47 protein-coding genes and 1 pseudogene (1 of these 48 cut by a window edge) are annotated in these 54,669 nt (G+C 64.1%); 33 read left to right on the forward strand and 15 right to left on the reverse strand.

The features are described from left to right. The 5 genes from ACLFKU_RS02370 to ACLFKU_RS02390 form a co-directional block, all read left to right on the forward strand. On the forward strand, window positions 1-718 hold the 3' portion of the coding sequence (locus ACLFKU_RS02370; protein ID WP_368586918.1) for a diguanylate cyclase. It extends 314 nt beyond the left edge of the window; the window shows 718 of its 1,032 coding nt (coding positions 315-1,032); its start codon lies beyond the left edge, outside the window; the stop codon is at window positions 716-718. A gap of 134 nt (window positions 719-852) precedes the next feature. Continuing rightward, the gene (locus ACLFKU_RS02375) at window positions 853-2,394 is read left to right on the forward strand and encodes a transglycosylase SLT domain-containing protein (RefSeq protein WP_410848034.1); all 1,542 of its coding nucleotides are present in this window, start codon (window positions 853-855) and stop codon (window positions 2,392-2,394) included. A gap of 104 nt (window positions 2,395-2,498) precedes the next feature. Continuing rightward, the gene (locus tag ACLFKU_RS02380) at window positions 2,499-2,993 is read left to right on the forward strand and encodes a RidA family protein (RefSeq protein ID WP_368586920.1); all 495 of its coding nucleotides are present in this window, start codon (window positions 2,499-2,501) and stop codon (window positions 2,991-2,993) included. 37 nt (window positions 2,994-3,030) lie between these two features. Continuing rightward, window positions 3,031-4,854: an FAD-dependent oxidoreductase gene (locus ACLFKU_RS02385; RefSeq protein WP_410848035.1), complete on the forward strand. Its 1,824-nt coding sequence runs from the start codon at window positions 3,031-3,033 to the stop codon at window positions 4,852-4,854. A gap of 270 nt (window positions 4,855-5,124) precedes the next feature. Further along, the gene (locus ACLFKU_RS02390; RefSeq protein WP_410848076.1) at window positions 5,125-7,185 is read left to right on the forward strand and encodes a D-(-)-3-hydroxybutyrate oligomer hydrolase; all 2,061 of its coding nucleotides are present in this window, start codon (window positions 5,125-5,127) and stop codon (window positions 7,183-7,185) included. A 78-nt stretch (window positions 7,186-7,263) separates the two neighbouring features. Here the strand turns inward: ACLFKU_RS02390 and gcvA are convergent, their stop codons facing one another. Continuing rightward, on the reverse strand, window positions 7,264-8,154 hold the full coding sequence (gene gcvA, locus ACLFKU_RS02395) for a transcriptional regulator GcvA (protein ID WP_368586922.1): 891 nt from the start codon (window positions 8,152-8,154) through the stop codon (window positions 7,264-7,266). A 121-nt stretch (window positions 8,155-8,275) separates the two neighbouring features. Here gcvA and ACLFKU_RS02400 point away from each other — a divergent pair, with 121 nt between their 5' ends. Together ACLFKU_RS02400 and ACLFKU_RS02405 are read left to right on the forward strand one after the other, a co-directional pair. Continuing rightward, the gene (locus ACLFKU_RS02400) at window positions 8,276-9,118 is read left to right on the forward strand and encodes an EamA family transporter (protein WP_410848036.1); all 843 of its coding nucleotides are present in this window, start codon (window positions 8,276-8,278) and stop codon (window positions 9,116-9,118) included. A 144-nt stretch (window positions 9,119-9,262) separates the two neighbouring features. After that, window positions 9,263-9,541: a hypothetical protein gene (locus ACLFKU_RS02405; RefSeq protein ID WP_368586924.1), complete on the forward strand. Its 279-nt coding sequence runs from the start codon at window positions 9,263-9,265 to the stop codon at window positions 9,539-9,541. A 7-nt stretch (window positions 9,542-9,548) separates the two neighbouring features. Here ACLFKU_RS02405 and ACLFKU_RS02410 read toward each other — a convergent pair whose 3' ends face one another. The 5 genes from ACLFKU_RS02410 to ACLFKU_RS02430 all read right to left on the reverse strand — a co-directional run bounded on the left by ACLFKU_RS02410 (window position 9,549) and on the right by ACLFKU_RS02430 (window position 17,386). Continuing rightward, window positions 9,549-12,428, reverse strand: coding sequence for an Hsp70 family protein (locus tag ACLFKU_RS02410; RefSeq protein ID WP_410848037.1), 2,880 nt, complete (start codon window positions 12,426-12,428; stop codon window positions 9,549-9,551). Beyond that, window positions 12,425-14,284 (reverse strand): Hsp70 family protein, encoded by a 1,860-nt coding sequence (locus tag ACLFKU_RS02415; protein WP_368586926.1) that lies wholly within the window; start codon window positions 14,282-14,284, stop codon window positions 12,425-12,427. Before ACLFKU_RS02415 ends, ACLFKU_RS02410 begins: the two co-directional genes overlap by 4 nt. Continuing rightward, window positions 14,281-14,880: a DUF2760 domain-containing protein gene (locus ACLFKU_RS02420; protein WP_410848038.1), complete on the reverse strand. Its 600-nt coding sequence runs from the start codon at window positions 14,878-14,880 to the stop codon at window positions 14,281-14,283. Before ACLFKU_RS02420 ends, ACLFKU_RS02415 begins: the two co-directional genes overlap by 4 nt. Window positions 14,881-15,318: 438 nt before the next feature. After that, window positions 15,319-15,966 carry a hypothetical protein gene (locus ACLFKU_RS02425; RefSeq protein ID WP_410848039.1) on the reverse strand — a complete coding sequence of 216 codons (648 nt, stop codon included), beginning with the start codon at window positions 15,964-15,966 and terminating at the stop codon, window positions 15,319-15,321. 175 nt (window positions 15,967-16,141) lie between these two features. After that, window positions 16,142-17,386 (reverse strand): tyrosine-type recombinase/integrase, encoded by a 1,245-nt coding sequence (locus tag ACLFKU_RS02430; protein ID WP_368586929.1) that lies wholly within the window; start codon window positions 17,384-17,386, stop codon window positions 16,142-16,144. A gap of 557 nt (window positions 17,387-17,943) precedes the next feature. On the opposite strand from ACLFKU_RS02430, the gene katG reads away from it, so the two are divergent. Then, window positions 17,944-20,202, forward strand: coding sequence for a catalase/peroxidase HPI (gene katG, locus ACLFKU_RS02435; protein WP_410848040.1), 2,259 nt, complete (start codon window positions 17,944-17,946; stop codon window positions 20,200-20,202). Window positions 20,203-20,334: 132 nt separating this feature from the next. Here katG and ACLFKU_RS02440 read toward each other — a convergent pair whose 3' ends face one another. Beyond that, window positions 20,335-21,351 (reverse strand): alcohol dehydrogenase, encoded by a 1,017-nt coding sequence (locus tag ACLFKU_RS02440; protein ID WP_368586931.1) that lies wholly within the window; start codon window positions 21,349-21,351, stop codon window positions 20,335-20,337. A gap of 260 nt (window positions 21,352-21,611) precedes the next feature. Here ACLFKU_RS02440 and ACLFKU_RS02445 point away from each other — a divergent pair, with 260 nt between their 5' ends. The 8 genes from ACLFKU_RS02445 (at window position 21,612) to ACLFKU_RS02480 (ending at window position 29,335) form a co-directional block, all read left to right on the forward strand. Then, window positions 21,612-22,487 carry a helix-turn-helix domain-containing protein gene (locus ACLFKU_RS02445; protein ID WP_410848041.1) on the forward strand — a complete coding sequence of 292 codons (876 nt, stop codon included), beginning with the start codon at window positions 21,612-21,614 and terminating at the stop codon, window positions 22,485-22,487. Window positions 22,488-22,689: 202 nt separating this feature from the next. Then, window positions 22,690-23,961 (forward strand): MFS transporter, encoded by a 1,272-nt coding sequence (locus tag ACLFKU_RS02450; RefSeq protein ID WP_410848077.1) that lies wholly within the window; start codon window positions 22,690-22,692, stop codon window positions 23,959-23,961. A 204-nt stretch (window positions 23,962-24,165) separates the two neighbouring features. Then, window positions 24,166-25,206 (forward strand): zinc-dependent alcohol dehydrogenase family protein, encoded by a 1,041-nt coding sequence (locus ACLFKU_RS02455; RefSeq protein WP_410848042.1) that lies wholly within the window; start codon window positions 24,166-24,168, stop codon window positions 25,204-25,206. Between the two features lie 149 nt (window positions 25,207-25,355). Then, window positions 25,356-26,597: a chromate efflux transporter gene (chrA, locus tag ACLFKU_RS02460; protein WP_410848043.1), complete on the forward strand. Its 1,242-nt coding sequence runs from the start codon at window positions 25,356-25,358 to the stop codon at window positions 26,595-26,597. A 157-nt stretch (window positions 26,598-26,754) separates the two neighbouring features. Further along, window positions 26,755-27,609 (forward strand): potassium channel family protein, encoded by an 855-nt coding sequence (locus ACLFKU_RS02465; RefSeq protein WP_410848044.1) that lies wholly within the window; start codon window positions 26,755-26,757, stop codon window positions 27,607-27,609. Between the two features lie 140 nt (window positions 27,610-27,749). After that, on the forward strand, window positions 27,750-28,025 hold the full coding sequence (locus ACLFKU_RS02470) for a DUF1488 domain-containing protein (RefSeq protein ID WP_410848045.1): 276 nt from the start codon (window positions 27,750-27,752) through the stop codon (window positions 28,023-28,025). 132 nt (window positions 28,026-28,157) lie between these two features. Then, window positions 28,158-28,592: an Hsp20/alpha crystallin family protein gene (locus ACLFKU_RS02475; protein ID WP_368586938.1), complete on the forward strand. Its 435-nt coding sequence runs from the start codon at window positions 28,158-28,160 to the stop codon at window positions 28,590-28,592. A gap of 50 nt (window positions 28,593-28,642) precedes the next feature. Beyond that, entirely contained in the window at window positions 28,643-29,335 is a 693-nt protein-coding gene (locus tag ACLFKU_RS02480; RefSeq protein ID WP_368586939.1) for a BON domain-containing protein, read from the forward strand. A gap of 51 nt (window positions 29,336-29,386) precedes the next feature. On the opposite strand, the gene ACLFKU_RS02485 is transcribed toward ACLFKU_RS02480, so the two are convergent. After that, entirely contained in the window at window positions 29,387-30,751 is a 1,365-nt protein-coding gene (locus ACLFKU_RS02485) for an MBL fold metallo-hydrolase RNA specificity domain-containing protein (RefSeq protein WP_410848046.1), read from the reverse strand. Window positions 30,752-30,978: 227 nt separating this feature from the next. Between ACLFKU_RS02485 and ACLFKU_RS02490 the strand changes: the two genes are divergently transcribed. The 5 genes from ACLFKU_RS02490 (at window position 30,979) to ACLFKU_RS02510 (ending at window position 35,582) form a co-directional block, all read left to right on the forward strand. Continuing rightward, a complete protein-coding gene (locus ACLFKU_RS02490) occupies window positions 30,979-31,911 on the forward strand; it encodes a LysR family transcriptional regulator (RefSeq protein ID WP_410848047.1) in 933 nt (310 codons plus the stop codon). Between the two features lie 120 nt (window positions 31,912-32,031). Beyond that, window positions 32,032-33,240 carry a YbfB/YjiJ family MFS transporter gene (locus ACLFKU_RS02495; protein WP_410848048.1) on the forward strand — a complete coding sequence of 403 codons (1,209 nt, stop codon included), beginning with the start codon at window positions 32,032-32,034 and terminating at the stop codon, window positions 33,238-33,240. After that, the gene (locus tag ACLFKU_RS02500; RefSeq protein WP_410848049.1) at window positions 33,237-33,416 is read left to right on the forward strand and encodes a hypothetical protein; all 180 of its coding nucleotides are present in this window, start codon (window positions 33,237-33,239) and stop codon (window positions 33,414-33,416) included. The genes ACLFKU_RS02495 and ACLFKU_RS02500 overlap by 4 nt, the downstream gene beginning before the upstream one ends. 31 nt (window positions 33,417-33,447) lie before the next feature. Beyond that, window positions 33,448-34,548, forward strand: coding sequence for an NAD(P)H-dependent flavin oxidoreductase (locus tag ACLFKU_RS02505; protein ID WP_410848050.1), 1,101 nt, complete (start codon window positions 33,448-33,450; stop codon window positions 34,546-34,548). Window positions 34,549-34,628: 80 nt separating this feature from the next. Further along, complete coding sequence (locus tag ACLFKU_RS02510; RefSeq protein ID WP_410848051.1) at window positions 34,629-35,582, forward strand: LysR substrate-binding domain-containing protein; 954 nt, start codon at window positions 34,629-34,631, stop codon at window positions 35,580-35,582. Between the two features lie 33 nt (window positions 35,583-35,615). Here ACLFKU_RS02510 and ACLFKU_RS02515 read toward each other — a convergent pair. Both ACLFKU_RS02515 and ACLFKU_RS02520 read right to left on the reverse strand, forming a co-directional pair. Continuing rightward, a pseudogene (locus tag ACLFKU_RS02515) lies at window positions 35,616-35,738 on the reverse strand (SDR family oxidoreductase); the annotation flags it as partial. 63 nt (window positions 35,739-35,801) lie between these two features. Beyond that, complete coding sequence (locus ACLFKU_RS02520; protein ID WP_410848052.1) at window positions 35,802-36,224, reverse strand: VOC family protein; 423 nt, start codon at window positions 36,222-36,224, stop codon at window positions 35,802-35,804. Between the two features lie 194 nt (window positions 36,225-36,418). On the opposite strand from ACLFKU_RS02520, the gene ACLFKU_RS02525 reads away from it, so the two are divergent. The 6 genes from ACLFKU_RS02525 to ACLFKU_RS02550 all read left to right on the forward strand — a co-directional run bounded on the left by ACLFKU_RS02525 (window position 36,419) and on the right by ACLFKU_RS02550 (window position 42,085). Continuing rightward, a complete protein-coding gene (locus ACLFKU_RS02525) occupies window positions 36,419-36,574 on the forward strand; it encodes a hypothetical protein (RefSeq protein WP_410848053.1) in 156 nt (51 codons plus the stop codon). Between the two features lie 117 nt (window positions 36,575-36,691). Continuing rightward, entirely contained in the window at window positions 36,692-38,254 is a 1,563-nt protein-coding gene (locus tag ACLFKU_RS02530) for a DHA2 family efflux MFS transporter permease subunit (protein WP_410848054.1), read from the forward strand. 106 nt (window positions 38,255-38,360) lie between these two features. Continuing rightward, window positions 38,361-38,798, forward strand: a complete 438-nt coding sequence (locus ACLFKU_RS02535; RefSeq protein ID WP_176369334.1) for a MarR family winged helix-turn-helix transcriptional regulator — start codon at window positions 38,361-38,363, stop codon at window positions 38,796-38,798. 56 nt (window positions 38,799-38,854) lie between these two features. Further along, on the forward strand, window positions 38,855-40,375 hold the full coding sequence (locus tag ACLFKU_RS02540; protein ID WP_410848055.1) for an efflux transporter outer membrane subunit: 1,521 nt from the start codon (window positions 38,855-38,857) through the stop codon (window positions 40,373-40,375). 34 nt (window positions 40,376-40,409) lie between these two features. Beyond that, window positions 40,410-41,708, forward strand: a complete 1,299-nt coding sequence (locus ACLFKU_RS02545) for an HlyD family efflux transporter periplasmic adaptor subunit (protein ID WP_410848056.1) — start codon at window positions 40,410-40,412, stop codon at window positions 41,706-41,708. A gap of 188 nt (window positions 41,709-41,896) precedes the next feature. Then, the gene (locus tag ACLFKU_RS02550; RefSeq protein WP_368586951.1) at window positions 41,897-42,085 is read left to right on the forward strand and encodes a copper chaperone; all 189 of its coding nucleotides are present in this window, start codon (window positions 41,897-41,899) and stop codon (window positions 42,083-42,085) included. A gap of 64 nt (window positions 42,086-42,149) precedes the next feature. Here ACLFKU_RS02550 and ACLFKU_RS02555 read toward each other — a convergent pair whose 3' ends face one another. From ACLFKU_RS02555 to ACLFKU_RS02565, 3 genes are all read right to left on the reverse strand, one after another. Further along, entirely contained in the window at window positions 42,150-42,614 is a 465-nt protein-coding gene (locus ACLFKU_RS02555; RefSeq protein ID WP_410848057.1) for a RidA family protein, read from the reverse strand. 47 nt (window positions 42,615-42,661) lie between these two features. Further along, a complete protein-coding gene (locus tag ACLFKU_RS02560) occupies window positions 42,662-43,369 on the reverse strand; it encodes an SDR family NAD(P)-dependent oxidoreductase (RefSeq protein ID WP_410848058.1) in 708 nt (235 codons plus the stop codon). 153 nt (window positions 43,370-43,522) lie between these two features. Then, a complete protein-coding gene (locus ACLFKU_RS02565) occupies window positions 43,523-44,209 on the reverse strand; it encodes an NnrU family protein (protein ID WP_410848059.1) in 687 nt (228 codons plus the stop codon). Window positions 44,210-44,722: 513 nt separating this feature from the next. Between ACLFKU_RS02565 and ACLFKU_RS02570 the strand changes: the two genes are divergently transcribed. From ACLFKU_RS02570 to ACLFKU_RS02595, 6 genes are all read left to right on the forward strand, one after another. Continuing rightward, window positions 44,723-45,415, forward strand: a complete 693-nt coding sequence (locus ACLFKU_RS02570; protein WP_410848060.1) for a response regulator — start codon at window positions 44,723-44,725, stop codon at window positions 45,413-45,415. A 736-nt stretch (window positions 45,416-46,151) separates the two neighbouring features. Then, window positions 46,152-46,826 carry a response regulator gene (locus ACLFKU_RS02575; RefSeq protein WP_410848078.1) on the forward strand — a complete coding sequence of 225 codons (675 nt, stop codon included), beginning with the start codon at window positions 46,152-46,154 and terminating at the stop codon, window positions 46,824-46,826. A gap of 264 nt (window positions 46,827-47,090) precedes the next feature. Then, complete coding sequence (locus ACLFKU_RS02580) at window positions 47,091-48,116, forward strand: hypothetical protein (RefSeq protein WP_410848061.1); 1,026 nt, start codon at window positions 47,091-47,093, stop codon at window positions 48,114-48,116. Window positions 48,117-48,118: 2 nt separating this feature from the next. Beyond that, entirely contained in the window at window positions 48,119-49,288 is a 1,170-nt protein-coding gene (locus tag ACLFKU_RS02585) for a hypothetical protein (protein WP_410848062.1), read from the forward strand. A 2-nt stretch (window positions 49,289-49,290) separates the two neighbouring features. Beyond that, a complete protein-coding gene (locus tag ACLFKU_RS02590; RefSeq protein ID WP_410848063.1) occupies window positions 49,291-50,271 on the forward strand; it encodes an ATP-binding protein in 981 nt (326 codons plus the stop codon). Between the two features lie 69 nt (window positions 50,272-50,340). After that, window positions 50,341-51,663, forward strand: a complete 1,323-nt coding sequence (locus tag ACLFKU_RS02595) for a hypothetical protein (protein ID WP_410848064.1) — start codon at window positions 50,341-50,343, stop codon at window positions 51,661-51,663. 380 nt (window positions 51,664-52,043) lie between these two features. Here the strand turns inward: ACLFKU_RS02595 and ACLFKU_RS02600 are convergent, their stop codons facing one another. Both ACLFKU_RS02600 and ACLFKU_RS02605 read right to left on the reverse strand, forming a co-directional pair. Further along, a complete protein-coding gene (locus tag ACLFKU_RS02600) occupies window positions 52,044-53,519 on the reverse strand; it encodes a tyrosine-type recombinase/integrase (RefSeq protein WP_410848065.1) in 1,476 nt (491 codons plus the stop codon). Beyond that, window positions 53,516-54,669: DNA-binding protein (locus tag ACLFKU_RS02605; RefSeq protein WP_410848066.1), on the reverse strand; the 1,154-nt coding region annotated here is incomplete at its 5' end. The genes ACLFKU_RS02600 and ACLFKU_RS02605, both read right to left, overlap by 4 nt.

Consider the following 54,669-nt stretch of genomic DNA (forward strand, 5'->3'; position numbering starts at 1 on the left):
TGCGCACAACGACAGCCGCTTTGGCGAATGCATGCTGGTCAAGCGTCATCCGTTCGTGCGCTTTTACGCAGCGATCGCGCTACGCGCGCCGAACGGCGAGATCGTCGGCGCGCTGTGCGCGATGGACCCGGCACCGGGCCAGCTCGATGCGGGCCAGCGCGGCGTGTTCCACCACCTGCGCGCGATGATCGAAAACGATCTGAAAATGCGCACAGCCACCGCGATCGATCCGCTCACGCAGTTGTACAACCGGCGCTTTCTGCTCGAAACCATCGCGCGACGCTGGAAGGAGGCGCGCGACGGCGACGTGATGGGCTCGGTGGTCGTCGACGTCGACTGGTTCAAGCAGTACAACGACACCTACGGCCATCAGGCCGGCGATCATTGTCTGCGGCTGGTCGCCTCGGTGATGCAGGCCGCCGCCGACAGCGAGCAGTTCGTGGTCGGGCGCATGGGCGGCGAGGAGTTCGGACTGCTGGTGCTCGAAGCGCAGAGCTCGAAGCTCGAAGACACGCTCGAAACGCTGCGCCAGGGCGTGGCGGATCTCGCGATCGAACATCGCGCGTCGCCGCTCGGGGTGGTGACGGTCAGCATTGGCGCGTCGCTTACGCGCATCAGCGAGCTGTCGCGGCCCGCGCACCGGGACGGTTTCGCGAGCGCGGACCGGGCGTTGTATCGCTCGAAGCATAATGGGCGAAATCGTGTGACGATGGCGTAGCTCTATCTTCAGTCGTGGCGGCGGCACGGCTTATAGGACCAACGTCCCATTTCCAACCGTTGCCATCGTGGCAATATCGAAGCGCGTAGTGAACGTCGACGCAGTCGCCGGGTGCGGCAGCAGGGCTTTTTACGATGCGCATCATTCAAACGTTGCTGTTCATCGCGGCGTTCTGCTCAGGCATGACCGTCGGCGCTGCGACGTGCGTCGCCGCCCAAACTGCAGCCGCGCAGCCGGCCGCCTCGTCGGCCGTTCCCGTTCTGGCAGCCCCGGTTGCCCCGGCCTCGACTCCCGCCGCGCGTCGTATCGATCTCGGCAATCAACCGTTCACCGGCGATTTCGACGCCATGCTCGACCGGCGTCTGATCCGCGTACTGGTTCCCTACAGTCGAACGCTCTATGTGAATGAGCAAGGCCACGAGCGTGGGCTGACCGCCGGCCTGATGCGGGACTTCGAGCGTTATCTGAACAGGAAGTACCAGGCGACGCTCGGCAAACGTCCACTCACGCTGGTGATCATTCCGACGACGCGTGACCAGTTGCTCCCAGGGCTGATAGCGGGCCGGGGCGACATCGCCGCAGGCAATCTGACGGTCACGGAGGCCCGCCTGAAGCAGGTCGACTTCGTGTCGCCGCGTGACCGGACAGCAGTACGCGAAGTGGTCGTGACCGGGCCGAAGTCGCCAGCCCTCGCGAAGCTCGACGACCTGAGCGGCAAGACGGTCCACGTGCGACCGAGCAGCAGCTATTACGAGAGCCTGAACGCGTTGAACGCACGGTTCGCCAGGGAACGCAAAGCCCCCGTGAAGCTCGTACCGCTGCCCGACGCGCTCGAAGACGAGGACGCGATGGAGATGCTCAATGCCGGGCTGGTCCAGATCCTCGTCGTGGACGACTGGAAGGCGAAGGTATGGGCGCCGATACTGCCGGGAATCGTCGTGCACAACGACATGGCGGTGCGCGACGCAGGCTACATCGGCTGGGCGGTCCGCTTCAAAAGCCCCAAACTGCAGGACGCGATCAACGACTTCTACCTGAATTACGTGAAAAAGCAGAGTGTCGCGGAAGTCCGTCTGCAGCAGGAAATGAAGCGCATCAAGCAGATCTCCAACAATACGGAGTCAGCGGAGCTGAAGCGATTCAAACAGACGGTTGGCCTCTTCGAAAAATACGGCGCGCAATACGGCTTCGATCCGCTCTTGCTTGCGGCTCAGGGCTATCAGGAATCGCAGTTGAACCAGAGTGCGCGCAGTCACGTGGGAGCCATCGGCATCATGCAGCTGATGCCAGCCACGGGGAAGGAACTTGCGGTTGGCGACATCAGGGTGGCGGAGTCCAACGTCCATGCGGGAGCAAAATATCTCGACGTGCTGATGGCCCGTTACTTTCCCGATGCCCACTTCTCGGAAAGAGACCGCTCGCTGTTCGCATTCGCGAGCTACAACGCAGGACCCGCAAACATCGCCAAAATGCGCAAGGAGGCGGCGGCGCGCGGTCTCGATCCGAACAAGTGGTTCAACAATGTCGAAATCGTGGTCGCCGAGAAAATCGGCATCGAGCCCACCACGTACGTGCGCAATGTCTTCAAATATTACGTTGCGTACCGGCTCGTCCGGGAGGCCGAGGCGGCACGTGCTCGCGCTATCGGGCAGATGCGCAAGCAGGGCGGAACGTAAGGGAAGTACTCGTCTGAAAGCGCTGTCACCGCAGCGACGCTGCTGCGTGATCATCGAGGCGCGCGCCCGAATAAGGCCGTTGGGCATTCACGCGGAGTCTGAACATGTCGACCATTGAAGATCGCTTGCACGCGCTTGGCTACGTCCTACCGGAGCCATTGCAGCTTCCTCCGGGATTGGCGCTTCCTTTTCCATGGGTGCGGGTAGTCGGCAACAGGGCTTGCATCTCGGGCCATGGACCGACCAACGCGGACGGCTCGCTGGCCGAGCCACTTGGCAAGGTGGGTAGTCAGGTCTCGCAGGAGCAAGCGTTCGTGGCGGCTCGCCTCAGCGCGCTCGCTATTCTTGGCAGCCTGAAGCGCGAGCTCGGAAGTCTGGAGCGCATCGCGTGTTGGACGCGAGTGTTCGGGATGGTCAATTCGGCACCCGGGTTCAACCGGCAGCCTGCCGTGATCAACGGCTTCTCGGAACTGATACTGGCTGTCTTTGGCGAGGAGCGCGGCGCTCACGCTCGCAGCGCGGTGGGGATGGCCGAGCTTCCCTTCAACATTCCCGTGGAGATCGAGGGTGAAATCGAACTGCTTCCACGAGACGCCTGAGCGCTTGCATCGAGCGAGGCGGTGAAGGAGCGCCACGGTGAAGCGGCGTGATCTGATCCGGTGGCTTGCGGCTGTCCCGCTGTTTCCCTCTGTCTGGCCGTTGCTTCGGCTCGATGCCGCTCACGCCGCGCAGAACCCGCGACGCGTACGTCCGGGTGAACCGGGATGGCCCACGCCTTCGGACTGGGCGCGACTGAAACAGCAGGTGGATGGCTACCTGATCCGACCGGAGTCACCACTCGAGCCCTGTCGTGAATCGCCCGACAACGCCGAGTGCCTTGCGCTCTTCCGTGAACTCAAGAATCCGTACTTCATCGGCGACAGTCCCGTCTTGACGCAGACCTGCGAGTGGGTTGGCGCGTGGAAAGCCGAACCGAGTGCCTACGTCGTCGCGGCGACAAAGGTCGAACATGTGGCGGCGGCCGTCAACTTCGCGCGTGAACGCAAGCTTCGCGTCGTTGTGCGCGGCGCAGGACATTCCTATCTTGGCACTTCGAACGCACCGGATTCCTTGATGATATGGACACGCGCGATGAACGAGATCAGGAATCACGATGCTTTCGTTCCGAGCGGTTGTGACGGGATCATTCCACCCGGACCCGCGGTAAGCGTCGGGGCAGGGGCGATCTGGATGCATACCTACGAAGCCGTTACCGGCGGTGTGGGTCGATATGTACAGGGCGGCGGTTGTGGAACAGTCGGCGTCGCAGGACTGATTCAAGGCGGAGGTTTTGGAACGCACTCCAAACAATTCGGCATTGCATCGTCTTCACTGCTCGAAGCGGAGGTCGTCACTGCGGACGGTGTGGTCAGGGTCGTCAACGCGCGAAGAGAACCGGATCTTTTTTGGGCCTTGAAAGGCGGGGGCGGCGGCACCTTCGGCGTGGTCAGCCGTTTGACGTTGCGCACGCACGAACTGCCGGAGGTGTTCGGCCTCGTATCGTGCGCAGTCGTGGCCCGCTCCGATATCGCGTACCAACGCTTGCTAGGCCGGTTCGTCGCGCTTTACGCCGATCGCCTATGCAATCGCCACTGGGGTGAACTCGTCACGCTGCTGCCGGGCAAGCGCCTGCGCATCGCCATGAGCTTTCAGGGACTCGGCAAAGAAGAGGTCGCCGCGCTGTGGCAGCCGTTCTGGGACTGGATTGCATTGCAGGACGACCTGACCATGACGGCGGCGCCATCGATCGTCGCCGGTCCGGGGAGGATACGCTGGGACGGCAAGGCGCTCGCGCGGTACGTGCCCGGCCTGGTCCGCTTCGATGACCGGCCCGGCGCGCCAGACGCCAATTTCTTCTGGACCCAGAATCTCGCCGAGGCCGGTCATGTGATCCACGGCTTCGACTCGCTGTGGTTGCCCGCCGCAATGCTGACGCGCGAGCGCCAACCCGAACTCGTCGATGCGCTGATGGGCGCTACGCGCTATTGGCCTGTCGAACTTCATTTTCAGAAAGGGCTCGCCGGCGCGCCTGCCGACGTGATTGCCGCCGGCCTGCAAACGCCCGTCAATCCAGTCGTGGCGGAATCGTTCGCCTTGGCCATCCTCGCGAGCGAGGGGCCACCGGCATTCGACGGACTGACCGGTCACGAGCCCGACGTTGCGAAGGCACAGCGAGATACGAAGCTGATCGCTCTGGCCATCGACGAACTCAGGAAGCTTGCACCTGCAGACGGCGCATATGTCGCTGAGAGCAGCTATTTTCAGCAAAACTGGCAAGCCGCGTATTGGGGGGCCAACTATGCGCGTCTGCTTTCGATCAAGAAACGTTACGATCCGCACGGAGTTTTCTTCGTTCGTCACGGTGTGGGCTCCGAAGACTGGAGCGACGACGGGTTCACCCGCATGGCCGATTCCGACTAGCCGGCCGGCTGTTTCGCGCGAATCCTGATGCTCGTTATGTGTCGGTAGGAGCGTGTATTGACTCCGGCGAAAGCTCAATGCACGCTAGCGATGCATCGGCATCCGAAGCATCTCTTTCTAGCGAACCTGATGAAGCGGGGTCGGTAATAAGTTCGGTGCCGTTGCCAATACAACGTCGTATAAATGACGGAGACAGAAAAGATGACAACACCGAAAAAGATCCCGGCGGCCATGCACAACACTTGGAGGCTCACTACCGCGGCGACCCTGATGGCCTCCGCGATCGTACTGGCCGGCTGCGGCAGCAGCAACGACGACGGGCTGCAACCACCGCCGCCGAGCAACGTTCTGCCAGGCTTCATCAAAAGCGCGGTAACGACGAAATCTTATGACGGCAACAGCGACGATCTGCTGACCGCGGGCCTCGGCAAGACCGGCCTCGCGTCGGCGAGCGCGCCGGCCATCGCGAATGCCGCACAACCTACGGCCGCCGAATTGCGGCGTCTCGCGATCTGGTCGAACTACCGGGCGCTCGTCGACATGACGGCGAACGGCGGCTATGGACGCTTCTGGGGTCCCAACGTCGACCTGAACGGCAACGACACGCTGGGCGAAGGCAAGATCGCGGGCAAGGAATACCTCGCCTATGCCGATGACGGCAGCGGTGCGCAGAACGTGAGCCTGCTCGTGCAGATTCCCACCAGCTTCAATCCGGACCAGCCGTGCATCGTCACCGCGACGTCGTCCGGTTCGCGCGGCGTGTACGGCGCGATTTCGGCGGCCGGCGAGTGGGGCTTGAAGCGCGGCTGCGCCGTGGCCTACACCGACAAGGGCAGCGGCAACGGCGCGCATGAACTGTCGACGAATCGCGTGACGCTGATCGACGGCACGTTGCAGGATGCGAGCTCAGCGGGCAAGGCGAGCCTCTTCACCGCGAAATTCGGCGGCACCACGCTGGCAACGTTCAACGGGCAGTTCCCGAACCGCTATGCGTTCAAGCATGCGCACTCGCAACAGAACCCTGAGCAGGACTGGGGCAAGAACACGTTGCAGGCGATCCAGTTCGCATATTGGGCGCTCAACGATTCGTTCGGCGCGTTGAATGGCACGACGCGCACGGTGCGCTATGCGAGCGGCAGCATCACGACGATCGCCGCGTCGGTCAGCAACGGCGGCGGCGCGTCGCTCGCGGCAGCCGAGCAGGACACGTCGGGGCTGATCACGGCAGTGGTCGTCGGCGAGCCGCAGATCAACATGCGGCTTACGCCGCAGGTGTCGGTCGCGCAGGGCGGCGTGCCGGTCGGCGCGTTCGGCGAACCGCTCGCCGATTACATGACGCTCGCGAACCTGCTGCAGCCGTGCGCCGCGCTCGCGCCGGCCGCGGCCGGCGCGCCGTATCTGACCGCGCTGCCGACCGCAACCACTACCGCGCTGCGCACCGCGCGTTGCGCGTCGCTCGCGGCAGCTGGCGTGATCGCGGGAGCGGATACGGTGACGCAGGCCACCAATGCGCTCGCGCTGCTGCATCAGCACGGCTATCAGACCGACTCGGACCTGCTGCAAGCGCCGATGTGGGACTCGCAGGCAGTGCCGGCCGTCGCGGTGACCTATGTGAATGCGTATGGCCGCGCCAGTGTGTCCGACAACCTGTGCGGCTTCAGCTTCGGCACCACCAGCCCGACGGGCGCAGCCGGCGTGACGCCAGCGGTCTCGCCGATGCTGACGGTGTTCGGCAACGGCAATGGCGTGCCGCCGACCAACGGCATCAACCTCGTCTACAACGCGGGCACCTCGGGCGCGGCCGATCATCGGCTTGCGACCGCCAATGCGAGCTACGCGGGTGCCGCATGCCTGCGCGCGCGGTGGATCGATGGTTTCCTGAATGCCAGCGTCGATGCGATCCGCGTGAATGCGAACCTGCATGGCAAGCCGACCATCATCGTGCAAGGACGCGCGGATGCGCTGGTGCCGATCAACCATGCGTCGCGGCCGTATCTGGGCTTGAACCAGGTGGCCGAGGGCGGCGCGAGCAAGCTGGCGCTTTACGAAGTCACGAACGGTCAGCACTTTGACGCGTTCCTCGGCGTCGCCGGTTTCGACACGCGTTTCGTGCCGTTGCACTACTACAATCTTCAGGCGCTCAACCTGATGTGGGCTCATCTGAAGAGCGGCACGCCGCTGCCGCCGTCGCAGGTGATTCACACGATACCGCGCGGCGGTACGCCGGGAGCCGCACCGGCGCTGACCACGGCCAACCTGCCGGCGATCGCGGCGAGCCCGGGCGCCAATGCGATTTCGGCAACGAACGGTGCGGTGAACGTGCCGGATTGAGCGGCGCGTGCTGAAGCAATGCGTGCACACAGGCGAGCGCCTGTGTGCGCGTTGCCGTGAGACGACCTGCGTCTACGCTCAAGAACTCATCCCCTCGCGCTCGAGCCACGAACGGAACTGCACGACCAGTTCATCGCCAGATTTCTCATCCGCAATGTAAGTGCAGTAGCTGCGCGACCGCAGACGCGGACCGTCGAACGGTGCGACGAGCCGGCCAGCGGCGAGATCGTCGGAGACCAGCGCGGTCGGTCCCATCGCGACGCCGATGCCGTCGATGGCGGCCTGCAAGGTCAGATAGAAGTGATCGAAGGTCAACGTGGCGGCCGGCCTCAGCGCGGCAAGCTGCGTGCTCGCCAGCCAGTCGGGCCAAAGCCGCGGAAGACTCGACGTGTGCAGCAACGTGTGTTGCCGCAAGTCGCCCGGAGATCGAAGCGGCACTCGCTGCAACAGCGCCGGACTGCAGACTGGCAGCCTCTCCTCCGACAGGAATGGCCGCATCGAATAGCCGTAGAACGTATCCGGGCCGCCCCGGATGACGATGTCGTAACTCTCTTTCAGACTCTCCAGCGGTCCGTTCGACGTTTCCACCTTCACCTCCACGTCGGGATGCCCGGCGCGGAATGTCGCCAGTCTCGGCACCAGCCAGCGCAACGTGAATGTGGCGGGCGCGTTGACGGACAGCGTCCGCGACAGCGTTTCGGGCACACCGTATCGCGCGGTTGCCTGCGACAGCTGTTCGAACAGCGGGCCGATTTCCTCCAGATAGGCTTTCGCTGCCGCCGTCAGCGTCACCCGCCGATGATGCCGTTTGAACAACGAGGCGCCGAGCCATTCCTCGAGCAGACGCACCTGCTGGCTCACCGCGCCGTGAGTCACGTGCAGCTCCGCGGCGGCTTCCTTGAAGCTGCCGAGCCGGCCCGCAGCCTCGAAGGCCCGTAACGCATTGAGCGGAGGCAATACCCGTTTCATTTGCAAGAGTTTTTCTAACGCAGGCGGCCAATTTATCTGGTTTGAGGGGCCACGACAAGAGAGATATCCTTCCTGTTGTACCGCTAATGCCATTCCCGCTCACTCTCGGCCCCAAAACCCCATGCTTAGTTACACCGGTGGCATCGTGCTTTTTGCCGCGATGCTTCACGCGAGCTGGAACGCGATGCTGCACGGCAACCGCGACCGGTTCATGTCCATGACGTGGATGAGCATCGCTATCGCGGCGGTCTCCACGCTCGTCGTGCTGGTCAACCCATTGCCAGCCAGCGCCTGCTGGCCCTACCTCGTCGCATCGGGGCTCGTGCATATCTTCTACAACGTGAGCCTCGTGCGGTCGTATCGACGCAACGACCTGGCGCTCGCGTATCCGATCGCGCGTGGCTCGTCGCCGCTGCTCGTCACGCTCGGCGCTGCGCTGTTCGCGCGTGAAGCGATCGGCCCGTTGCACGCGCTCGGGATCGCGATGATCTCGGGCGGCATCATCGCGATCGCGTTGCAGGGGCGGCACGTGTCGCGCGCGGGTGTGTTGAGCGCGCTGACGACCGGTGCGACGATTGGGCTCTATACCGTGATCGACGGCATCGGCGTCAGAATGTCCGACGGTCAGCCGCTGATCTACACCGCGTGGATGTTCATGTTCTATTGGCTGATGCCGTTGCTGTTCGTCGCAATGCGCGGCCTCGCGCCGCTATGGACACCGGTACGAGCCGAGCCGCTGTCGGTGGGCTCGTCGCTCGTCGGCGGCCTGGTGTCGATTGCGGCGTATGGCATCGTGATCTGGGCGCTGCAGGCGGGCGCGATGGGTGCGGTGTCGGCGTTGCGCGAGACCAGCGTGGTGTTCGCGGTGCTGATCGGGCGGGTGTTTCTTGGAGAAGCGGTCAATGGCGGGCGCTGGCTCGCGTGCCTCGTCGTTGCGGCTGGAGCGGCATGTCTGGGGCTTTGACCGGACAGAGGATGCGGGTCGTTCATCACCGGCACCTGGCTCGATGTGACGGGTGGCAAGTAAGCCATACGCCATTCGTCCGTAAGATTTCCTTAAGCTTCGGCTGATAGATAGCGGGTTCGACAATGGCAGACAAAAATTACGATGCCCCGTGGACCCAGATCCGGCCGACAGGCCGAAAAGAACCGTTACCGCTCGACCTACCTGCTCGAATTGGCGCGCGGCAGCTCGCACATTTCGAGCACGCTGGGCGCCGACAGCCAGCAAGCGGCGATCGCCGAAGTACTGTGCGATTTTGGCCTCAAATACGGCAAGGACGAACTGCCGGTCTTTCGCGCGCTGCTCGCGGAAAGCCTCGAGGATCGTGGCAATCCGGACGCGGCGCGAGCGGTGCTGAGCTTCGCGTCATGCCAAACGCTCTAGCCGCTCTCTAGCCGCCGATCAGCTTCAACCCCACCGGCAGCGATTCGCCGAACACGCGACCTTCGTCGGCGTTATCGAGCGCGACGACTTCGCTGACCATCGTGATCCAGGCGCGCGGCGCGCTCGCCGCTTCGAGGCGTCGCACGACGCTCGCGCGCAATTCGTCGGCCAGGTCGCGCGAGCGATCGCCGGTCATGCGAGCGATCTGCACGGCCGCGAACGCGGCCGGGTCGACCTTCTTCCAGTCGAGCGCGAGGATTGCGTCGAGCCATTGCGCGGCGACGTCGGGCGGCACGACGCTGTGCGCGCTGCCGTAGAACGGCTGGCGCGCGCCGATCCGTCCGACCGCCCACCAGCTTTGATGGTTTTCCGCGGGCTTTTTCAGGCGCGTGAGCACTGCCTCGCCGAGTTCGATCTTGCGTTCTGCCGGAATCCGTTCGAGCGATGCGGACAGGCGCACCATATCGGCAAAGCCGGTCTTCGCGACATCGAACGGCAGCTTGTGGCGCGATTGCGCGGCCTTTTGCAGATAGTCCATCGCGTCGAGCACACGCAGTTGCGCGTCTTCGCCGAGACCGCCGGCCGCGCGGCGCCACAACGTCCACCATTCGGACCACACCTGGCTGTCGGTCACGTATTGAATGCCGTCGTCGAACAGCGTCCACAGTTGCTCGACGCGCCATTCGTCGAGCGGATAGCCGAAGCCGGGCCGCACGCAATAGCCGGCCAGATTCAGCCACAGCCGCTCGTGATCGGCCGAGCGGCGCCGGCGCCGCGCGCGTTCCCACAGCGCGCCGAACAGTTCGCGCAGCAATGCGCTATTCCAGCCATCGCGCGGGCCGAGCAGATGTTCGAGCTGCGCGCGCAGGCGTTTGATTTCCTTCGGGTCGACGTTATGCGCGCGGGCGCCGAAGCAACGATCGATCAGTTCGATCGCGCGATCGAGCGCGGGGTGGCATTGCGGCGCGCCATCGGCGGATAGGTCAACTTGCGCGTCGCCATGGCGCAGCTGGAATTCGAGCAGCCAGCGTTGCGACGGATCGTCCAGCTCGATGCAATGGACGTCGAGCGTGCCGACCTCGGTCAGCGACGTCGCGATGCGCACCGCGGTTTCGCGGGCGCGCTGGCCGTCGCGTGGCTGGACGATCGTCGCGATCGGCGGCAGGCGCACGAAGTCGCCGCCCGCGAGGTCGACCAGCTCGCCAGGCTGATACGCGGTGTCCGCGCTCGACGACACCAGGTGAAAGCGCACCGGATGCCCGAGCCGCAGCGCGAACGTGCGATCCTCGATCAGAATCTCGTGACCTTCCTCGGTGCCGCGCGGCAGCAGACAGATGCCGCGTTGCGCGGGCGCTGCGTCCGGCTCGGTGACGTCTTTGCCGGCAGGCGTTTCGTCGAGCAACAGAAAATAGCTGCGCGGCGAACCGCCGCCGATTTTCGGCGCGAATCCCGCGCGCGCGAGCGTATAGGCGACCGCGCCGCGCGCGACCGCGACGTCGGGGTTGTCGTTGTGCAGCACATGGAGCGGCGCGCCGCGCCAGCCGCCGAGCGTGTCGGCGAGACGTCGCGACAGCGCGTCGGCGCGGAACACGCCGCCGTTGAGCAGCAGCGTGTCGGGAACGGGCAGGGCGGCTGTGCCGGATGCGTCCGGCGCGCCGGAATCCGCGCCCAGGGCCTTGCGCGACTGCGCGGCGAAACGCTCGAGAAAGGCCGCGATATGCCGTGTGACCGCCGCATCGGTCGCGTACGGCAGGCCGAATTCGACGATCGCGCCGCGCGGGCGGCCCGGTCGCTGATCGGCGGCCACGCGCGGAAAGAATCCATCGACGATGATCTGCTCGACCTCGGCGCGCGTGACCTGTGTGGTGCGCGCGCCGCCGATCAGCTTCGAGCCCGCGCCGAGCAACGTGACCGGCGCCGACTCGGGCGCCTGCGCGCCGAGCAACTGCTCCTTCGCGACGCGGCATCGTTCGACCAGCTGCGACAGGCTCGCCGCCGACAGCCGCTGCGGTGGCTGTGCGCTGCCACCGGTACCACCCAACAGCCGCGCCTCGACCAGATGCGCGAGCGCGAGGTCCATGTTGTCGCCGCCGAGCATCAGGTGATTGCCGACACCGACGCGCGTCAGGCGCGGCTCGCCGTCGTCGGTCAGGCCGACTTCGATCAGCGTCAGGTCCGTGGTGCCGCCGCCGACGTCGCAAATCAGCACGAGCCGGGTCTGGGACAACTCATCGGCAAGCGTGTCGCGATGCCGGAACAGCCAGTCGTAAAACGCGGCCTGCGGCTCTTCCAGCAGCCGCAGCGACGGCAGTCCCGCGAGCCGCGCCGCTTCGACGGTCAGCGCACGCGCGCCTTCGTCGAACGATGCGGGCACCGTCAGCACGACGTCCTGCTGTTCGAGCGGCGCCTTCGGAAAGTGCTGGTTCCACGCGGCGCGCACGTGCGCGAGGTAGCTCGCGCTCGCATCGAGCGGGGAGATTTTGCGCACGTCGTCGGGCGCGCCCCACGGCAGGATCGGCGCGACGCGATCGACCGACGCGTGCGACAGCCAGCTTTTCGCGCTCGCGACGAGCCGCCCCGGCACCTGCGCGCCGAGCAGCCGCGCGAGCCGGCCGACCACGGCCGGTTGCCCGGTGTCCTTGCCGTGGTCCGACGCTGCCCGAGCACCGGCGGACCACGGCAACTGCAGATCGGCCGCGCTCAGCTCGCCGTCGGCCGCCTGATAGCGCACCGACGGCAACAGCGGCCGCGCGGCGACCTCGCCGGGGCTCACCAGCTGCTCGATCTCGAACACGCGGATCTGCTGCGATCCGGCTTCCGCGTACGCGAGCACCGTGTTGCTGGTGCCGAGATCGATGCCGACGCTGTACCGCTTCATGTCATTCACGCATTCGGGTTGCCGCGCACGTCGAATTCGACTTTCCAGCGCTCGTCGGAGCCGCGCGGGATCGCCTCGAGTTCGAGCGTGCCCGCTTCGGTCACGCGCGCGTGCAGCTTCACCGGCACGACTTCACCGGCGGTACGGCCGGCCGCCGGCAGCGTCGCCTGGATTTCCTCGAGCTCCTGCAACTCCTCGGGGCTCCAGTATTCGAGCAGCGTGCCGACCTGATCCTGACGACGCACCGACGAGCCGAAGAAGCGGAAATGCACGGGCTCGCCGACGACCAGCCCGAACTCCTGCGCGGGCAGCTCGGCGTCGGTGCCTTCTTCCATGCCGAACGGCGCGACGCACAGCGCCTGCACCGGCGGCTCGAGGCCGGGTACGGCCGGCATCGCCGATTCGATCGCGATGTAGTACGCGCGCGCGGTGCCGCCGCGAATCCGCACACCGCGCCCGCGACGCACGTAGCCGTAGTAAGCCGCGCCACGCGCGACCGCCAGATCGAGGTCAGCGCCTTCGAGCAGACGCGCGCTCGCCGCGCCTTCGGCCGCGAGCCAGCCATTCAGCGTGCTCATGATGCGCTCGACCAGCAGCGTCGACTTGAACACGCCGCCGTTGAACAGCACCGCGGTCGGATGCAGGAAGCTCGCATTCTGCGCGGCCGCGTTCGCTGCGGCTTCACCGAGCCCTTCGAGTTCGGCGAGCGCGCCGACCTGACGGCCGAGAAACGCCGCCAGATGCCGCGTGATGCCCGCGTCCTGCGCATAGGGCAGGCCGAGCTGCGTCAGACCCACCCGCGCGCGGCTCACCGGACGCGCGGCGCTGTCGACCTGCGGGAAGAAGCCATCGAGGATCGTCTGCGTGAGTTCGGCGCGCGTCAGCTCGGTGCGGATCGAGCCGCCGATCAGCTTAGAGCCGCGGCTCGGCACGACGAGCGGCACGGTGTCGGTGGCGGGGTCGCTGAGCAGGGTTTCCTTCGCAGCGCGGCACGCATAGGTCAGCGCGCGCAGCTGCCACGCGTCGGCCTGGGTGCCCTGGGCGGCGAGCTTGCGCGCGACCACGTGCGCAAGTGCGAGGTCCATGTTGTCGCCGCCGAGCAGGATGTGATCGCCGACCGCGACGCGATGCAGTTCGAGATTGCCGTCGCGCTCGATCACCGCGATCAGCGACAGGTCGGTGGTGCCGCCGCCGACGTCGACGACGAGAATGATGTCGCCGACCTTGACCTGCTTGCGCCACTGGCCGCTGCTCTTCTGGATCCAGCTATAGAGCGCGGCCTGGGGCTCTTCGAGCAGCGTCATGCGTTTGAAGCCGGCGGCCTCGGCCGCCTCCGCGGTCAGTTCGCGCGCGGCCGGGTCGAACGACGCGGGGATCGTCACCGTGACGTCCTGCTCGCCGAACGGCGCGTCCGGATGCGCGTGGTCCCATGCTTCGCGCAGGTGCGTCAGATAGCGCACCGAGCTTTCGAGCGGCGACACGCGTGTGACTTCGGGCGGCGCGTCATTCGGCAGAATGCCCGCGCGACGGTCGACGCCCGGATGGCACAGCCAGCTTTTCGCGCTCGACACGAGCCGGATCGGCGTGCCGGCGCCGCGATTGCGCGCGAATTCGCCGACTGCGAATTCGCGCTGGCCGGTCCACGGCAGGTACAGGTCGCCGGAGGCCAGCTCGTCGGGATGCGGCAGGTACAGGAACGACGGCAGCAGCGGCAGGCTGTCGATTGCGCCGGGGCCCGTCAGCTGAGCGATCGACAGCACCTCCTGGGTGGTTTTTTCGCCGTCGCTCGCGTGCGTGTCCACGTAGGACAGCGCGCAGTGCGTGGTGCCGAGGTCGATGCCGATGGAATAGCGTGCGTCGCTCATAGCTCCACCTCCGCCGGTGCGATGACCTTCGCGTTATGGCCGTCCGCGAGCTTCGGCAGACGCACCTCGTCGACGCGCCAGCCGCGATGGCTGATGCTGCCGCTAAACGGCGCGCTGCCGACCACGTTGCCGGTCAGACGCACCGAGCTCGCGTCGAAGCCCGCGGGCAGCGTCACGCGGCTGCCTTCGGCTTCGTCGCGCACCGGGCGGATCGTGAAGTGCTCGCGCAGCGTCGCGCGGCAGCCTTCGTGCACGAGGCGCGCGGCTGCGCCGATGTCGGCGTCGCTATAGGCCTTGATGTCTTCCTCGACGAAATCGATGAAGCGCGCGTCGCGTTGCAGCAGGCCGAGCAGTTGCAGCGCGGCGTCGGGGGTGGCCTCCTTCAGCACCGGCGCGGGTTGCGGCTTCGGTTGCTCGGTGGGGGCGGGTGCCGGGGTTGCCGCGGCGGCGGGGGCGGGCGCTGCGGCCGCGCCGATTTTTTCGCCGTTGCGCAGGCGCAGCACGTCGGCGGCGAACTCGCCATTGCCGAGAATGCGGAAAAACGTGCCCACGGCCAGCGAAATCCGGCCGAGGAAGGATGGGTTCGAATCGCTCATAAAGGCTCCTGATCTGCTCTGTTGAGGACGAGCGGTCCTCGCCGCGCCGCGTGCGCCGGGCAGCGAAGCTGACGGGCCGGGCGGGGCTGTGATGTTGCGGGTCGGCGCGCGGCCGGGGGCGCGAGCCCTGGGCGATGATCATGCAACCGCCGGGCCGCCAGACGGTCCGGGACGCTTCGCGACCGGGCCGGCCGCGCGTGCGGCGCGCGCAAAACCCGTATTTTGCCTTGCGGCGCGCCCGACGCGGGCAAAGCCGGCAATTCTAGCGGGCAATGGGGTGGGAATGGCGGGGAGTTGGGGGGACCGGGCGGTGTGCGGAGGTGCTTTGGGAGCGGCTTTTGGCTTGGCGGGCGCTGACGCGGGGCGGAGGCAGGCCAGCCTGCCGGTCTCTCCCCGCGCAGTGTTGCCGCTTACGCGATCATGCGCATGGCGGCGACGTTACGACTTTCTCGGCTCTTTCGGCACCCGCTTGCCCGATGGTGCCGGCGCGGGCCTGACCGGCCCAGCGACTTTCATGTCGGCTCGGCGCGGCGGTTGGTGCGCGGCCATCGAGCGCGCAGGCCTGACCGGCCCGGCGGTGTGTATGTCGGCGTGTTGCGGCGGTCGGTGCGCGGCTGTTACGTGCGGGGGCCTGACCGGCCCGGGAGCGTGCCTGTGGGCGCGCGGCGGCTGTCCGTGCGCGGCCATCGCCGGCGCGGGACCGGCTGGGCGCACGAGCGGCGCACGCGCGTCACCCGGATACCCCGGCAGATGACCGTCATGGCTCGCCATCACACGACGCAGTTCCTCACGGCGATGGAAAACCTCCGCGCGACGATCGCCATGCGCATAGAACTGGCGCTGCCGGACGCCGTCCCGTCCGGCGACCCATATATACGTATCGCCGCCGACAAATACCACGTCGCGGTCGACCACATTGGCGACGTACACATCGGTGGGCAACGGCTGATACGCAGTCGCGGTCACTTCGGTAGGGCGGTTCGGGGCGCTGACGAGCTGGCCTTGCCCACTGGTCACGCAGCCCGCGAGAAAGCTCGCGCACGCAGCCGACGCCAACAGCGCCTTGGTGATCTTTTTCAACTTCATTCCCCGGTTTGTCTTGTTTAATTGTCGAGCGACGCCCTTTTAACGGCCGGGCATTTTGCATCTTGAGATGCGAATCGCCGATCGGGGAAATTCGTTGGTCATTGCGCAGGCGAGAACCGCGCAGGCGAAAACGCATGCGCCATTGCGCGTGCGCAGCCGGGGTCCCGATCCGCGCTTAATGGCCGTCCGGATTGCCTTCTTCAGACTTCGCGTCGTGCCAGTTCATCCGGTGCCGATTGACGGTCTCGGTATGCCGCGCGTCGTCCTCGGTGTGCAGATAAAGGCTGGTCGTATTCAGCGACACGTGGCCGAGATTGTCGCGGATCGTGCGCAGATCGACGCCGCCGTCCGCCTGATGCGAACCCGCCGTATGCCGCAGCCAGTGCGCCGACGCGCGCTCGAGTTCGTCGGCGCGATCGGCGAATTCGGGACCGCGCGCGCGTAACCACATCGCCGCGCCCGCGAAGATGCCTTTGATCGCGTCGTGAATCGCCGAGCGCGACAGGCAGCGATTGCGACCCTTGAACGGCAGCACGAGCGGGGTTTCCTCGGCGCGGGTCGGCAGCGCGGCGAGGCCATTTCGCGTCCGGTAGCTGCGCAGTTCCTGAACCAGTTCGGCCGACACCGGTACGATCCGCTCCTTGTCGCCCTTGCCGAGCGTTTCGAGCCACCACTGGTCCTGACCGTCGGCGCCGAGCCTTCTGAAAAACTGGCCCATCTGCCCGCCGGCGACCTCCGAAATGCGCATGCCTTGCAGATAGAACAGCGTGGTCAGCCAGCGGCAGCGCGCGTAGTACGCGCGCTGCGCATCGGTATCTTGCGGCAGCTGCTCGACGAACAGCTTCACTTCGTCCCACAGCGACGTCGACAGATAGCGCGTGACGCGCGGCGCCGAGCGCTTCGCGCGCTGTCGCAACAGCGCCATCGGATTGCCGCGCAGATAGCCGGCGTTGACGAGCCACGTGAACATCGCGTTCAGGATGATCAGCGCCTGGCGCTGGCTGGCCGGCGACAGCGGCCCATTGAACGGTCGCCAGCGCGCGTCGCCGCGCGCGTACTTGCCGCCGTTCGCCGACACCCAGCGCGCGGCCGGCTGCGGATCGGCGATGAACGCCTTGAACAGCAGCAGATCCTCGTGCGTGAGCGACGACAGCGGCTTGCCGAGCTGCACGACGGCCCATAGCAGCAGCCGCTCGGCTTCCTTGCGGTAGTTGTCGAAGGTAGTCTTGGTATCGGCGTAATTGGAGAGCCACGCGCGCACGGCGTCGAGGTCGTTGCGCGCCGATAGCTGGGAGTTTTCCGCCGCGCCGCGGTTGGTGCCGTCGCGGCCATCGAGCAGTTCCGGCACGACGAGCGATTCGACGGGCTGGACGGTGGCGAGCTCAGCGTTCGGGGCAGCTTTCGGCACGGCTTTGGACACGGTTCGGGAGACTCCTCGGGCGCACGCCGGTTGGCGTCATTCTGCTCCGCTCAGGCGCTGTCCGAAGCGTTTGCCTGAAAAGAAAACAGCGCCCATCTTGTTGCGGACGAAACGCGAAACCCTATCACACAGTAGGCCGCGCCTGGCGCAAAACAGCGGGGCGCGCTCAAGCTTCGACGCAGCGACGATCGATCGGCATACAGTAATGGAGCGCGCCGCGCGATTGTTGCCCGCTATAGTCGTCATCTATTACCGGCATTGCCGGATTCGAATTCTATTGAAGTTTGCCCTCGCCTATATTCGAATAGGAGTGGCGCGTCGGCCGGAGTCATCCGCGGAGTTATCCGTCAGGGACTCCGGCTGCGTTTCCTTCAACCCTGGATTTCGTGAGTGCACTGCCGAATCGTTCGGCTGACTGTCGGGTTCCTCGATCGTCAAGTTGCCACGGAAGCCTGACAGGATGACAAACGCATAACAAGTACCTTGCATGGGATTGGAGAAAGTGCTTTGCACCGACTCCGATCGACAACGGAGACATCCTCCAAAGGAGAGAACGCATGTCAAACGAAGCAAAGTGCCCGTTCATCCACACCGCCGGCGGCGGGACAACCATTCGAGACTGGTGGCCGAAGCAATTGCGCGTCGACCTGCTGAACCAGCATTCGAACCGCTCCAATCCGCTAGACAAGGACTTCAACTATGCCGAGGCATTCAAGAGCCTCGACTACGACGCGATCAAGAAAGACCTCGCCGCGCTGATGACCGATTCGCAGCCGTGGTGGCCCGCTGACTTTGGCCACTACGGACCGCTGTTTATCCGTATGGCATGGCACAGCGCCGGCACCTACCGCATCGGCGACGGCCGCGGCGGCGCAGGGCGCGGCCAGCAGCGTTTCGCGCCGATCAACAGCTGGCCGGACAACGTGAGCCTCGACAAGGCGCGCCGGCTGCTATGGCCGATCAAGCAGAAATACGGCCAGAAAATTTCGTGGGCCGATCTGCTGATCCTGACCGGCAACGTCGCGCTCGAAACGATGGGTTTCAAGACATTCGGTTTCGGCGGCGGGCGCGAGGACACGTGGGAACCGGATCAGGACGTTTATTGGGGCAATGAAAAGACCTGGCTCGGCGGCGATGTGCGCTATGGCAAGGGCGCGGCCGGCAGGGAAGACGACGAAGGCGTGCTGGTCGCCGACGAAGAACTGCACGGCACCGAAAAGAGCCGCACCGATCCGCCCGGACGCAACCTCGAAAACCCGCTCGGCGCGGTGCAGATGGGCCTGATCTACGTGAACCCGGAAGGCCCGGACGGCAATCCCGATCCGCTCGCGGCGGCGGTCGACATCCGCGAAACGTTCGCCCGCATGGCGATGAACGACGAGGAAACGGTCGCGCTGATCGCCGGTGGCCACACATTCGGCAAGACGCACGGCGCGGGACCCGCCGAGAACGTCGGTCCGGAACCGGAAGGTGCCGGTCTCGAAGAGATGGGGCTCGGCTGGCGCAACAGCTTCGGCACCGGCAAGGGTGGCGACACGATCACGAGCGGTATCGAAGTCACGTGGACCTCGACGCCGACGCAGTGGGGCATGGGCTATTTCCAAAACCTGTTCGGCCACGAATGGGAGCTGACCAAGAGCCCGGCCGGCGCGAATCAGTGGGTTGCGAAGGGCGCAGAGCCCACGATCCCGCACGCGCACGACCCGTCGAAAAAACTGCTGCCGACGATGCTGACGACCGACCTGTCGCTCCGCCTCGACCCGATCTACGAAAAGATCTCGCGGCGCTTCATGGACAACCCGGACGAGTTCGCTGACGCGTTCGCGCGCGCATGGTTCAAGCTCACGCACCGCGACATGGGTCCGCGCGCCCGCTATCTGGGCCCGGAAGTGCCGGCCGAGGAACTGCTGTGGCAGGACCCGATCCCGGCCGTCGATCACCCGCTCGTCGATGACAAGGACGTCGCGGCGCTGAAGCAGAAGATCCTCGCGTCCGGACTATCGGTGTCGCAACTGGTCACGACCGCGTGGGCCTCGGCCTCGACGTTCCGCGGCTCGGACAAGCGGGGCGGCGCCAACGGCGCGCGCATCCGGCTCGCGCCGCAGAAGGACTGGGCAGTCAACCAGCCTGCCGAGCTCGCGAAGGTGCTGAAGGTGCTCGAAGGCATCCAGAGCGAGTTCAACGGTGCGCAGTCCGGCGGCAAGAAGATTTCGCTCGCCGACCTGATCGTGCTGGCGGGGAGTGCCGGCATCGAGCAGGCTGCGAAGAACGCCGGGCAGCAGGTGACGGTGCCGTTCTCGCCGGGTCGCATGGATGCGTCGCAGGATCAGACCGACGTCCAATCGGTCGGCGCGCTCGAGCCGGTCCACGACGGCTTCCGCAACTATCTGGGCGGCAAATTCCCGGTGGAGGCGGAGAAGCTGCTGATCGACAAGGCGCAACTGCTGACGTTGACGGCGCCCGAGATGACGGCGCTGATCGGCGGCCTGCGCGTGCTGAAGGTGGGCGGTGGCAAGGAAGGCGTGCTGACGGACAAACCGGAAACGCTGACCAACGACTTCTTCCGTAACCTGCTCGATATGGGTACGGAATGGACGCCGGTGTCGGAGGCCGCGGAAACGTTCGAAGGCGCCGACGCGAAGACCGGCGAGGTCAAGTGGACGGGTACCCGTGTCGATCTGGTGTTCGGCTCGAACTCGGTGCTGCGCGCCTTGAGCGAGGTCTACGCGAGCGAGGACGGTAAGGAGAAGTTCGTGCGCGACTTCATTGCCGCGTGGGTTAAGGTGATGAATCTGGATCGTTTCGATCTCGCTTGATCCAGCCATTGCGGCGCGTGGTTCATTGCCACGCCGACGCAGTGTTCGAAGGTAGCTTTGAGTAGTCATCGAGCGCGATTGCCGGGATGCCGGCAATCGCGTTTTTTCTTCGTCTGCGTCCCAGGTATCCACTCAGACCATCTTCAACACCACCCTGAAACGCGCGTGACCGCTCAGCATCCGGTCGTAGGCCTGCGCCGCCTCGGCGAGCGGATACTCCTCGATCATCGGCTTGACGCCGGTGAGCGCGCTGAACGCGAGCGTGTCCTGCGAATCGGCCGAGGTGCCGGAGGGCCAGCCTTGCACCGAGTTGCGTCCCATGATGAACTGCACGATCGGTACTTCGATCGGCTCCTCGGAAACGCCGACCATCACGAGCTTGCCGTTCAGGCCGAGACCGCCGAGCGTGGCGGTCATCGCTTTGCCGCTCGTCACCGTGGCGAGGATCAGCTTCGCGCCGCCCAGTGCCTGCAGCTTCTCGGCGACGTTTTCCGTTTTGCTGTCGATGTAGTGATGCGCGCCCAGTTGCTGCGCGAGCGGGGCCTTGTCCTGACCGCGCGCGATCGCCACCGTGCGAAAGCCCATCTTGCGCGCGAACTGCACGCCGAGATGACCGAGACCGCCGATACCGAGAATCGCTACCACGTCGCCGGCGCGCGCGCCGCTATTGCGTATCGCGTTGAAGGTCGTGATGCCCGCGCACAGCAGCGGCGCGGCATCGACATCGGACAGATCGTCGGGAATGCGCGCGAGCGCTTCGACCGGGGCTACCATGTATTCGGCGTAGCCGCCGTCGTAGCTGATGCCGGGGATCAGCGCGAACTTGCACAGCACGAAGTCGCCCCGGCGGCAGTGTTCGCATTTGCCGCAATGGCCGCCGTGCCAGCCGACCCCGACACGCTGCCCGAGCTGCCAGCCCTCGACACCCGCACCGAGCGAATCGATCACGCCCGCGATCTCGTGACCGGGCACGCGCGGATAATTGAGGCCCGGCCACAGCCCGTCCTTGGTCATCACATCGCTATGACAGATGCCGCAAGCCTGAATCCTGATACGCACATGACCGGCGCCCGCCTCGGGCACTTCACGTTCGACCAGTTCGAGCGGGCCGCCGGCCTGCTTTACTTCGACTGCTTTCATCGTGGGCATGATGTTCTTCCTTTCCAGTGGTGAACGGGACAAGAGGGGAACAAACTCAAACATCATAGTCCGCGCCCAGGCGGGTCGCCAGAAAGAAGCCGCCGTCAATTGGCCGATGACGATGACATCCGATGTAATTGGCGCGCCGCGCGGCCGTCACTAGTCTTTCACTACGGCGCGCCGCTCGAACCGCAGTTGGCGGGATTCGCGTGGCACGCGTCCACGCGCTGAAGCAGTTCTTTTCACCCCATTAACAGGAGGGCAATACGATGAACGTCACGAGTCACGATCCGAAAGTGCAGCCGGGCGATCTCGGTAGCCTGTTGCGCTATTGGCGTGACGTGCGCGGCGTGAGTCAGCTCGATCTGTCGCTCGAAGCCGGCTTCTCGCAGCGGCAGATCAGCTTCATCGAAAGCGGGCGCAGCGTGCCGGGCCGCGACACGCTGTTGACCCTTGCGCAAACTCTCGACGTGCCACTGCGCGAACGCAATGCGCTGCTGCTTGCCGCCGGTTACGCACCGGTCTATTCGGAAGCACCGTGGAATGCGCAGGAGATGAACGGCGTGGTTCGCGCGCTAGAACGGGTCGTGCGTCAGCATGAACCGTTTCCGGCGCTCGTGATGGACCGCGACTGGAACGTGCTGATGAGCAACGACGCGGCGCCGCGCTTTTTCGACTGCTTCATCGACATGGCCGCTCGCGAAGGCCCGCGCAACATGCTGCATCTGATCTTCGATCCGCTCGGCATGCGTCCGTTCGTGGCCGATTGGGAGCAGGTCGCGCGAAGCCTGCTGCAACGCGTGTATCGTGAATCGGTGGGTCATGTCGTCGGTACCCACACGAAACGTCTACTCGATAAACTGCTTGCGTATCCCGATGTGCCGCGCGACTGGAAGACGCATCATGGCTCTTCCACGACGCCCGCTACGCTGCCGATGATTCCACTCGGCTTCATCAGCGACGGCGAGGTGCTGCGCTACTTCTCGATGGTCACGACCGTGGGCACACCGCAAAACGTGGCCGCGCAGGAGCTTCGCATCGAATGCATGTTCCCCGCCGACGAGGCCACCGAAGCGCGCCATCAGCAGTTGCTTGCGAAGCATGCGTTGCCGCAACCTCCAATATCGGCAAACCGTGCGCCGTGATATAGCAGTGCCTTCGGTTTTTGCGCGATCATCCGAGCCGGTCAGCTTGAGCAATCCGACGCCACTCACTCTCCATGGACAACGGGCTTCTACTGAGTCCCAGGCACGCTCGATGCTCCGGCGAGATATGCGCTGATCGCCTTGCGCAATGTCCGGACGGACGACTGATCGATGGAAGTCCATCGTTCGCGCCCGCCAAAAACTGGAAGAACACAACACGAAACCGACCACCCCCTTACTGGCAGTCAGCTTCTTCGCGGCCGATGTGCAGGCAGGCGCGGGACCCTTTCTCGGCATCTATCTGCAAGCGCATGGATGGAGCCCCGACATGATCGGCACCGTGCTGACGTTGGGGGCCATCGTCAGCGTGCTCGTGACGGCTCCGGCTGGCGCGCTGGTCGATGCCATTTACCATCGGCGCGCGGTGGTGGTTGCCGCAAGCGCGCTGACGGTCGCCGCCGCGTGCGTGATCTGGCTCTCGCGCGGCTACTGGCCGATCGCGCTCTCGCAGATCGCAACGGCAGTAGCGGGCTCGGTCATGGGCACCGCGCTGATGGGACTGACGCTCGGCATGAGCGGCCGCAGAAACTTCGACCGGCAGTACGGCCGCAACCAGGTGGCGAACCACGCCGGCAACATCGTGGCGGCGGCTTTATCCGGCGCGATCGGCTGGTGGCTCGGCATCGTCTGGGTGTTCGCGCTCGGGGCGGCGTTCGGCATCGCGTGCATTGTCTCCGTGTTGCTGATTCCCGCGCGCGCGGTGCATCGGCACTATGCGCGCGGCCTCGCGCACGAGGACGACAAGGATCGCTCGGAGGTGCGCGCGGACAGCGTACGCGCGCTGATCCGCTGCCGCCCGTTGCTGTTGCTCGCGCTCGCGCTGGCCGCCTTCAGCCTCGGCAATTCCACGCTGCTGCCGCTTTACAGCCTTGCGCAGGCGGCGGCCCACCACAGCGACGCCAGCGCGATCACGGCGGCCAATATCATCATTTCCCAGCTCGTGATGCTGTGCGCCGCTGTCTACGCGAGCCGCGCGATCCGTCGCTGGGGTTTCTGGTGGGTCATCCTCGCGACGCTGGTCACGCTGCCGCTGCGTGGCTTGACCGCGGCGTGGATCACGGCCGAGTGGGGGATCGTGCCGGTGCAGATCTTCGACGGTCTGGGCTCCGGGCTGCAAAGCGTCGCGATACCGGCTCTCGTCGTGCACCTGTTGCATGGCAGCGGGCGGGTGAACCTCGGTCAGGGCGCGGTGAAAAGCGTGGAAGCGGCGGGCGGCTGCCTGAGTCCATTGCTCGGCGGATGGCTCGCCAGCCGCTTCGGTTACCCGACGGCCTTCATTGCGCTCGGTAGTCTCGCGTTCATCTCGCTGGCCGTGTGGATCATCCCAGGCGCGACGATCAGGCGAGCGTGCGATACGCGCCGCGACGAACTCGAAAAAATGGCCGACATCGACGTGTCGGCGTTGTTTTCGTAGCTCGGACGCAGCAGCCCGCAATCAGTCGAACCCCGGGTGCTTGACGCAGATCAAGCCGCCCGCGACGCCGGGGCGCATGATGTAAGCGCGTGACGCATGGCGTACCCGCCGCCGCTAGCCGACGCATGACACGAACCTGGCAGACGGGCGAACACCTTCGCCGCCACGCATCGTGTTTCATTCCGGCCACAGGAGAAGTCCGTCATGAAAGCACTCGTCTATCACGGTCCGGGCAAAAAGTCGCTCGACGAACGGCCGATCCCCGAACTCGCGGCGCCCACCGATGCAATCGTCAAAGTCACCCGCACGACGATCTGCGGCACCGATCTGCACATTCTCAAAGGCGACGTGCCGACCTGCGAGCCGGGCCGCATTCTCGGCCACGAAGGCGTCGGTGTCGTGCATCAGGTCGGCGACGCGGTGAGCGGGCTCGCGGCCGGCGATCACGTGCTTATCTCGTGCATCACCTCATGCGGCCGTTGCGACTACTGCCGGCGCGGCATGTATTCGCATTGCACGACGGGCGGCTGGGTTCTCGGTAACCGGATCGACGGCACGCAGGCCGAATACGTGCGCATTCCGCATGCGCAAAGCAGTTTGTACCGCATTCCGGCCGGCCTCGACGAAGAGGCGCTCGTGATGCTGTCCGACATTCTGCCGACCGGCTTCGAATGCGGCGTGCTCAACGGCAAGGTTCAGCCGGGCTGCACGGTGGCGATCGTCGGCGCCGGGCCGATCGGGCTCGCGGCGTTGTTGACCGCGCAGTTCTACTCGCCGGCGCAGATCATCATGATCGATCCCGATGTCAACCGGCTCGAGGTCGCGCACCGCTTCGGCGCGACCGCTTGCGTCGACAACGCGCATACCGATGCGGTCGCGCAAGTGCTGAAGCTGACCGAATCGGTCGGCGCCGACTGCGTGATCGAAGCGGTCGGCATTCCGCCGACGTTCGAGCTTTGCCAGCAACTGGTCGCGCCGGGCGGAACGATCGCGAACGTCGGCGTGCACGGCGTGAAGTGCGATCTGCATCTGGAACAGCTGTGGGATCGCAACATCGCGATCACGACGCGTCTCGTCGATACCGTCAGTACCCCGATGCTGATGAAGACGGTCAAGGCGGGGCGGATCGATCCGACGCGTCTGATCACGCATCGGTTCAGGCTCGACGATATTCTTGCGGCTTACGACACGTTCTCCAGCGCGTCGAGCACGCGCGCGCTGAAGGTGTTGATCGAAGCGTCGTAGGCGGGGCGCGGCGAGCCGGGGCGATGGTGCGTGGCACGCGTGCGCCGCGCCGCAGACCTCTATACTGTGCGTCGTCAAAACACGAGGCCCTGTCGCCGACCCGAGGTTCCGTCACCTCGCTAAATCGGCATCGCTCGACCCGCCCATCCATGGATACTGATTTGTCGTCGCCGCGCCGCTCGCGGCTCACCCGCGTTATCGAGGTTTTCAGCGCATTTCTGAAGCTCGGGCTGACCAGTTTCGGCGGCCCGATCGCTCATATCGGCTACTTCCGGCGCGAGTTCGTCGAGCGGCGCCGCTGGCTCGACGACGAAGCCTTCACCGACCTGATCGGCCTGTGCCAGTTTCTGCCGGGCCCCGCGAGCAGCCAGGCGGGATTTTCGATCGGGTTGCTGCGCGTCGGGTGGGCCGGGGGCCTAGCCGCCTGGTGCGGCTTCACGCTGCCGTCGGTGCTCGTGATGCTGGCCTTTGCCGCGATCGCGCCGGACCTCGGCGGCGCGTTCGGCACGGGTGTGATCCACGGGCTGAAACTCGTCGCGGTGGCCGTCGTCGCGCAGGCCGTTTGGGACATGGCGCGGCGTCTGTGTCCCGACCGCCGCCGCGCGGCGATCGCGCTCGCATCGCTCGCATTGCTGAGTGTGCTTGGCACCGTCTACGCCCAACTGATCGTGATCGGCGCCGGAGCCGTGCTCGGTGTCGCGCTGTGCCGGACCACCGGGACGCAAGCGCCGCACGCCATTGCGCTGCGGACCGGCGATTTCCAGGTGTCGCGCACGGCAGGCATCGCCGCGCTGGTGGTGTTTTTCGCATTGCTGTTCGCGTTGCCGCTGTGGGCGGCAAGCGGAACCTCGCAAGGCTTGCGCGTATTTGACGCGTTCTATCGCTCGGGCGCGCTCGTGTTCGGCGGCGGGCACGTGGTGCTGCCGCTGTTGCAGCGCGAAACCGTCGCGACCGGATGGGTCGCGCCCAACGACTTCCTGGCTGGCTATGGCGCGGCCCAGGCGGTACCCGGACCGCTGTTCACGTTCGCGGCGTTTCTCGGCTGGATGATGGCGCTGCCACCCAGACACTGGAGCGGCGCACTGCTCGCGACAGTGGGCATCTTTCTGCCGGGTCTGCTGCTCGTGCTCGCCGCATTGCCGTGGTGGCAGGCGCTGCGCGCGCGTGCGGCGATGGCGGCGGCGCTTGCCGGCGTCAATGCCGCGGTGGTCGGCCTGCTGGCCGCCGCGCTCTATTCGCCGGTATGGACTAGCGCGGTGTTGTCGGCGACGGATTTCGCCGTCGCGTGCATCGGCTTTTTGCTGTTGCTGCGCTGGAAGGTGCCGCCGCTTGCGGTCGTCGTGCTGTGTGTCGCGGCCGGCGTTGCTCAAACCGTGTGGCACCCGCTTTGACAGCGCTAAACGCGCACGGCTTTCACAAGCACTGATCTGCATCAAGGCTGACAGCCACGCGTCGGTTAGCCTGCAACGATGATCGCGCGGCCTCTGTGCGTTTGCCGCACTAGGACGGTATCGCGCGAAACCCGACAGGCCGCAAGCCATTCGCGCGATGACGGACCACATGATCGACCACGGCCCCGGCGGCTACGGATTGGGCGGTGCAAGCGCGCACGACGGCCCGCGCGCCGTGCGGGCATGGCGCCGCCTGCGCTGGGGGCTGTGCGCGCTGAGCTTCTGCGCGATCCCCGCGTTCTACATCGAACTGACGGTGCCCACTCCGTTTGCACTGATCCTGTCGCGTACCCTGTACCTGGGCATGTTCGCTGGCTTTGCGTTGTCGTTCGCCTGGCTGGCCCATCTGAGCAGACGGCCAAAGACGCTGCTCGCGAACAACTGGCTCGACCTGCTCATCGCGTTGGGCGCGGCGCTCAGCACCGGTTTCGGCACGCCGCCGTGGCAGCCGGTCGAATGGCTGCTGCGGCTGTCGTTCATGGGCGTCGTCGCGTTGCGTATCGTGCTGTCATTGCGCGAGTTCGTCACGCCGAACCGTCTGATGTGGCTGCTACTCGCCGGCGCGCTCGTGCTCGCGATGGCCGGTGCCGGCTTTTACTGGCTCGAACCGCACGTGCATTCCTACTCCGAAGGGCTGTGGCTTGCGTTCGAAAGCAGCGCGACGGTCGGCTATGGCGACATCGCGCCGACGACGCCCGCATCGCGTGTGTTCGCTGCATTTGTCGTGCTGCTTGGCTACGGCATGTTGTCTCTGGTCTTCGCGAGCATCGCCGCCGCATTCATCGGCAAGGAAGAGAGGGCGTTGCGGCGTGAGATGCATCGGGATATCAAGCATCTGAACGATGAAATCGTACGCCTGCACGCCGAACTGAAGGCGTTGCGGCAGACGCTCGACGCCGCCGCGCGACGCAGCGACACCGATGCGGACTCCGTGACGCGCACGGGTGAATGACTCCTCGTGCCGACCCGGCCGCGGCAAACAACGGCGCCGCTGACCAAGCGGGACGCCGCCTTGACGTACGTCAAATCCGCCGTGGATTGCGTGTTTAAGCTGGAGACGTCGCGGCACTTCATGCCCGTGGGGGCCCCACCATGCACATTTCCTTTCCATCCTGCATGCCCGAATACTGCGCCCGGGATCTGGTGCTGGCGTTTCCGGCGCTCGTCGACGATCGGCCCGTGCAATGCGCGATCACGGCCGAGGCGCTCGAAGATCATTTCGGCGCACGCTCGCTGCGGGAAGACGATCTGGTCCAGGCGTTCCTCGCGCACCGCTATCAGATCGAACAGTCCGCCAGACAACTGCTCGAGGAGGTTGGCGCCAAGCCCGTGCTGCTGCATAGCGGGTTCTTCAGGTTCTCCGCGTGACCCGTCGAGCGGACGCGCTTGACGTGGATCAACGACGCGCCCGCGCGCCCCGCTACGCTGAAGGCATGGTGAGCCCAGCTCGGCTCGGTCGACTGGGCCCGGTCGTGGCCTGCTTATCCCAAGGAGAGTGCAATGAGCAATCTGACGCGTTTTGATCCGCTTTCGCTGGACCCTGTGTCGGAACTGTTCCAGGGTTTCTTCCGGCCGATGCGGTCGATGCTGTCGACCCAGGAGACCGAACTCGCGTCGATGAAGATCGACGTGACGGAAAGCGACGCGGCTTACTCGGTGAAAGCTGAACTGCCCGGCGTGGACAAGAAAGACATTGACGTGCAGATCGACGGGAGCGTCGTGTCGATCAACGCGAAGGTCGAGCGCAACACGGAGGAAAAGGAAGGAGAGCGCGTGATCCGCCGCGAGCGCTACGCCGGGACCTTCAGCCGCTCGTTCTCGCTCGGCGGCGAGGTCGACGAGGCGAACGCGAAAGCCGAGTATAAGGACGGTGTGCTGTCGCTCAGCTTGCCGAAAAAGACGTCCGGTGATCGCAAGCGGCTGACCATCGACTGACACGGCAGGCTGGCGCGCCGTCGCACGGGCTAGTCGCGAGGAGACACCTGGTGAAAACCGACAGACAACTGCAGCGGGAAGTCGAGGAAGAACTCGAATGGGACCCCGCGGTCACCGCGACGGATATCGGCGTGGAGGTGACGAACGGCGTCGTCACGCTGTCGGGCCATCCGCCGAGCTTCGCCGAAAAACTGGCCGCCGAAAAAGCCGCGCAGCGCGTGGCGGGTGTGAAGGCGGTTGCGGTGGACATGCAGGTCCGGCTGCCGAAGCCGGACCAACACAGCGACGAGGACGTGGCGGGCGCGGTCCACGCGATTCTGTACTGGAGCGTCGCCGTACCCCACGATGCGATCAAGATCCAGGTGGAAAAAGGCTGGGTCACGCTGACGGGTATGGTCGACTGGGCCTACCAGCGCCACATCGTCGCGCGCGCGGTCGGCCAGATGCGCGGCATTCGCGGCCTGACGAACGCGATCGAGGTGCGCCGCAAGGTGGCGACCGACGAGATCAGCAAGAAGATCGAAGAAGCGATGCGGCGGCACGCCGAGCGCGAAGTCAGGCACATCGGCGTCGACGTGAACGACGGCACGGTCACGCTGACGGGCAAGGTGGGCTCATACGCGGAACGCAAGGTCGTGCGCGGCGTCGCGTGGAGCGCGCCCGGCGTCTGCGCGGTGGTCGACGATCTCGTCGTCGATGCGAGCCCGCCACGCGAACCCATCGGTGATGCAGCCGAACGATAACAGCCACGTTCCCACTCGCGACCGACGATTCCGTTCGACCGTTGCACGGGCCTAAAACTGCCCGAGCTCGACGCTTTGCCCATACACCGGCACCTCGCATGACCAGCCGAGCGTCTCGACGATATGCCGCCGCATCGCATCGGCCGCGGCGGGCTCGCCATGCGTGACGAAGGTGCGAGCGGGCGCGTCGGTCAGACTCGACAGCCAGTTCAGCAACTCGCGGTAATCGGCATGCGCGGATAGCGACGGGATCGATTCGACGCTCGCGCCCACCCGCACGTATTCACCGAACAGTTTGATCGACGGTTCGTGGGCCGCCAGCGCCGCGCCGCGCGTGCCGGCCGCCTGGAAGCCGACCAGCGCGATCGTATTGCGCGGATCGGACGCGTACAAACGCAGGTGATGCAGCACGCGCCCGCCGGTCGCCATGCCGCTGCCCGCGATGATCACCATGGGTCCGTTATGCGACGCGATGGCCTTCGATTGCTCGACGCTTCGGACCATGATCGCGGCCTTGTCGATCGCATTCGCGTCGGAGATCGTCAAACGATGTTCGGCGAGATGCCTGCGATACACGTCGGTGACGCTGGTCGCCATCGGACTGTCCAGATAGACGGGCACGTGCGCCATGCGCCCCGTCTCTTTCAGCTTCGCGATGTAGTAAAGGACTTCCTGCGCGCGGCCGACCGCGAAGCACGGCATCACCACCACGCCGCCTTTGGCGAAGGTCCGGCTGAAGATCCGTTCGAGGTCGTCGCGCGGGTTCGAGTCCGGATGCAGGCGATCGCCGTAGGTCGACTCGACGACGAGGTAATCGGCATGCGCGAGCGGCGCGGGCGCACGCATGATCGGGTCGTCGGGGCGGCCCACGTCGCCGGAAAACGCCAGCACCTTGTGATTGCGGCACATGACGACGCTCGCCGCCCCGAGGATGTGCCCCGACGGCAGAAAGCGGAAGCACAGCCCATGCGGCAGGTCGACCGGCGTATCGAAGCGGTGGGGCGCAAGCAGATGCAGCGCGCGCTGCGCGTCGTCCTGCGTGTAGAGCGGCAGCGCCGGCCGATGCTTCGAGAAGCCGTGGCGGTTCGCGAATTCCGCTTCCTCTTCCTGTAGCTTCGCGCTGTCGCGCAGCATGATCTCGCACAGCGCGGCGGTGCCGGGCGTGCAATACACGGGACCGCGAAAGCCGTTTCGCACGAGCAATGGCAGATAGCCGCTGTGGTCGAGATGCGCGTGAGTCAGGAGCACCGCGTCGATCGAGTCGGCGGGCACCGGCAGTGCGGCCCAGTTGCGCAGCCGCAGGTTCTTGAGGCCTTGAAACAGCCCGCAATCGACGAGGATGCGCAAGCCGGGTTCTTCGAGCAGATACTTCGAACCGGTGACGGTCTCGCTTGCACCGAGAAAAGTCAGCTTCATGATTCCTCCGTTGCTCGCGGATGGATGGGACCATTTCAACGGATGTGGGCGCCGTACTCTTGATCTGGATCATCGGTTGCGCAGCGCTCGCCCGAAAACGGTCGAGGACGAAGTGGCGAAACAAACTGCCGCTCTGACGCTTCCCGTATTCCGCTAAGATCGTGCCGGAATTCATCGACCCAAAAGACCGCGGCGCTCCCAAAGCCCAATCTCAAAACCAACACGCAATGGACCGTATCGACGCCATGAAGGTATTCGTCGCCACGCTCGACGAGGGAAGTCTGGCGGGCGCAGGCCGCCGGCTGGGCCGCTCGCCCGCGGCGGTGAGCCGGGCCATCGCGTTTCTGGAAGCGCACACGGGCACGCCGCTGCTACATCGCACCACGCGCACGATCCGGCTCAGCGAAGCGGGCGAGCGCTATGCGCAAGCGTGCCGGCGCATCCTCGCGGATCTCGAGGAGGCGGACCTGCTCGCCGCCGACGAGCACTCCGCGCCGCGCGGCCTGCTTGGCGTGACGGCGGCGGTGGCGGTGGGCGAAGAGGTGCTGCGCCCGATCGTCGATGCGTTTCTCGATCGCCACCCGCAGGCGTCGATCCGTCTGCACCTGCACGACCGGCCCGTGAGCATCGTCGACGAGGGCATCGACGTCGCGCTGCGCATCGCGCATCTGCAGGACTCGACGCTCGTCGCCATTCCGGTGGGCGAAGTGAGGCGGGTGGTGGTCGCTTCGCCCGACTATCTCGCCACGCATCCGGCCATCGCGATGCCCGCCGATCTCGCCAGCCATCCGATCATCTCGATGACGCATTTCGGGCTCGACTCGTGGAGCTTTCCGGCCGCCCGTCAAACGGCGCTGCCGCAGGTCGTGCGCTTCACGCCGCGCTTCATCGTCAACACGATCCGCGCGGCGCGGGCTTCGGCCGTGGACGGGCACGGCGTCACGCGGCTTTTCTCGTATCACGTGGCCGAACAGGTCAAGGCAGGTGCGCTGAAAATCGTGCTGCGCGACAACGAGCATGGTCCGCTGCCCGTCAATCTGGTGACGCCGCAGGGGCGCCTTGCGGTGCCGAAGGTGCGCAGTTTCGTCGATTTCGCCGCGCCACTGCTGCGCGAGTATTTCGAGCGGGCCCAGCAAATCATCGACGCCGATCGACGCTGATTCGATCGCTACGCGGAAGAATGACTTCCGCAGCGCGGTGATTCTCTCGGGACGCGACTCGATCTAGACTGCCTTCCATATTCATCAGGTGCTTAACAACACCGATCCATGGGAGTCGTCATGCAGCAAGCCGTCTCGAATCCGGCCGCTTCGGCCGGCTACAACGTCTGGCGAGGCACCCTCGCCGGAGCCAGCGCGAGCCTGATCGGCATTGGTCTCGCGCGTTTTGCCTACACGCCGCTTTTGCCGGCCATCATCGGCGCGCACTGGTTTCCCGCCTCGAGCGCCGCTTATCTCGGCGCGGCGAACCTCGGCGGCTACCTGGCCGGGGCGCTGCTGGCGGGCTCGATGGTGCGAGTGGCGAAACCCGCCACCGTATTGCGCGCGATGATGTTGCTCGTGACCATCGCCTTCGTCGCCTGCGCGGCGCCCGTGTCGTTCCTGTGGTTTTTCGTCTGGCGTCTGGCCTCGGGGGTCGCGGGCGGCGCATTGATGGTGCTCGCCGCGCCGACGATCCTTGCGCACGTGCCGGCGGCGCGCCGGGGCTTCGCGAGCGGCGGCATCTTCACGGGCATCGGACTCGGCATCGCGGCTTCGGGCACGATCGTGCCGATTCTGTTGCACCAGGGGCTCACGTGGACGTGGCTCGGGCTCGCGGCCGTTTCGCTCGTGCTGACCGCCGTGGCGTGGAACGGCTGGCCCGAGCAGGCGGCGCCAGCGCACGCCGCCGCGCATTCGCGCTTCGAAAAAGCGCCTGCGTATCCTCGTGCCGGCCTGCGTGCGCTGTATGCCGAATATGGCCTGAACGCCGTGGGACTCGTGCCGCACATGCTGTTCCTCGTCGATTTCGTCGCGCGCGGGCTCGGCCGGGGCGTCGATGCGGGCGCCGAGTTCTGGGTGCTGTACGGCCTGGGCGCGATCGTCGGGCCGCTCGCGGCGGGGCATCTCGCCGATCGCGCGGGGTTCGGCCGCGCGTTGCGTGTCGCGTTTCTGGTGCAGGCCGTTGCGGTCGCGATTCCGGCCGCGGGCTTATTCGGGCCGGCGGGGCTGATGGTGTCCGCCTTTATCGTGGGTGCGTTCACGCCGGGCATCGTGCCGCTGGCGCTCGGTCGCGTGAACGAGTTGCTCGTGCACCATCCGTCCGCCGTCAAGGACGCCTGGAGCCGCGCGACGACGAGCTTCGCGGTGATGCAGGCGCTGGCGGCCTACGGTCTTTCGTTCGTGTTCTCTTCGAGCGGCGGCAATTATCCGGTGCTCTACGCGATTGGCGCGGTGGCGCTTCTGTTCGCACTCGCCGTCGATCTGTTCGCCGCGCGCAGCGCCAAATGAACGCGACGGTGTCGTCTGCACCGGCGATCGGTATGGTCCTGGCGATGCCGTCGATCGGCGTGGCGCACAATGTTGACGAGCGGGTCGCGCTGCGTCCGATCGCCCGCGGTGGCCTCGCGCGCCGGCGCACGGCCACGCTGGGACCTGGCAGACTGGCAAGCCGGCAGGTACATTGAACCTTTTAACGCATCCGGTGGGAAAGGGAACATGAGCACTCAAACGGACAATCGCGCGTTATTGCGCACGCTTGGCATCCACAAGCCGATCATTCAGGCGCCGATGGCCGGCGTCACCACGCCGGCGCTCGCCGCCGCGGTGTCGAACGCGGGCGGTCTGGGCTCGCTCGGCGTTGCCGCGATGAACGTCGAGAACGCGCGCCGGGCGATCCACCAGACCCGCGAGCTAACGACGAAACCGTTCAACATCAACGTGTTCTGCCATCGCCCGGCCACCCCCGATGCGGCCGTCGAGCGTGCATGGCTCGCCTGGCTCGAACCGGTGTTCCGGCAATACGGCGCGACGCCGCCGCAAGCGCTCTCCGAGATCTACACGAGCTTCGTCGTCGACACCGCGATGCAGGCGATGCTGCTCGCGGAGAAGCCGGCCGTCGTCAGCTTCCATTTCGGCTTGCCGCCCGATGCGGTGATCGCGCAACTGAAGCACGCGGGCATCCGTTTGCTCGCGAGCGCGACCAATCTCGACGAAGCGGCGGCGGCCGTCGAAGCAGGCGTCGATGCGATCGTCGCGCAGGGCATCGAGGCGGGCGGTCATCGCGGCATATTCGACACGACCTCGCGTGACGAGCGCCTCGGCACGTTCGCATTGACGCGTCTGCTGGCGAGCGAGTTCGACCTGCCCGTGATCGCGGCGGGCGGCATCATGGACGGCGCCGGCATCGCGGCCGCGCTCGCGCTGGGCGCGCAGGCGGCGCAAATGGGCACGGCCTTCGTCGCGTGCCCGGAAACCTCGATCGACGACGCTTATCGCAGCGCGTTGCTCAGCGATGCGGCGCGCTCGACTACATTGACGTCTGCCATTTCGGGGCGCCTCGCGCGCAGCATCGTCAATCGCTTCACGGCGCTCGGCGAGGACCCGAAAGCTCCGCAAACGCCTTCCTATCCGATCACCTACGACGCGGGCAAAGCGCTCAATGCAGCCGCCAAGGCCAAGGGTGAGTCCGGCTACGGCGCGCAATGGGCGGGCCAGGCCGCGCCGCTTGCGCGTTCGATGCCCGCCGGCGAACTGATCGCGCAACTCGAACGTGAAACGCGTGAAAGTATCGAGCGGCTGCAATCGGTGTGGAGCTGAGCAGTCTGGTTTTCATGCCTCGCATCGATCGAAGACATCGGCACGCATCCCTCGAAACAAAAATACCAACGGAGACAGGCATGCAACGCAAATTCGACGATCTGCTGCTGGGCAGCATCGAGCTTTTCTGCCTCGCGGCGGAGCTCGGAAGCTTTACGCTCGCGGCCAACGCCGCGAGTGTGACGCCGGCGGCCGTGAGCCGCTCGGTGGCGCGGCTCGAGGAACGGCTCGGTGTGCGCCTGTTCGTGCGCACGACGCGCCAGATCCGTCTGACCGACGCGGGGCGGCGCTACTTCGAGCAGTGCCGTCAGGCGTTGTCGCAACTGACGGACGCCGAGCGCGAAGTGACGGGCGAACAGACCACGCCGGCCGGCGTGCTGCGCATCAGCATGCCGACGCCGTATGGGCACTATCGCGTGTTGCCGTTGCTGCCGGCGTTTCGCGAGCGCTATCCGCAAGTTCAGGTGGAGACGCACCTGAGCAACCGCAACATCGACTTCGCGGACGAAGGTTTCGATCTCGCGATACGCGGACGCGCACCGGCCGATTCGAACCTGGTCGCGCGCAAGCTCGAAGATGCGGAGATGGTCGTGGTGGCGACGCCGGCCTATCTGAAGCGCGCGGGGGTGCCGAAAACCGTCGAGGACCTGCAGACCCACGAGTGTATCCAGTTCGAAATGCCGAGCAGCGGGCGTCATCTCGCGTGGACCTTCGAGGGCTCCGCTGAAAATGGCGACGTGCTGACGAGGGGAAGCTATGGAACCTCGGGCGATGCGCTCGCCGGCGTGACGCTCGCGCGTGCCGGCGCGGGTCTCTTTCAGACGTATCGCTTCGTCGTGGCGGACGACCTGCGCGAAGGTCGGCTGGTGGAAGTGTTGCGCGAAGTTGGCGGGCGCACGCGGCCATTCATCCTGCTGTATCCGCACGCTCGCTATCTGACTTCGCGCGTGCGGGCGTTCGTCGAATTTCTGATCGAGCAGTTGGCCAAACCCACGATACCCCCCGTGACCGCGCCGCGCACGCGCGCACACTGAGTGGCGCGTGCGCCTTCATCGCATGGCCGGCTTAGGCGACACCGCGTTGGCGCGAATGCCGCGCTTCGCATACTCGAGTGCGAGCGAGCCGGTCGCGGCGGCGAGGCCGCCCTTGCTCAGCGAGGCCAGCACGGAAGGCACGCCGCCGATCGCGTGACAGTTGCGAGCCGCAGGAACAAGCGGTGAGTGATCGCGCTTCGGTCTAGCGCGCGCCCGCGTTCACGATGCCTGGGTTCGCGGGTCGTGATCGAACTCGAGTCTGATGCCACCCGGCTCGTACAACATCGTGTGGCGTTTGGGGCCGCCACCGAGTTCTTCGGGCGTGAATTCGACTTTGACGCCCGGCCATGCGGACACGCGCGCGAACACATCCTTCAGTGCTTCCTCGCTGCCCACGCGCAACGCAAGATGATGCAGTCCGACGTTGACCTTGCGATCGAATTCGACGAGACGGCTTGGGTCAGTGACCTGCCAGAGCGTCAACACTACATGTCCGTCCGATACAAATGCCGCCGGATAGGCCGGCCTTTCGCCCACCTGCTTCCAGCCCAGACACTTCACGAAGAAGTCGCGTGTGAGGTTCAGATCGCGGACGGTGAGTCCGACGTGATCGATACCCAGGGTAAGCGGCTTGTCAGCCATCGTTCTGTCCTCCTCAGAGCGCGCGGGCAGCGCGCGAATCCGTGCCGGAGAAAACAAAGCCCCGAGGAAATCGGAGCGATTGTCGCCGGCAGCTCAATTCAGTTTTACACCATGCAGTACAGACGGCGAGGAAATCCGCTTGCCTGAATCTGCAAAGTCAAATATATTGAAGTCAGATATCGCGGAGGCGATCGATGGACGATTCGATCAACGACGAGTTCGAGCGGACGCAGAAGCTGGTGTCCGTGCTGGGGCAGGCGCGTCAGCTGATTGCCAGCGAACTCAGGGCAGGGCTCGCGAATGGAGCGAGCGGCTTTCGCGTTTCTCGAAGTCGGACTTCGACGCGTTGAGCCTGCTTCTTTCAAGATTGCTCGACCGCCAAGGCGGCATTTTTTTAATCATTTATCTGACATTGCAGATAATCGCCCGGCACTGAGGGGCGCTTCGAACCGAGACGAGGCCGCAACATGAATCCATCGACCAACCCGGGCGCGCCAGCGCAACTGACCGGCGCGAAGTTTGCGTTAGGCACGTTTGCCGTAGCGCTCGCCACTTTTATGAACGTGCTCGATTCGTCGATCGCCAACGTCGCGATTCCAACGCTGTCCGGCAACCTCGGCGTGTCGATCGACGAAGGCACATGGGTCATCACGCTGTTTGCCGCGGCCAACGCGGTGTCGATTCCGTTGACGGGTTGGCTCACGCAGCGCCTCGGCCAGGTCAAGCTGTTCGTCTGGGCGATCCTGCTGTTCGTGCTGTCATCGGCGGCGTGCGGACTCGCTCCGAACCTGCTGGTGCTGCTGGTTGCCCGCGTCGTGCAGGGCGCGGTGGCAGGGCCGTTAGTGCCGTTGTCGCAGGCCATGCTGCTCGCGTCGTTTCCGAAGGAAAAAAGCTCGAACGCGCTGGCGCTATGGGCGATGACGGCGACCGTCGGGCCGATCGCGGGTCCGGCGCTCGGCGGCTGGATCACCGACAGCTATAGCTGGTCGTGGATTTTCTACATCAACGTGCCGGTGGGCCTGTTTGCCGCGGGCGCGATCTGGGCGATCTACCGCGATCGCGAGACGCCGGCCCGCAAACTCCCGATCGACAAGGTCGGCCTGATCTCGCTGATCGCATGGGTCGCACCGCTGCAGATCATGCTCGACAAGGGCCGCGACCTCGACTGGTTCAGCTCGCCGGTGATCTGGGCGCTGATGATCTTCGCCGTGGTCAGCTTCCTGTTCTTCCTGATCTGGGAATTGACCGAAGAAAAGCCGATCGTCAACCTGCGGCTTTTCGCCAGACGCAACTTCCTCGGCGGCACGATTGCGATTTCGGTCGCCTACGCGATCTTCTTCGCCAATCTCGTGATCCTGCCGCAGTGGATTCAGGGCTTCCTCGGTTACCGGGCGGTGGACGCGGGGCTCGTGACCGCGCCGCTCGGCATTTTCGCCGTGATCCTCGCGCCGGTGATGGGCAAGATCATGCCGCGCTCGGACATGCGGGTGCTCGCCACGCTCGCGTTCGTCGGATTCGCCGGGGTGTTCTTCATGCGCTCGAACTACACGACCGGCATCGACGCGTGGACGCTCGTGCTGCCCACGTTGCTGCAGGGCATTCCGACCGCGCTGTTCTTCACGCCGCTCACCGCGATCATCCTGTCGGGGCTGAAGCCCGAGGAGATTCCGGCGGCGGCGGGTCTGTCCAACTTCGTGCGCATTTTTGCGGGAGCGGTGGGCACTTCGCTGATGAGCAACGCATGGAGCGACCGGACGATCCTGCACCATGCGCGACTTGCCGAGCACAGCAGCGTGGAGGACCCTGGTTTTTCCGGCGCGATCGCGCACCTGCAGGCGGCACTGGACGCGGGCATTCCCAAGGCCACGGCGTTTTACGAAGCCTCGCTGAACGCGCAGGCGACGATGCTGGGCCTGAACGACATCTTCTGGATCTCGGCGCTGATCTTTATCGTCATCATCCCGCTGATCTGGGTGACGAAGCCGACCAAAGGCGGTGCCGCGGGCGCGGCAGCCGCCGGCGGACATTGAACCCGATTGGGCAACCCGGTTGGAGCGGAAAATGAAACACACCATCCTCTTCTTGACCTTATCTGATAATGCAGATATTGTTCAAATCAACGAGGAGGAGGCCGCCATGGACCACTACACGACGAAGAACTTCATGCTTACAGAGAGTATTGGCTTCAGGCTCGTCAAGGCGCGCAACGTCGTCGTCGCGGAAATGGATGCGGCGCTCAAGGACCTCGACATCAACGGCCAGCAGATGGGCATCCTGCTTTCGCTGAAGCAGGGTGTGGCAACCACGCCTTTCGAGCTGTCGAAGCTGCTCGGAATCGACACCGGCCTGATGACGCGGATGCTGGACAAGCTGGAATCGAAGGGGCTGCTGGAACGTTCGCGCGACCCGCAAGATCGCCGCGTAGTCAATCTGACCTTGACCGCGGAAGGGCAGAAAACCGCCGCGCGGATTCCGGAAGTCGCACCGCATGTGTTGAACGCCCGCTTGCGCAAATTCACGAAGGCCGAGTTTGCGGAGCTGGACCGCCTGCTTCGCAAGTTCACAGGCGATTGAGCGGCGCGGCCGTGGGCCGCGCTTTTTTTTCAATCATTAATCTGATTTGTCAGAAAATGAAAACGCAGACTTCGAAGGCAAACACCGTCGCCCGTTCGCTGAAGCTCGGTGTTTCGGTGATCTCTTTCGCGGTGCTGGCAGCATGTGCAAACTATGCGGGCATCCACAGCGACAAGCAGATCGATCAACCCCAACAGCTGGAAACGTCGCGGAGCCTGCCGCAAGAGCAGGGGCATTGGCCATCCGCCGACTGGGTCGACCAGTTCGGCGACGCGCAACTGAAGGCTTTGATCGCCGAGGCGCTGCAAGGCAGCCCGACGCTCGAGCAGGCGCGCGCCCGAGTCGCGCAGGCGCAAGCCTATAGCGAAACGGCGAAGGCGAACACGCTGCCGCGCGTCGACGCGTCGTACACGCTGACGCGCCAGCAATTCAGCAGCACCGCGTTGATTCCGCCGCCGTACGCCGGCTCCTGGCAGACCGAGAACAAGGGGCTGCTCACCGCTTCCTACGATCTCGACCTGTGGGGCAAGAACCGCGAGGCGCTGCGCGCGGCTGTCTCGGAGGCGGCCGCGAGCGAGGCCGACGCGGAAGTCGTCCGGCTCACGCTCGACACCTCGATCGCCCGCACCTACAACGAGCTGGCGCGGCTCTACGCATTGCGCGACATCGCGCAGCAGGAAGTCGCGCGGCGCGAGCAGATCGAGCGCATCACCGCGGGCCGTATCGCAAACGGACTCGATACCGAAGTGGAGCGCAAGACCGCCGAGGCAAATCTGTCGACGAGCCGCGCTCGCGTCAGCGCGCTCGACGGCAGCATCCTGAGCACCCGCTATCAACTGGCGGCGCTGCTTGGCAAGGGTCCCGACCGCGGACTCGCGATCACGCGGCCGACCCTCGGCGTCGGCGACGACGTGCGTCTGCCGGACAATCTGCCGGCCGATCTGCTGAGCCGGCGGCCCGACATCATCGCGGCGCGCTGGCGCGTCGACGCGATCACGCACGAAGTGAAGGAAGCGAAGGCCGAGTTCTATCCCGACATCAACCTGAGCGCCGCGATCGGCCTCGACGCGTTCGGCTTCGGCCGTTTCCTGAGCGCCGCGAGCCGCACCGCGTCGGTGGGCCCGGCGATCCATCTGCCGATCTTCGATGCGGGCGAGCTGCGCGCGCAGTTGAAGGGCCGCTACGCCGAGTTCGACTATGCGGTGGCGACCTACAACCAGACGCTGATCGGCGCGCTGAGCGGCGTGGCCACGCAGATCGCGCAGATCCGCTCGAGCGACGCGCAGCTCGGCGATGCGCTGGCCGCGCAGCAGGCCGCGAGCGATGCGGATCGTCTGGCGACCACGCAATACAAGGCCGGCCTGACCAATCAGCTGACCGTGCTCAATGCCGACGTCACCGCGCTGAACGCCGACGAGGCGATCGCCAATCTGAAGATGAACCGCCGCGACCAGCAGATCCAGCTCGCGTCGGCGTTGGGCGGCGGCTATGTCGATACGTCGGCGCAAACCGACCCTCACGCGGATGTCGCCGCCGCATCCACCAGTCAAGTCAAATCCGCGGTTGCCGCGCGTTGAACGGCACGTCGGGAAACCTGTCAGGAGAACTGCAATGAGCGATTCGATCACGACCGACCGCGAACTGGCGGATCAGGAAGACGAACACAAGAGCGGCGCGCAAGCGCCCGCCACGCCCGAAGGCGACAACAAGGCCACGCCGCCGGCACGCCGCAAGCGCCTGATCGCGCTGCTCGGAGCCGCGGTGCTGCTCGGGAGCGCGGCCTACGGCGCTTACTACTTCACCGAGGGCCGCTATCACGAAGAGACCGACGACGCGTACGTCAGCGGCAATCTCGTGCAACTGACGCCGCAGGTCACCGGCACGGTGATCGCCGTCAACACCGACGACACGGAAATCGTGAAGCAAGGCGACCCCGTCGTTACGCTCGATCCGGCCGATGCCAAACTCGCGCTCGCCGATGCCGAAGCGCAGCTCGGCCAGACCGTGCGTCGCGTGAGCGGCCTGTATGTCAACAACGACTTCTACGCTGCGAACGTCGCACAGCGCGAAGCCGATCTGAGCCGCGCGCGCGACGACCTGCACCGCCGCGAGAACGTCGCCGATACGGGCGCCGTGTCCGCCGAAGACATCGCGCACGCCCGCGACGCGGTCAGCGTCGCGCAGGCCGCGCTCGACGCCGCGCGCCAGCAGGGCGAAGCCAATCACGCGCTGACCGACCGCACCACGGTCGAGCAGCACCCGGACGTGCAGGCCGCCGCCGCGAAAGTGCGGACCGCGTGGCTCGCCTATGCGCGCGATACCTTGCCGGCGCCGGTGACCGGCTATGTCGCGCAACGCCGGGTTCAGGTTGGCCAGCGCGTCGCGCCCGGCACGCCGCTGATGGCGATCGTGCCGCTCGACGGCGTGTGGGTCGACGCGAACTTCAAGGAAGTGCAGCTCAAGCACATGCGGATTGGCCAGCGGGTCACGCTGAGCTCGGACGTCTACGGCAGAGGCGCCAGGTATCACGGGCGTATCGAGGGCTTCTCAGCAGGCACGGGCAGCGCGTTCGCGACGCTGCCGGCGCAGAACGCCACCGGCAACTGGATCAAGATCGTGCAGCGTCTGCCGGTGCGCATCGCGCTCGATCCGGCCGAGCTGGCCGCGCATCCGCTGCGTATCGGCCTGTCGATGACGGTCGATGCCGATACGCGCGACCAATCCGGTTCGCAGCTGGGCGCAGCGCGGAACACGCGCTACAGCACCGATGTTTTCGGACAATACGATGCTCAGGCCGACGCCGAGATCGACAAGATCATCAAGCAAAACCAAATGGTCTCGCGCGCGATGGCGGCGCAACCGCAACCGCAACGCGTGGCGACGCATCAGCGCAAGGCGAACGCAGGTTGATCCGATTCAGGGAGAGCTTGCGGCGACAGAGCACGAAACGGCAGGCGGCGCTAGTATCTGCATCGTCATTCGGCGGTGCGATCGGTGCGACGGTCAGCGGCTGGTAGATGACACGCCATGGCTGGACGGGCATCGTCCCGTTCGGTATCCAACGTTGCTGACTGGAGAGGGGAAACGTGAAGTTCTCGATGAAAACCGAAATCCGCGCAGACGATGTCTCGACGATCGAGCATGCAATGAAGTCGGTGGATCCCGACGCGAAAGTCGCGGTCGACGTTGGCACGCAAAGCGTGAGCGTCGACTCGTGGTTGATGCCCGAGGAGTTTCTGGTCGCGTTCTACGACGAGGACTACGACGTGGCCATCAAGGATTGGTGACACGAACGACGCTCGCGCGGATGTGCCCGGCGGGCAGGGCATGCGTCGTGCGTCGCTCGGGTCGTCAGGCGGGCACGATCTCGGCAATGACGACAATCACGACAGCGGCGTTGGCGGGACCCTGGCTATGCGAGAACGCCGAACGCGCATGTCCCGCCTTGTCACCGAGCACGGCGGCGAACAGCTCCGAAGCGCCGTCGACCACGGCGGGCTGATCGTGGAAACCATCGGCGGAACTGACGTGCCCCTCGACGCGAACGATGTGATGCAGGCGCTCGAAGCCGCCGAGATGACGGGAGATCTGCGCGAGCGCGTTGAGCGCGGCGAGTTGGGCCGCCTTGCGGCCCTGTTCGAGCGTCAGGGTGTCGCCGAGACGCCCCGTATAGACCATTTTGCCGGCGGACAGCGGCACCTGCCCGGAGATAAAGAGCAGGTTGCCGGCTTCACTGACAGCGGTATAGCTGCCCAGCGGTTGCGGCGGAGCGGGCAGTTCGAGACCGAGTTCGGCGAGTTTCTGTTGGACGGACATGGTGGGCTCCTCAAGTGTGGTGTCGAGCGCGGGCGGCGCTAGACCATTTACTGGCCTGCGCTCTGCCCGCCGTCCACATGCAGGATTTCGCCAGTCACAAACGGTGCCGAGTCGAGATAGAGGATCGCATTCACAATGTCGCTCATCTCGCCCATGCGCCCGACCGGATGCATTGCGGCGAGCGTCGCGTGCGACTCGGCGGGATGCATCGGCGACTTGATGATGCCGGGCGACACCGCGTTGGCACGGATACCGGCGTGCGCATATTCGATGGCGAGCGAACGCGTCGCGGCATTCAGACCGCCTTTCGTCAGCGACGCGAGCACCGACGGCACCTTGCTGTTCGCTTTCTCCGCGAGCGTCGTGGTCACGCTGACCACGTGGCCGCTGCCATGCTTCTGCATCGCTTCGATCGCGTACTGGGTAATGTAAAAGAAGCCGTTCAGATTGACGTTGAGAATCGCCGAATAGTCTTCGGCGCTGTACTGCGTGAAAGGCTTTGCGATGAAGATGCCCGCGTTGTTGACGAGCGTATCGACGCGTCCAAAGTGCTCGATGGCAGCGTCGACGACGCGGCGGGCGGTAGCTGCGTCGCCGAGGTCGCCGGCCACGGCGACATAGTCGGCCTCGACGGCCGGTACGATGGAACGAGCCGTGGCGACGACGCGATGACCTTGCGCGCGGAAGGCTTTGACGGTTTCAGCGCCGATGCCTTGCGATGCGCCGGTGACGATGACGACCCTGGAAGTGCTCATGGTTTCTCTCACAGTGTGATTGATTCGGCCTGCTGGCCGTTCGAATCGATGGACTCGATGCAGCGCACTGTAGGCGCATCAGCCGCGAATTCGAACACACACCGTGGACAAAGAGTCTTGCGCCACGAGAACAAATCTCGTGGAATCGGCCGGCTAGAGCCAGCGCCAGATCCCCGCGGGCCAACCGGAGAGCGGGATATGCGCCCATGTCGCCACGAGCCAGAAAACCACGCCGCCAACCAGCGCGTGCATGCCGAAGCCGCCCAGCTGCGCGCGTCCAGCGGCGATCGCCGCGAACGGCAGATAGCTCGTCTGCGACTCCCATGCGGGCCACAGATCGGGTTGCAGACGCCGCTTCTTGCGGTCCTGTAATGCGGCGCCGACCAGCGCGAGGATGATGATCGCCCCGGCAAGCACGATGTTTCGGGTGACCGGCAACACGGCGATGTGGCATAGCCCCCACAGCGCGAACGACCACATCATCGGGTGACGTGTCACCGCGTACACGCCGTGCGCCGCGTCGGGGAGAGCAGCGGGGCGGCCCGCGGTGGGCAACGCCGGGTTGCGGATCAGCGAGCCCATCAGAAGGATCGATGCGATCAGCATGACCACGGTCACAACCGCCCACAGCACGTTACCTGCCGGCCAGAGCGGCTCGGAGACGGGCGTCCGGTCGTAAGCCATGACCATCCAGCCGAACGTCAGTATCGCGATCAGCGAATAGACGCCCATGGCGGCCCGTTCGCCGATTGCCCGGACCATACCGGCCCGCAGCGGATGGGACAGGAGAAAGTGGCTACCGACAAAAGCGAATGCCGCCACGACGAGTGTGCTTTCCATGGGCCCGGCTCCTCGAGTCAGATGATCGGTGGAACGTGTGCACTGGAGAATACTACTTCGTGTGCCGCAATGAGCGCGGCAAGCGTTTCGCGAGTTCGATTGCCGCGCGCGGGTTACAAGCCTTCACACGGCCCGTCGACGGGACGAGAACTGCCCCTCGTTAGTTAAAGAGAGTAGGTGATCGAACGATCGCCGAAGCCAACTTTGCAAGGGGGAGTTCATTCAGCAAGCGCTGCCTGGCCGCTGCGGCAGGTCGCTGGTTGAGGCGCCGCGAAGCGCTGTGTGACATGGCCGGGCAGAGTGTCGCCGCCCGGGCGCCGATCTGTTTTATCGCGTGTCGCGCGGTTGCGTGTCGTGCGACCTTGCAATGCAAAGCTTCCTGCTCCCCGGCGATCTGCGACGGTGTTTGGCTGAAAAGAAGCCAGGGATCGCAAAACGTGAAGGTAAACCCGCAGAGCAAACGTCCCGCCGCTGGCTATCATACAAAGGTCCTATCTCGACGATATTGACAATATGGATGCGTTCGCAATTCGAGTCATCCTTGCCGATGACCACCCCGTCATGCTCAGCGGTATCTCGCATGAGTTTGCAGAGGTGAAGACAATCCAGGTCGTAGGTACAGCGAGGAATTCGACTGAGCTGATCGCGCTTCTCACGAGCACACAATGCGACGTTCTCGTATCCGATTACGCGATGCCTGCGGGCGAATACGGTGATGGAATCGCGCTGTTCTCTCTGATCAAACGTCGCTATCCCGAGATCAAGATCGTCGTTCTGACCATGCTGGACAACCCGGCGGTGATACGTGCGCTCGTTACGCAAGGCGTAACGTGCATCGTCAGCAAATCCGATGCTGGCGCCCACCTTATCCCCGCCGTTCATGCCGTCCATAGCGGCGGCAAATACTATTCGCCAACGATCAATCAGATCGTCCAGTCGATCGACTGGAACCGTCGGGGCAGGGGCTCATCGGACGTGCTGAGCCAGCGCGAATCCGAAGTTGTGCGTCTTTTTGCATCCGGGCTGACTGTGAACGAGATTGCCGAGAAATTGAGTCGCAGCAAGAAAACCATCAGCACGCAGAAATCGAAGGCGATGGAAAAACTCGGCATTGAACGAGAAGTCGATCTGTTTCGGTATGCGATGGAAAATGGGCTGGTGACCTCGTCGCAGAAGACGTCTGACAGTTCTTCCTCCACAGAATAAATGCAGGGAGCGATGCAGCCTTGCAAATAACAATGTAAAGCTCTTACGGGATGCTTGCATTCTTACGGATCTGGATTCCGTCGCCCCGCTTCAACCACGAAACATCTGGATTGAGTCGCCGTCACTGCGTCGGAACACGGTCGCCCGCACGCAGACTGTTCAAGACCGCGAACGTACGCCCGTCCTATTTTCTGAAATTGCTCATTTATAAGACTGAGCCTATTACTGATCCGATGCGGCGTGGATAAAGTCTAGCCCGTTCATTGTCAATAGGACACGACACGAGAAGTGCGACGTGGAAATTCCGCCACGGCTTGATGTGCGCTGCGATCGGCCGCGTTTTGCATACGTGCTCATTGATGGCATTTGTCATAAGGCAGTACCGCAGAGAAGCTGATGGCAGGAAACCATCGCTCAGATGGCTGAGCGAACCGGGCAGGGTAGTCGACGCGGCCGGCGTCACCTGCGTGCGACCGATGACTCGGTGCTTCGCGGCTCACTTTGGTCATCGGGTCCGGGCGCACGAAACATCTGTCGCTGAAGCCTCGAGACAGGGTGTTCAGACCTGGTCGCTGGCGCTAGCGAGAGCAGCAAGGTCGATGCCGGAGCAACACAGGGTGATTGGGCTCACGTTTTACCTTTATGCCCGTCGCGCTTCTCGAAACCTGTTTTTTTGATCCCTTCACGTTTTATGGCGCCTCCAACGCCTCTAATTACATTGCGACGGAAGTCGATTATGACCACATCAAGGATTCGCGTAATACTCGCAGACGATCATCCAGTGATTCTCGAAGGCGTGCGATACGAACTCGAAAGAAGCAGCACGATCTCGGTGGTTGGCACGGCGATAAATTCGACCGAACTGATGGCCGCGCTGACCAACTCGCCTTGCGACGTGGTCGTCTCGGACTACGTGATGCCCGGTGGACGGTATGGCGACGGACTGGCGCTTTTCGCTGCCATTCGCCAGCACTCTGCGAGCGTGCGGGTGGTTGTGCTGAGCATGATGGAAAATCCGGCGGTTGTGCGCCTGCTGATGCAGGGAGGCCACTGCTGTATTTTCAGCAAGGCTGATCCGATCAGTAACCTGACGATCGCGGTACATGCCGCCTACGCGAATGGCCGCTATCTGTCGCCGCGCATGGCGGCCATCTCGGACACGATCAAACCGGGTGGGCGCGGCAACACGGCGGGATCCCCATTGACGCGATGTGAACTGGAGGTCGTACGCCTGTTTGTTTCCGGGATGACTGTTACGGAAATTGGCGAGCTATTGCGTCGCAGTAAAAAAACGATCAGCACGCAAAAAAGCTCGGCAATGCTCAAACTGAGTATCGAGCGAGACGCGGACCTGGTGCGTTACGGAATGGAAAGCGGATTGGTGCCGTCCGCGGAGCCCGGCAATTCGTAACACGAACCGACGCGGGAGTTTTTGACCTAGCCAGGAATCAGCGTGAGCGTGCCGCGCGTGCCGGCTTCCTTGGCGACGCTCCCGACGTTGGACTGCGCGACTGCTGCCGTTTCGGGCGCGCGCGGCCACTACACATTGACACCAAGTCTTCAGCCCACCGGACTTTCCAGGTCGCGGGCCGGTGAAGTGGCGTTGTGAACCTCAGCGTCAGTTTGCAGAATTCTGTAACTGCCACTTCCCAATCGTCATGGGGGTCTTCGGGCGGTGGGTTACAAAAAACAACGCGAGATTTTTGCAGAAATTTGTTCTTTTCAGGAGCGCTTGCACGAATTTGTAACTTTTCCTACTGCCTCTGCTGAAGGCCGTCTACGCTCAAAGCGCAGCTTTGTGGAGCAGTGCTTCACCGCGACTTGGGAGTCGCTCATGTCGAGCAGCACATGTATCGAGACGCCGGCCGTACCGGCGGGATATTCGCAGCGTCAGGTGCAAGGAAAACTGATCGATCTGTCACAGTGGCCGACCTTCGACGAGGCGACGCTCGAAGGCGAAAATCGGGAGGACTATCTCGCTCGTAAAAATGCTGTGGTCCTATTTCTGTCTGGCGCATCGTATGAAGCCATAAGAAGTCAGTCGCCTTTTTCGCCAAAGCATATCTATCGGCTCATTAGCGAGCGGTGTTTGGCGCCGCATCCCGATGGAAGAGAGTTCGGCTGGCGTGGGCTCGTGCCATACGAGCGAATTCAGTCGTACCACCGGAAGACGAAGGTTTGCGTCGACGACCAGGGACGTGGAGGCGCTGGCGCGTTGCAATACGTTCTAAATGCGCATCCCGCCCTACGAGCCGCATTTGAAAAGCGCATCCAAACGATCGCTCCAAGGAACAGCCTGTCTCAAACTGGACGGTCACTGCAACGGCACTGTGTGTGGTTTCTTGATGAACTGCGTAAGCTCGGTTACGAAGCGCGAGGGGAGTGGCCGTTTAACACGGAAAGTTTGGCGTACTACTCGGTTCGCCGCTATGTCGCTGAGATACTTCAAGCGTCTCCCAAAGCGTTGGCGAATGCAGAAGGAGGTCAGGACCTTGTGAAAAAGCTCAGAACGGGTGACGGGACAAATCGGCCAGTCACACGTTTTATGCAGCGAGTCGAGATGGACGCCCATAAAATTGATGGACGGTTTTGCGTCTCTATCCCCCTTCTGGCTGGCGGTTTCCGCGAGAAAATAATTCATCGACTATGGGTGATCGTCATTCTCGAGGTCGTCTCTCGAGCGGTACTGGGATACTACTAAGCATGAAAAAAGAGGTTTCCAAGGATGACATTTTAAGGGCGATAAAACGTGCGCTTGGAACATGGGTTGCCCGACCAGTGACATTCTGCGAAACGCCATTTGTGGCGGGAGCGGGATTTCCTTCGGTCGTGGGCGAAGAATTTGTTGGATTGTGCTGGGATGAAACGAGTGTCGACGGGGCATTGTCTCAAACATGTGAGAATGTTCGCGAGGCCCTCTCGCACGTAGTAGGGTCCGTCGTCTTGGATCCCAAGAGTTCTTTTTCAAAGCGCCACAGCAAGGACGATCGTCCTTTTATCGAAACGTTTTACAGGACATTGGCGAGCCGGGCATTTCAGCGACTTTCCAATACTACCGGGAGTAGCGCTAAAGGAAGGGCAGGATCGCACCCCGAGGACGTAGCGATTACGAGTCGGTTCCAATACGAGTACGCCGAAGAGCTTTTGGAGGTTTTGATTGCGAACTACAACGGCACGCCTCACAGCGGAATCAGTTTTCGGACGCCTCTGGAGTACGCAAAGTTTCTATACGAAAACACACCGATAGAATTTAGAAAGGCCGATCAGACGCAAGTTCAATCCTTCTTCAGTGTCAGGAAGCGATGCCGCGTTCGAGGTGGCGCGGCAAGCGGGCGTATGTCTTTCGTCGAATTCGCTTATGCCCTCTATTCCAACGAGCTGCTACAAAGCAGACAGGATTTGGTTGGCAAGGATATTTGGGTGATTTCTCATCTTGAAGATGACGCGCGTGTGGCGCTTGCTTCCACGCTCGATGGAGCATCGCTTGGTGTGTTGCGGGCTGCGCCACCATGGCATCTTTCGCCACACAGTTTGATGGTTCGAACATCCATAATGCAAACGAAGGCGAAGTTGCGGTTTTTGCTCATCGGCGGCGGTGACGCAATTGAGCAATTCCTTGACTATGTCGAAAGTCAACCCAAGGGTAAGCTGCCGGTCCATCCGGCGTATCTTGAGGCGCGACGAATCCTCGGTGCTGCCGCGCGTCAACCCATCGGCGATACCCTGCTTGACTCAGCGTTAGAAAAGATTGCTGCACTTGATCAATTGGGCGCGGAAACAGGGAGGCCGATGCAAGGGCGGTCTCTTGGGACAAGTCCGGTCGGTTCGGACGCAAATCCGCAACCGCCGCGTCGAATAGCGGCAGGAAAGTAAGCATGGCGATGACCTGGCCTGCACATATCGATGCGAGGCACTGCGTTTGTACACAACAGTACGCTGTGTATACGCACCCCATGCATGAAATGATCAATACGCTTGGCGACTGGATAGACCAGCGGTTTCCGGGCGGGTATATTTACGGCGCGTCGCGCCTCGGAAAATCGAGGTGCGTTCAATGGCATTTGGTTGCAGTTCTGGAAGAGCGTTTCGATTCAATTTTGCCACTGGTGGTATGGAATCGCCGCGCCGACAGTCAAAGAAGTGAAGCACAATTCTGGAATAGTATATTGATGTCTTCGGGATTTGAGTTTCACGACCCGGAGCATCTGCCTAAGACTTCCAAAGTTTTCAATCAGTGCAAAAATCGATTTATTTCTATCGCAGAGAACTCCGGCGGCAACTATGCAATATTGCTCATCGATGAGGCCCAGAAAATGACCTTGAAGGAATGGGAGTGGCTGGTCGGAATGCAGAACCAGCTTGACTACGAGCACTATGTTTTCAGCGTATTTTCAATCGGGTCCCATCAGCTTGGATATGTGTACGACTATCTTGCCGAAACTGGAAACGCTCACATCTCGGCACGGTTTATGGCGGCGAGTGCACGATTCCACGGCTTGCGTAATTGTGAGGAGCTTGTTTTTGCGTTGAACGGCTATGACGAGGATTCAGAATGGCCCGCAGGCAGTCAAGTCTCATATCTCAAGTATTTTGCGCCAGGTGCTTTTAATAATGGGCGTAGACTTGTGAAATCCGCGCCTCTGCTTTGGGATGCCTTGTTGGAGTTAGCACCGCCAGACGCAAAAAAACACAGGGAATTCCCAATGCAGCATGTCGCAAGAACCGTTGAAGGCATGCTACGCCAACTCGCGAATGGTGCAGATTGGGACGATGTCACTTCATACAAAAATTTGCTAAAAGAACTGGCAAAAACCAATTTTTCAAATCATATGCGAATCATCGGGTCAGTAAGCTAGATAATGAAGTGTCCGACAGTAAATTGGTGGCCGGGTAGTCTGAGACCTTACGAAACAAGAGAATGTTTCGTGGCGCGATTCTGTGAGATAAATGGTATCAGTGCGAAGCGGGCTGCCGATTTCCTGTATAAGAAAAGGGCTATCGCGCGCCGCAGCGAAGACGGGGTCATACAGATCGCTGCCGTTTTAAATGAGGATCCGCACCTTGTTGATACCTCTCTACGGCCTCTGACCAACGCCCCCTTGTTTGATGTACGTTTCAGAGGCGCGGACAATACAATTCGCTTTTGCCCTGTTTGCGCAAGAAGCGGTTATCAAAGTAATTTTCATTTGCTGACATGTCTCAATCGGTGTCCATTTCATGGCTGCGAGCTGGAAAAGCATACGATAGTGCTGGGCGGTGGAGTGAAGTTTATCGAAAGAACTGTTGCGGTAGGTAATCTTGTGCGGGAAAGGTGTGATGGTTGGCCAGCCTTTGGAAAAGATTACAGTATCGCCGTTACCGACGATGCGACGAAGATTCTTGACTGGTTAGTATCGGCCAGTAGAGCAGCTACTGAACTGCGGCGGCGTCAGGTGTGGAAGTCGGTCATCGCTGGGGAGGACGTTGACGACGATAGAGACTTGTTCGGAAAATTGCGCCGAATGGTACCTCCGGGCAAGCGTCTTGAGCCTTTCTTTTTGGATAGATGGGATCTGTGGGATTTCGAGAGGTGTGATTTCGGAATCGATGTAAAAGACAGCATTGATGCGTTATATCCCAGCATTGGATTCGCCGGGGCGTATGCATTTTTTAAACACCTTGGCGATTACAAAGCCAGCGGTGTCGGCTTTTTGCCAAATCTGAAGAGAGCGAGAGATGAGCTTATTGGCCGACACGGTAGCTGTGGATGCCACTGGGCATTCGTTGATAGGGGGTGGAACAGCGTTTGGCGCCGAGTGTCTGATCCAGAATTGGTGCGGAAGACGGAAATGTGCCCGTTCGCATTTGCGCTCTCCGAGATAGATGAAGAATGGGGTGTTGCTTCCAGCTTTCGGTCGCGACGTAGGTTGCTCCAAGACGAAATACTGATGACCAGACTATCTCGCGTGATGCGCGACAACGATCTTATTCGTTATACGCGTGATGCTGAACTGTCGCCGGAAGGAGACCTATATTTTTCACCGAGTCCGCTTTCTTTTTGCGAATGGAATTCCGAGTCCCCGCTGTCACGTTTGTTCAACATCGCCGCGCAATGGGAGATCGAATTGATGTCTGACGCTTTGAACGGATGGCTCGACGAAATCGAGCGCGGCGAGCATCCTGCAGAGAGATACAGGCCCCAAAAATCTATCGAACTAATCGAGGCGGATCGTGGCGTATCGTTAATCAGATGGATGCGGACCATCTGACGGTTTGAGTGGACGCCATCTAGCCGACTTCCGGATGGGGCAACAGACAAGGGAATCCAACATGTCGGTGAAAGTGTCGTGTTGATGGTAGCCGAAGGCCTAAACGGCTCGGCGGCGGATGTATCGAAACGTGGCCGGCTCGGAGAGGATGACGGGTTGCGTGCGACGATGCAAGCTCTCGGGCATCCGGGCAGGCTAAAGCCGACCGCGTGTGACCGAAAAGTCGAAGACCGGCCAGCGCCCGATTGAGAGCGCACTTGCTAAGTTGCCCGATTCCGATACGTCCGTTTCCAACGCGAGGGTAAAGTCCGATCGCAAAGTGCTTCTGCGGCTCGGATGCTGAGCGCCAGGATGTTCAGCAGGAGAACTGTAGGCGCTTTTCACGCATCTTCAAAACTCCCCTCGACAAACGCCCTGAGCTGGGAAATATCGGTGCGCGCATAGGCCGCCGTCGTCTGCACCGACGCGTGGCCGAGCAGCGCCTGCGCGACCGGTAGCGGCACGCGGTGATCCACCACAAGCGTACGGGCATAGCCATGGCGCAGCCAGTGCGTGGAGGCCCGCTCCAGGGCCGCGCGCATTGCGCTGTCCTCCAACGGCACACGCGTCGCGGCCAGTGCAAACACGGCGCGCACCTCGTCATAAAGCCCACTCACGCCGAGTGCGCGACCGCGCTCGCTGTGGATCAGCGGCAGGCGTTCGTTCGTGGCAGGGTCGGCCGGTAGTCCCACGGCGCTCCGATAGGCACGCAGCGCGGGCAGACAGGCGGCCGGCAGCGGGATGGCGCGGGGCCGGTGGCCCTTGCCCAGCACGTGCAGGGTCCACTGCCGGGCCTCGTCGACTTCAATGTGCGGCAGCGCCAGATCCTCATGCCACTCCAGTTCCGAGAGCCGCACGCCGGCGAAGCGGTACAGCGTCCAGATGGCGCGGCGTCGGGCCCAGACCGCGGACGGTATGTCCGTCGGCGCGTCACCGCCCGCGACCGCGTCGCAGTGGGCGAGCGCGGCGGCGGGCAGGAACCGCACCGGGGTCCACGTCATGCGCGCGCGGCGTCCGGCCGCGAGTCCTTCGGCCGGATTGACGGTGAGATACCCTGTGCGATGCCACCAGGCGAACAGGCTCGAGACCGCGGCGAGGGCGCGGGAGACGGTGGCCGGGGCGGCGCGCCGCACATTCCCGGTTGCGTCGGCCTGCGGCGCCTGCACGGCATCGCGGTATCCCATCAGGTCCTGCCGCGTCAGGTCGGAAAACGGTCCCAGGCGTTCGCATGTGCACCAGGCCGCGAGCCGCCGCAGTTCCGTCACGTAGGCGCGCAGCGTGTGCGGGGAGTGCGAAGCCCGCTCGCGCAGAAACAGCCGCACCGCCTGCGCGTCATCGGCTACCCCGAGGGTGTTGGTCAGCGCTACCGGGTTGGCGAAGCGGCCCGCGCGGGCCAGCCACGTCGCGTCGACGCCTCCGGGCAGCAGTGCTGCGTCCGGCGTGATGACAGCGGGGAGCCGCGCGCCGTCCGGCGCCGCGTCTGCCGCGGACGGGCGGAAGCGCCGCCGGTGCTGCCGCAGGATGCGTTCGAGCACCACCGTAGCGGAAGGCGCCGCGGCTTCGGTCACGACCTTGAGGCGCCCGCGCTCCCAGTACTCGATCGCGGTGTCGTGCTCGAGCAGCAGCGCGAACACGGCGGGGTGCTCGCGCTTCGCGTCGGCCAGCGACGGGCAGCCCCGCTTGAGTGCAGAGAGGGTCCAGCGGAGATAGAGCGGGTGGCCGAGTGCGTGCGCGAGGTACGCGAGCGCGGCGTCGACGGAACCGGGCAGACGCTGTGGCGGACGGCAGCCGGTATCGAGCCAGTCGGACGGATTCATCGCGCTCTCCTCGGCGACGTGCTGGCGGCCGCAATTGTCGTTCGAGGCGCGCTGCGCGCCGACCGCCGGCCGCCGGCAGTTTCCTGCTTTGCCGTCCCGGTGCCGACGAGCGCCAGCGTCTGCCGCTGCTGCTCCACCACGGTGCCGAGTGCGGCCGCCTCCGCCGCGGCGTGCTGCCGCGAATTTCGCTCCTCCGCGAGTTCGGCGAGCAGCCGGTCCCGCAGCGATTCAAAGGCCGCGAGGCGCTCGGCCGCGCGCGCGAGTTCCGCTTCGAGGCGCACGCGTTCGGTCTGGAACGTTTGGCGCTGGTGTGCGGTTTCCCGCAGCAGCTGTTTTGACAGGCCGTCGTAGCGCGCGCGTTCGGCAGCCAGTTCGCCAGCATGCGTACCGGCAGCCTGCGCGGCCGACTCCCCGGCAGTGGCCAGTTGCGACTTGAGCTCGGTGGTGGCGGATTCGAGCAGGCGCGTTCGCTCCTGAAGGGCGCGGCTTTCGAGGCGCAGCCCCAGCAGTTCCTCGTTGCGCGCGGCCAGCTGGGCGTGCAGGTCGGCGAGTTCGGTGCGAAGCAGCTCCGTGCGCAGTTCAGCTTCGTGCCGTGCGGCGTCTGCGGTCTCCCTGGCCTGTTCCGCGTCGTGCCGCAGCCGCACGACGTCTCCTAGCTGGGTGGCGACCGCGGCTTCCCACAGTGCGCGCATCTGTGCGGCGATCGGGGGCGGCACGTCCGGGATGGCAAAGCCGGCGAGACCTGCGTGGACGAGTTCGGCCTCGATCGCGTTCAGATGGCGCGACAGGGTGGCAGGGTCACCGGCGCCGAGCCGCGCGCGCAGCTTGCGGACCGACACGATCCGGCGGAAGCGGTCGTCGGACGCGGGTGCGGTCTCGCCGGCCTCCGCGAGCATGGCAAGGACGGTGGTACGGATCGCATCGGGGGTGACGGCGGCGGGGCGCGACATGGGGACCTCCGGCAGCGGAATCCAGCGCGAGGCGGGGCGGTCGGGAAAAGCCGGCCGCGCAAAGCGCAGGGCGGGTGTCACTGACCGGCATATTCGAGCCATTCCGGGATCGGCGTAATCGAGCCACCGGATGATCGCCGCAATCGAGCCAGTGCATGATCGGCGCAATCGGGCCACTCGATGATCGGCGTATTGGAGCC

The organism is Paraburkholderia sp. EG304 (assembly GCF_046543485.1).
Lineage (GTDB): Bacteria > Pseudomonadota > Gammaproteobacteria > Burkholderiales > Burkholderiaceae > Paraburkholderia > Paraburkholderia youngii.

Excerpts from the sequence above, each read along its gene's own strand:
- ACLFKU_RS02570 (WP_410848060.1), top strand. The coding sequence starts at position 44,723 with ATGGATGCGTTCGCAATTCGAGTCATCCTTGCCGATGACCACCCCGTC.
- ACLFKU_RS02495 (WP_410848048.1), top strand. The coding sequence starts at position 32,032 with ATGCAGCAAGCCGTCTCGAATCCGGCCGCTTCGGCCGGCTACAACGTC.
- ACLFKU_RS02565 (WP_410848059.1), bottom strand. The coding sequence starts at position 44,209 with ATGGAAAGCACACTCGTCGTGGCGGCATTCGCTTTTGTCGGTAGCCAC.
- ACLFKU_RS02530 (WP_410848054.1), top strand. The coding sequence starts at position 36,692 with ATGAATCCATCGACCAACCCGGGCGCGCCAGCGCAACTGACCGGCGCG.
- ACLFKU_RS02535 (WP_176369334.1), top strand. The coding sequence starts at position 38,361 with ATGGACCACTACACGACGAAGAACTTCATGCTTACAGAGAGTATTGGC.
- ACLFKU_RS02590 (WP_410848063.1), top strand. The coding sequence starts at position 49,291 with ATGGCGATGACCTGGCCTGCACATATCGATGCGAGGCACTGCGTTTGT.
- ACLFKU_RS02545 (WP_410848056.1), top strand. The coding sequence starts at position 40,410 with ATGAGCGATTCGATCACGACCGACCGCGAACTGGCGGATCAGGAAGAC.
- ACLFKU_RS02470 (WP_410848045.1), top strand. The coding sequence starts at position 27,750 with ATGCACATTTCCTTTCCATCCTGCATGCCCGAATACTGCGCCCGGGAT.
- ACLFKU_RS02375 (WP_410848034.1), top strand. The coding sequence starts at position 853 with ATGCGCATCATTCAAACGTTGCTGTTCATCGCGGCGTTCTGCTCAGGC.
- ACLFKU_RS02415 (WP_368586926.1), bottom strand. The coding sequence starts at position 14,284 with ATGAGCGACGCACGCTATTCCATCGGCATCGACCTCGGCACCACGCAC.
- ACLFKU_RS02405 (WP_368586924.1), top strand. The coding sequence starts at position 9,263 with ATGCCCCGTGGACCCAGATCCGGCCGACAGGCCGAAAAGAACCGTTAC.
- ACLFKU_RS02445 (WP_410848041.1), top strand. The coding sequence starts at position 21,612 with ATGAACGTCACGAGTCACGATCCGAAAGTGCAGCCGGGCGATCTCGGT.
- ACLFKU_RS02560 (WP_410848058.1), bottom strand. The coding sequence starts at position 43,369 with ATGAGCACTTCCAGGGTCGTCATCGTCACCGGCGCATCGCAAGGCATC.
- gcvA (WP_368586922.1), bottom strand. The coding sequence starts at position 8,154 with ATGAAACGGGTATTGCCTCCGCTCAATGCGTTACGGGCCTTCGAGGCT.
- ACLFKU_RS02510 (WP_410848051.1), top strand. The coding sequence starts at position 34,629 with ATGCAACGCAAATTCGACGATCTGCTGCTGGGCAGCATCGAGCTTTTC.
- ACLFKU_RS02575 (WP_410848078.1), top strand. The coding sequence starts at position 46,152 with ATGACCACATCAAGGATTCGCGTAATACTCGCAGACGATCATCCAGTG.
- ACLFKU_RS02550 (WP_368586951.1), top strand. The coding sequence starts at position 41,897 with ATGAAAACCGAAATCCGCGCAGACGATGTCTCGACGATCGAGCATGCA.
- ACLFKU_RS02425 (WP_410848039.1), bottom strand. The coding sequence starts at position 15,966 with ATGAAGTTGAAAAAGATCACCAAGGCGCTGTTGGCGTCGGCTGCGTGC.
- ACLFKU_RS02520 (WP_410848052.1), bottom strand. The coding sequence starts at position 36,224 with ATGGCTGACAAGCCGCTTACCCTGGGTATCGATCACGTCGGACTCACC.
- ACLFKU_RS02455 (WP_410848042.1), top strand. The coding sequence starts at position 24,166 with ATGAAAGCACTCGTCTATCACGGTCCGGGCAAAAAGTCGCTCGACGAA.
- ACLFKU_RS02390 (WP_410848076.1), top strand. The coding sequence starts at position 5,125 with ATGGCCTCCGCGATCGTACTGGCCGGCTGCGGCAGCAGCAACGACGAC.
- ACLFKU_RS02525 (WP_410848053.1), top strand. The coding sequence starts at position 36,419 with ATGGACGATTCGATCAACGACGAGTTCGAGCGGACGCAGAAGCTGGTG.
- ACLFKU_RS02540 (WP_410848055.1), top strand. The coding sequence starts at position 38,855 with ATGAAAACGCAGACTTCGAAGGCAAACACCGTCGCCCGTTCGCTGAAG.
- ACLFKU_RS02585 (WP_410848062.1), top strand. The coding sequence starts at position 48,119 with ATGAAAAAAGAGGTTTCCAAGGATGACATTTTAAGGGCGATAAAACGT.
- katG (WP_410848040.1), top strand. The coding sequence starts at position 17,944 with ATGTCAAACGAAGCAAAGTGCCCGTTCATCCACACCGCCGGCGGCGGG.
- ACLFKU_RS02440 (WP_368586931.1), bottom strand. The coding sequence starts at position 21,351 with ATGCCCACGATGAAAGCAGTCGAAGTAAAGCAGGCCGGCGGCCCGCTC.
- ACLFKU_RS02380 (WP_368586920.1), top strand. The coding sequence starts at position 2,499 with ATGTCGACCATTGAAGATCGCTTGCACGCGCTTGGCTACGTCCTACCG.
- chrA (WP_410848043.1), top strand. The coding sequence starts at position 25,356 with ATGGATACTGATTTGTCGTCGCCGCGCCGCTCGCGGCTCACCCGCGTT.
- ACLFKU_RS02600 (WP_410848065.1), bottom strand. The coding sequence starts at position 53,519 with ATGAATCCGTCCGACTGGCTCGATACCGGCTGCCGTCCGCCACAGCGT.
- ACLFKU_RS02400 (WP_410848036.1), top strand. The coding sequence starts at position 8,276 with ATGCTTAGTTACACCGGTGGCATCGTGCTTTTTGCCGCGATGCTTCAC.
- ACLFKU_RS02420 (WP_410848038.1), bottom strand. The coding sequence starts at position 14,880 with ATGAGCGATTCGAACCCATCCTTCCTCGGCCGGATTTCGCTGGCCGTG.
- ACLFKU_RS02465 (WP_410848044.1), top strand. The coding sequence starts at position 26,755 with ATGACGGACCACATGATCGACCACGGCCCCGGCGGCTACGGATTGGGC.
- ACLFKU_RS02555 (WP_410848057.1), bottom strand. The coding sequence starts at position 42,614 with ATGTCCGTCCAACAGAAACTCGCCGAACTCGGTCTCGAACTGCCCGCT.
- ACLFKU_RS02485 (WP_410848046.1), bottom strand. The coding sequence starts at position 30,751 with ATGAAGCTGACTTTTCTCGGTGCAAGCGAGACCGTCACCGGTTCGAAG.
- ACLFKU_RS02475 (WP_368586938.1), top strand. The coding sequence starts at position 28,158 with ATGAGCAATCTGACGCGTTTTGATCCGCTTTCGCTGGACCCTGTGTCG.
- ACLFKU_RS02500 (WP_410848049.1), top strand. The coding sequence starts at position 33,237 with ATGAACGCGACGGTGTCGTCTGCACCGGCGATCGGTATGGTCCTGGCG.
- ACLFKU_RS02505 (WP_410848050.1), top strand. The coding sequence starts at position 33,448 with ATGAGCACTCAAACGGACAATCGCGCGTTATTGCGCACGCTTGGCATC.
- ACLFKU_RS02490 (WP_410848047.1), top strand. The coding sequence starts at position 30,979 with ATGGACCGTATCGACGCCATGAAGGTATTCGTCGCCACGCTCGACGAG.